A 57,671-nucleotide genomic window follows, 5' to 3' on the forward strand; every position below is an offset into this window, starting at 1 on the left:
GGAGCAGGTGGCTTCGGTGCTGGGTCATGGTTCGGTGGAGGCGGTCGGCGCGGACCGGGCCTTCCAGGAGTTGGGTTTCGATTCGCTGGCCGCGACGGAGCTGCGCAACCAGCTCAACGCCCTGACCGGGCTCCGGCTCCCGGCGACCCTGGTCTTCGACCACCCCAACGCCCTCGCCGTCACCGAGGTCATCGAGGAGGAACTGGCCGCCGCGTACCCGGAGACCGGCCCGGACAGCGGTGGGACGGACACGGAGGACGGCATTCGCCGCGCCCTGTCGTCGATCCCGACCCGGCGCCTGCGGGACGCGGGACTGGTCGAGACGCTGCTCGAACTCGCCGACGAGGCAGGTGCCCTGCCGGACACCGAGCGGGACGCCCTCCTGGCGGCGCTGGACGGCGACGACGAGGACGACCCCGCCTCCGCCGCGCACGACGACGGAACCGTCGAGACCGACGGAACCGGCGAGCACGAGCGTGAGGCCGGCAGCGGCACCGACACCGCTGACGGCGACCCGTCCCGGGCCGGCCTCGACGACACCGAAGCCACCGGCTCGACGACCGGTACCATCCTCACCGGCGCCGACGGCGACAACGGCGACACCCGCGCCCTGCGCGCCGCCCGGGCGGAGACCGCCCGGCTGCGCCGGGACAACCGCAGACTGGCCGCGGCCCGGCACGAGCCCATCGCCATCGTCGGCATGGCCTGCCGCTACCCGGGCGGAGTCACCTCCCCCGAGGACCTGTGGCGCCTCGTCACCTCCGGCGACGACGCGATCGCCCCCTTCCCGCAGGACCGCGGATGGGACCTGTCGATCCTGCGGGACCCGGAGGGCAGGCACCCCGACGGCCTGTACGCCAGGGACGGCGGCTTCCTCGATGCAGCGGCCGACTTCGACCCCGGGTTCTTCGGCATCTCGCCCCGCGAGGCCCTCGGCATGGACCCGCAGCAGCGCCTGGCCCTGGAGATGTCGTGGGAGGCGCTGGAGCGGGCCGGGATCGACCCGTCCTCGCTCAAGGGGAGCAGCACCGGTGTCTTCGCCGGTGTGATGTACCACGACTATCCGGGCAGCGACGGCAACGGCAGCGTCGTCACCGGCCGGGTCGCCTACAAGCTCGGTCTGGAGGGCCCGGCGGTCTCCGTCGACACCGCCTGCTCCTCCTCCCTCGTCGCGCTGCACCTCGCGGTGCAGGCACTGCGGCAGGGCGAGTGCTCGCTCGCCGTCACCGGCGGTGTCACCGTGCTGTCGACGCCCGCCGTGTTCGCCGAGTTCGGCCGCCAGGGCGGACTGGCGCCCGACGGCCGTTGCAAGTCGTTCGCCGCGGCGGCCGACGGCACCGGCTTCTCCGAAGGCGCGGGCTTCCTCGTGGTCGAGCGCCTCTCCGACGCCGTCCGCAACGGTCACGAGGTGCTGGCCGTGGTCCGCGGTTCGGCCGTCAACCAGGACGGCGCGAGCAACGGGCTCACCGCCCCCAACGGCCCTTCCCAGCGCCGGGTCATCCGGCAGGCCCTCGCCAACGCCCGGCTCGCCGCCGACCAGGTGGACGCGGTCGAGGCACACGGCACCGGCACCACGCTCGGCGATCCGATCGAGGCGCAGGCCCTGCTCGCCACGTACGGTCAGGACCGGCCCGAGGACCGGCCGCTGCTGCTCGGCTCGGTCAAGTCGAACATCGGTCACACGCAGGCCGCCGCCGGTGTCGCCGGTGTCATCAAGATGGTGATGGCGCTGCGCAACGGACTGTTGCCCGCCACCCTCAACGTGGACGAGCCGAGCGATCAGGTCGACTGGGCCGCCGGGTCGGTGGAACTGCTCACCGAGCCGCGGCAGTGGACGGGCGGCGACCGCACGCGCCGTGCCGGTATCTCCTCCTTCGGCATCAGCGGCACCAACGCGCACGTCATCATCGAGCAGGCTCCGGCCGCCCCGGCCGGAGCCGGGCCCGGTGCCCCTCGCGCCGAAGGCACGAGTTCCGGCGTGCGCACGGCACCCGTCGTGCCGTGGCTGCTGTCCGCCCGCTCCCGGGACGCCCTGCGCGCCCAGGCGGAGCGGCTGCTCCACCACCTCACGGCGCACGCCCCGACAGCCTCCGGCAACGGGGCCGGGGTGCCGCGCCCGGTGGACGTGGCCCACTCCCTGGCGACCACCCGCACCGCCTTCGAACACCGCGTGGCCGTCACCGGCGCCGACCGGGAGGCCCTGCTCGCCGCGCTCGGTGCCGTCGCGCGGGGAGAGGAGCCCGCGACGACGGCGGGCGAGGGACTGCTCGCCCTGCTCTTCCCCGGGCAGGGTTCCCAGCGACTCGGCATGGGCCGCGACCTGTACGAGCGGTTCCCCGCGTTCGCCGAGGCGTTCGACGCGGTCTGCGCCGCACTGGACGAGCACCTGGAACAACCGCTGCGCGAGGTGATGTGGGGCGAGGACGAGAGCGCGCTCGACGCCACCGCGTACGCCCAGGCCGCGCTGTTCGCCCTCGGGGTGGCCCTGTACCGGCTGACCGCGTCGTGGGGCGTCACCCCCGACTTCGTGGCCGGCCACTCCATCGGCGAGGTCGTCGCGGCGCACGTGGCCGGGGTGTTCTCGCTCGCGGACGCCTGCGCCCTGGTCGCCGCGCGCGGCCGGCTGATGCAGGCGCTGCCGGAGGGAGGCGCCATGGCCGCCGTACAGGCCACCGAGGAGGAGGTGCTGCCGCTCCTCACCGACGGTGTCTCCGTCGCGGCGGTCAACGGTCCGGCGTCCGTGGTGGTGTCCGGTACGGCGCAGGACGTGGAAAGCGTCGCCGCCGTCCTGCGGGAACGCGGACGGCGCACGACCGCACTGCGCGTGTCGCATGCCTTCCACTCCCCGCTGATGGAGCCGATGCTGGAGGAGTTCCGCGCGGTCGTCGCCGGCCTCTCCCCGCGACGTCCCACGATGCCCGTCGTCTCCAACCTGACCGGGGCCGTCGCCGACGCCGACGAGTTGTGCACGGCCGAGTACTGGACGCGGCACGTCCGCGAGGCCGTCCGCTTCTCCGACGGCGTCCGTGCCCTGCACGAGGCCGGTGCGACCCGCTTCCTGGAACTCGGCCCCGACGGCGTCGCGGCGGCCATGGCCCGCGAGTCCCTCCCCGAAGAGGCCGTCACGGTCGCCGCCCAGCGTCGCACCGTGCCCGGTGAGGACGCCCTGGTGGACGCGCTCGCCCGGCTCCACGGCCACGGTGTCCGCATCGACTGGGCGGCGTTCTTCGCCGGCCTCGGCGCCCGCCGTGCCGACCTGCCCACCTACGCGTTCCAGCGGCGCCGCTTCTGGCCCGCGGAGATGATGGCGAGGGGAGCCGGGGCGGAGGCCGCGGGGCTCGCGCCCGCCGACCACCCGCTGCTGGGCGGCGCGGTGGAGCTCGCGGGCACCGACGGCCACTTGTTCACCGGGCGGCTCTCCCAGGGCACTCACGGCTGGCTCGCCGACCACCGCGTCATGGGCGCCGTCCTGGTGCCCGGCACGGCCCTCCTGGAACTCGCGGTCCACGCGGGCACCGTCCTCGGCTGCGACCGGGTGGAGGAACTGACGCTGGCCGCGCCGCTGGTCCTGCCCGAACGGGGCACGGTCCAGGTGCAGGTCGGCATCGGCGCCCCCGACGAGTCGGGGCGGCGCACCGTCGGCATCCACTCGCGGCCCGCGGACGACCCCGGCGCGCCCTGGACCTCGCACGCCGACGGCACCCTGGCGTCCGGGCCCGCGGACACTCCCGCCACCGACTTCGACGCCACGGTGTGGCCGCCGGAGAAGGCCCAGCCGCTCGACGTCACCGGACTCTACGAGCGCTTCGCGGACACCGGGTTCGTCTACGGGCCGGTGTTCCAGGGCCTGCGGGCCGCCTGGAGCAGGGACGGCGAGGTCTACGCCGAGGCGACCCTGCCGGAGAGCGCCGACGGCGGTGCGTTCACCCTGCATCCGGCCCTGTTCGACGCCGGACTGCACGCCGGCGCCCTGGCCGGCGCGGACGAGGACGGCACGACGACGGAGGACACCGGCCCCGGCCGGGTCCCGTTCTCCTGGAACGGGGTGTCCGTGCACGCGGTGGGCGCCTCCGCCGTACGCCTGCGGCTGTCCCGCGCCGACGACGGCACCCTCGCGATCGCCGTCGCCGACACCACGGGCACCCCGGTGGCCACGGTCGCCTCCCTGGTGACCCGTCCGGTCGCCGCCGGGCAGTTCGGCGGTACGGGCGGCGCGGGCCGCGACTCCCTGTTCACCCTGGACTGGGTGGCGGTCGCGGACGCCGGTGACGCCGCCGCGCGCGCCGACGTGACGTACGGCCCCCTCACCGTGGTCGGCCCCGACGCCGCGCTGCTCGGGACCGGCGACATCGAGCGGGTGTCCGGCCTCACCGACCTCGGTGACCGCGCCGGTGACACCACGGACGCCCCGGCCGGCGGCGGTGTGCCGCCGGTGGTCCTGCTGCCGGTCGCCACCGCCCCCGAGGCGGAGCCCGGCACGGACGGCCGGAGCGTGGCCGACGACGCGGCGGAGGCCGCCCGCACGGCGACCGTCAGGGTCCTCGCAACGGTCCGCGACTGGCTCGCCGAGGAGCGGTTCGCCGCCTCCCGCCTGGTCGTCGTGACCCGGGGCGCCACCGATGGCGCCGACCCGGCCGCCGCCGCGGTGTGGGGACTCGTACGCGCCGCTCAGGCGGAACACCCGGGCCGGTTCGTCCTGCTCGACCTGGAGCCCGCCACCGACCCGGCCGGAGCGACGGACCCGGCGGCAACGGCGGACGCGACGCCGGCCCTGCGGGCTGCCGCGCGCTCCGACGAACCGCAGCTCGCGCTGCGCGCGGGCCGGCTGCTGGCACCCCGCCTGGTGCGGACGCCCGCGCCCGCCACACCTGCGCCCACGGGCACACCCGCCCCGGACGCACCTGCCACGGACGCACCTGCCACCGACGCGTCCGCCCCGGACGCACCTGCCACGGACGTGCCGACCGGCTGGGACCCGGAGGGCACCGTCCTCGTCACCGGCGGCACCGGCGGTCTGGGCGCCGCCGTCGCCCGCCACCTGGTCACCGCGCACGGCGTCCGCGACCTGCTCCTGGTCAGTCGGCGCGGCCCGGCCGCCGAAGGAGCCGGACAGCTCACCGCCGCCTTGGAGGAGGCGGGGGCCCGGGTCACCGTCGTGGCCTGCGACGTAGGCGACCGGACGGCCGTGGACGCACTGCTGGCGGACATTCCCGCCGACCGCCCGCTGCGCGCGGTGGTCCACGCGGCCGGCGTCCTGGACGACGGAGTCGTCGACTCGCTCACCCCGGAGAGGGTCACCTCCGTGCTGCGGCCCAAGGCGGACGCGGCCTGGCACCTGCACGAGGCCACAGCGGAGCTGGAACTCGACGCGTTCGTGCTGTTCTCCTCCGTGGCCGGCACTCTCGGCAGCGCCGGACAGGCCAACTACGCGGCGGGCAACGCCTTCCTCGACGCGCTGGCCCGCCACCGCCGGGACCGCGGACTTCCCGCGGTGTCGATGGCCTGGGGACCCTGGACCCGGGGCAGCGGCATGACCGGCGAGCTCACCGAGGCGGACATCGCACGCATGACGCGGGCGGGCATGCCGCCGATGACCCCCGAGCAGGGCCTGGCCCTGTTCGACACGGTCACCGGGCCCGCGGGGTCCGCCCCGGCGGTCATCCCGGTGCGCCTGGACCTGGGTGCCCTGCGGTCCCTGGGCGAAGTGCCGCCGCTCTTCCGGTCGCTGATCCGGACCCCGGCCCGCCGGACCGCCACCGCGGGGGGCGCCACCGCGCCCGCCGACCTCACCCGGCGGCTCACCGGCCTCACCCCGGCCGAGGGCCAGGAAGTCCTCCTCGACCTGGTGCGCGGTCAGATCGCGACCGTTCTGGGCCACGCCGGTCTGACCGACGTCGAACCGACCCGCGCCTTCCAGGACCTGGGCTTCGACTCGCTGACCTCGGTGGAACTGCGCAACCGGCTCGGCGCCCTCACCGGCGTCCGGCTGCCGGCCACGCTGCTGTTCGACTACCCGACGCCCAGCGAACTCGTCGCCCACCTGTACGCCAAGGTCGCCCCCGCCGCCGCGGACGGCCCCGAGGCGGTGCTGGCGGAACTGGACAAGCTGGAGCGCGGCCTCTCCGGCATCGAGGCCGGCAGCGAGGAGTTCGGTGCCCTCTTCGACCAGGTGGCCGGCCGACTGGAGGTGCTCCGCAGCAAGTGGCAGTCGCTGCGGACCGAGGCGGGCACGGCGCCGGGGGAGAAGGCCGGAGACGAGTCCTTCGACTTCGACTCCGCCTCCGACGAGGACATGTTCGACATGCTCGACAACGAACTCGGGCTCTCCTGACCCCCTCCGAGCGTCGGGCCCGCCGAGCGGCCCGAGGCTCGGAGGGACGCCCGGCCCACCGGCCGACGGGGCCCGGTGCCACCGGCACCGGGCCCCGTCGCGTCCACGACGTCTGTGCGCCGGTGCTCCTCCTGGGTCCCACCGGTGGGTGGTGCCCCCCTGAGTACCGGTTCCCATCGGCCGGTGATACCCCCGAGCTACCCGCTACCCGCTGCCTGCTGCCTGCTGCCTGCTGCCTGCTGCCTGCTGCCCGCTTCCCGCGTCAGCGGCGACCGTTTCCCGGGCGGGCGTACGGCGCGACGGGCCTGGTCGGAGCCGGCGGGCTCCCGCGTCGGCGGGCGCGCCGTGCCCGTTCGGGCGAGTGGCGTGCCCGGGGCGGGCGGCGGACGGCCGGCGGGTTCGACGCATCGGACGCGGACCTCCCTACGGCGGGAAAGGCCCGAGGACCGGGGACGGCAAGGCAAAGGCCCGCGGACGCGGGGGTGTGCGTCCGCGGGCCTTCGCCTTGCCCGCACTCCGGGGGGTTCGTGCGGGAGTCAGAGGGGCCGGCGGAAGCCGCGCAGGGCGGCGACCATGCCGACCACGGCGATCACCGCGCTGATCAGCACGGACGGGATCGCGTGGTCCAGGCCCGGCACGTCGAGCGCGAGCGCGCGGCTGGCGTCGATGGCGTACGTCAGTGGGTTGACCGAGGCCACCGCGGCCAGCCAGTCGGGCAGGTCGGCGACGGGGACGTAGGCACTGGAGGCGAACATCAGCGGGAAGATCACGATCAGGGCGAGGTTCTGGAGCGGCTCGGCCCGCCGCAGCCACGCACCTGCCGCGATGAACGCCCAGCCCAGCGAGAAGCTGATGAAGACCGTCAGGCCGGCGGAGAGCGCCAGTTCGGCCGCGCCGCCGTTGGGGGAGTAGCCCAGCACGGTGATCGCCAGCACCATGATGATCAGCACCTGCACGGTGGCGCGCACCAGCCCGACCAGGCTGCGCGCGGCCGGCAGGGCGCCCGGATGGACAGGCAGCGATCGCAGTCGGGCGACCATGCCGTTCTTCTGGTCCTCGACGAGACCCACACCGGACTGCATCGCGGACTGCGCGGCGTTGTCCACGAGGATCGCCGGCAGCACGTAGTCGAGGTAGCTGACGCCCTCCGGGAAGTGCGGCGGCATGCCCATCTTGCTGAACACCTGGGTCAGGACGAACAGGATGACCACCGGTTGGATCAGGCCGAAGAGGACGATGCCGGGGTCGGTCACCATGGCCCGCAGCGACCGCCCGGTCAGGATCCGTATCTGGGCGGGGAGCGAGGTCCCCCCGAACACGGGCGCCGTGCCGGCCGCGGTCCGGGGCGCGGCCGGACGGGGGGCCGGGGGCAGCTGAGTGGTCACGGGGTCGTCCTCCACAGGAGACGTCGGGCGGCGGTTCCGCCCGCCGGGTGTCGCGGTGTTCAGGTGAGGGGGTGTGGCGCCGGGGGCCGGGGTCCTACGCGGGCGCGCGGGACGCGGACTGATCGGCCAGTGCCAGGTACACGTCGTCCAGGGTGGGCTCGCCGAAGGTCAGTTCGGTGGCCTCGACGCCCACCTGGTCCAGGGCCCGGACGACCTCGGCGATCTCCCGGGTGGCGTCGATCGGGACGACGACGGCGCGGGGGTCCTCCTCGCCGACCACCGGGGCGAACCCCGCGCCGCGCAGTGCCGCGCCCGCCGCGTTCCGGTCCTCGCCGGTCTCGAGGGCCAGGGTGACCGTGCGGCGGCCGACGGTCGCCTTCAGCTCGGCGGCGGTCCCGGCGGCGACGACCCGGCCGGCGGACAGCACCGCTATGGAGTCCGCCAGCCGGTCGGCCTCCTCCAGGTACTGCGTGGTCAGCAACACCGTGGTGCCCTGCTCGACGAGACCCTCGACGATCTCCCACAGGTTGAGCCGGCTGGACGGGTCCAGGCCGGTGGTCGGTTCGTCGAGGAAGAGCACCGCGGGCGCGCCGACCAGTGACACGGCCAGGTCGAGGCGGCGTCGCAGGCCGCCGGAGTAGCCGCTCGCCCGCCGGTCGGCGACCTCGGTCAGCTGGAACAGCTCCAGGAGTTCGTCGGCGCGTGCCCGGGCCGCCCGTCGCCCGGCGCCGAGAAGCCGGGCGACCAGTACGAGGTTGTCACGTCCGCCGAGTTGCCCGTCCACGGAGGCGAACTGCCCGGTGAGCCCGATCCGCCGACGGATCTCGACGGGCTCGCGGGCCACGTCGTAGCCGGCGACCGCGGCCCGCCCCGAGGTGAGCGGCAGCGCCGTCGTGAGGATGTTGACCAGGGTGGTCTTCCCGGCACCGTTGTGGCCGAGCAGCCCCAGGACCGTGCCCCGGGGCGCGCTGACGCTCACCGAGTGCAGGGCTTGGACCGGGCCGAAGGACTTGCTGACGCCGTCGGCCTCGATCATCAGGTCACCGGTCCCACCGGCCGGCCAGGACGGGGCGGCGACGGGCGTGACGGTCCGGTTCATGAAAGGTGCTCCCGCTGGTGGGGCCGCGCCGGGTGAAGGGCGGCCGGTGGAAGGCGGAGGACGCTCCGCGCAGGTCGACCGGTCGGCCGGCGGCCGGGCGGGCACGCGTCCGGGGCCCGCGCGGCGGACGGCACCGGACCTCGCCACGGGCACGGACGGTCCCCGGCCCGTGCGCCTGCGGTGGTCGACGGCCCGCGCGCCGTGCCCGAACGGGCGCGCCCGCGACCGATTCGGGCAGCGGACGTGCCGGTGCGCGTGTTCCTGCGCGCGTCCGAACGTACGGCGGGCAGGGCGCGGGTCCGGGTGGAAGAGGTCACCGGATACCGCCGGCAGCGGCGTCGGTCGACCCGGTCGTGCCGTCCGCGGCGTCCTCGGGAAGGCACGACTCGGTCGTGCCGTCCGCGGTGTCCCCGGGAAGGCCGGCGCCGTCCATGAGGCGGAACAACTCCTCGTCGGACGCGGAGTCCAGGTCCAGCGGACCGGCGGCGCGGGCCGTCGTTCCGTTCCGGGCGGGGGCCCAGCGGCCGGCCAGGGCCCGCAGCCGGGTCCCCGTACCGGTGTCGAGGACGGCGCCGGAGACGAGCAGTGCCTCCAGCTCGTCCACGAGGCAGGCCGCGTCCCGAGGGCGCCGAGGACCGGAGGGCCGGAGCCCGTCGCGCACGAGGCGGGCCACGGCGGCGGGGGAGGGGTGGTCGAAGACCAGGGTCGGAGGCAGCCGCACGTCGGTGGCGGCGGTCAGGCGGTTGCGCAGTTCCACGGCGGTCACGGAGGTGACGCCGAGGTCGGTGAACACGGTGTCCGCCCCGGCGTCGGCGGGGAGCCCGCCGCCCACCACAGCCGCCAGCTCGCCCCGCACCAGCTCGATGACCAGGGCCTCGGCCTCGTCCTCGGACAGGACGGCCAGCCGCTCCGCCAGCTCGGCCCGGGAACCGCCGGCCGTGGCGGTTGTCGCCGGCAGCCCCACGGCCACCGCCGAGGAGGGCACCGAGGCCAGCCAGTACGCCTCGTGCTGGAAGGCGTAGGTCGGCAGATCCACCGCGCGAGCTCCCGGCAGGGCCGCCCGCCAGTCCACCGGGAGACCGGCCGCGTGCAGGCGCACGGCGGTGGTGAGAAGGGCACTCGCCTCCTCCTCGCCGTCCGCGCCGCGCAGCGCCGGCTCCACCAGGAGTGCGGCGGTCGGCTCCCCCTCGCCCAGGCACTCCTCGACCATCGGGGCGAGCGCGGCCTCCGGGCCCAGCTCGACGTAGACGGTGGTGTGCTCCTCGGCCAGCCGGCCGACCGCGTCGGCGAACCGCACCGTGTCCCGGACGTGGCGTACCCAGTGCTCCGGGTCGCGGGCCTCCTGAGCGGTGAGCGGCCGGCCGGTGACGCAGGAGACGAGGGGCACGGTGGGCGCGTGGAAGGACAGGCCGGCGACCGTCTCGCGGAAGTCGGCGAGCATCGGCTCCATCAGCGGTGAGTGGAAGGCGTGGCTGACCGCGAGGAGCCGCGTCCGGTGTCCGGCGGCGGACAGTTCGGCGGTCAGCTCCGACAGGGGCTCCTCCGCGCCGGACAGGACCAGGGAGCGGGGCCCGTTGACGGCGGCGACGGCGACCTCGCGGGTACGGTCCGCGAGCAGGGGCAGGACCTCCGCCTCGGAGCAGCCCACCGCGACCATGGTCCCGCCCGGTGGCAGCGCCCGCATCAGCCGGCCGCGTGCCGCGACCAGGACGCAGGCGTCCTGGAGCGAGAGCACGCCCGCCACGTGGGCCGCGGCGATCTCGCCCACCGAGTGCCCCACCAGCCGGTCGGGGACGGTCCCCCAGGACTCGAGGAGCCGGTACAGGGCCACCTCGAAGGCGAACAGCGCGGGCTGGGCGTAGCCGGTTCCGTCGAGCGACGCCGCCTCCTCGCTGCCCGGAGCGGCCCACATGACCTGGGTCAACGGCCGTTCCAGCAGCGGATCGAGGAGGGCGCACACCTCGCGCAGCGTCGCGTCGAAGACGGGGAAGGCGGCGGCGAGCCCGCGCCCCATACCCGGGCGCTGGCTGCCCTGCCCGGTGAAGACGAACGCCGTCTCCGCCGGACCTCCCGTCAGGGCGCGGACGGCGCTCCCCGGGGCCTCCCCGCGGGCGAACGCCTCCGCGGCGGCCCGGAGTCCGTCCCGGTCGCCGCCGGTCAGCACGGCCGCGCGCGGGTGCAGCGTACGGGTGGTGAGCAGAGAGTAGGCGATGTCGCGGCCGGACACCTCGGGGTGGGCGGCGGCGTAGGCGGCCAGCCGTCGGGCCTGCCCGCGCAGCGCGTCACCGTCCTTCGCCGACACCAGCCACGGCACGGCGGCGGCCGGGTGAGCGGAGCCCTCGGGGGCCGTGCCGTCGCCCGGCTCCCGCGCGGGGACCGGATCCGGAGCCTCGGCCAGGATCAGGTGGGCGTTGGTCCCGCTGATGCCGAAGGACGAGATCCCGGCGCGCCGCGCCCTGCCGACCTCGCGGGGCCAGTCCCGGGCCTCGGACAGCAGCCGTAGGGCGCCCCGCCCCCAGTCCACCCGCGTGGTCGGGGTGTCCGCGTGCAGGGTGCGCGGGAGCAGGCCGTGCCGCAGGGCCAGCACCATCTTGATCACGGCGGCGGCGCCCGCGGCGGCCTGGGTGTGCCCGAGGTTCGACTTGACGGAGCCCAGCCACAACGGCCGTCCCGGCGGCCGGTCCTGTCCGTAGGTGTCCAGCAGGGCTTCCGCCTCGATGGGGTCGCCCAGGGCGGTGCCGGTGCCGTGCGCCTCGACGGCGTCCACCTCGTCGGCGCTCACTCCGGCGTCGGCCAGGGCCTGACGGACGACCTGGCGCTGGGCGGGGCCGTTGGGCGCGGTGAGGCCGTTGCTCGCACCGTCCTGGTTGACGGCGGAACCCTGGATCACGGCGAGGACGGGGTGGCCGTTGCGGTGGGCGTCGGACAGCCGTTCGAGCAGCAGCAGGCCCGCGCCCTCGGACCAGGCGGCGCCGTCGGCGCCCTCACCGAAGGATTTGCAGCGGCCGTCCGGTGAGAGGCCCCGCAGCCGGGAGAAGCCGGTGAAGGCGGCCGGGGTCGCCATCACGGCCACTCCGCCGGCCAGCGCCAGGTCCGACTCCCCGGTCCGCAGGGAGCGGCACGCCAGGTGCAGGGCGACCAAGGAGGACGAGCAGGCCGTGTCCACGGTCAGCGCCGGGCCGTTCAGACCGAGGGCGTAGGCGATACGACCGGACAGCGCGCCGCCCGCGGTGCCCACCGGCAGCAGGCTCTCCAGGTCCCCGGCCGCGTCGGCCGCGCCCGCGGCGTAGTCGTGGTACATCGCGCCGGTGAACACGCCGGTGCGGCTGCCGCGCAGCGTCTCGGCGTCGATCCGGGCGCGCTCCACGGCCTCCCAGGCGGTCTCCAGCAACAGCCGCTGCTGCGGGTCGGTGGCGAGGGCCTCCCGCGCGGACATCTGGAAGAACCCGGCGTCGAAGTGGGCCGCGTCGCGCAGGAAGCCGCCCTCGCGGGCCACGGAGGTGCCGGGGGCGTCGGGGTCGTCGCCGAAGAGGGCGTCCAGGTCCCAGCCCCGGTCCTCGGGGAAGGCGGACACGGCGTCGGTGCCCTCGCGCAGCAGCTCCCACAGGGCCTCGGGGGAGTTCGCGCCGCCGGGCAGGCGGCAGGCCACGGAGACGATCGCGACCGGTTCGCCGTCACCGGCAGCCGTACCCTTCGGTCCCGCCACGCGGGCCTCCCCGTGCGGCCGGTCCAGTCCGGCCAGTTCGCGGGCCAGGGCGGCAGGGGTGGGGAAGTCGAACGCGAGGCCCGCGGGCAGCGGCAGGCCGGTGGCCTCGGCCAGCACGTTGCGCAGCCGCACCGAGGCGATCGAGTCCAGCCCATGGGCGCGGAACGTGGTGTCCGCAGAGATGGGCGCCGACGGGGTGCCACCGTCCTTCTCCCCGCCGGAGGCGGCGGTCACCTCGGCGACCGAGGCGATGACCAGGTCGAGTGCGGTGCGCAGGTCGGGGCGGACCACGTCGTCCGGCGGGGGCGCGGGACGCGCGGCGGCCTCGGCGAGGAGCCGCTCGAGCGCCAGGCGGTTGATCTTCCCGGCGGGGGTGCGGGGCAGTTCGGGCAGCACCACCAGCTCCAGCGGGATCTTGTACTCCGCGAGGCCCAGCCCGCGCAGGAACGCCGTGGCCTCGTCGAGCCCGACGGTGCCGCGCGGGCGCACCGGCGCACCGCCCGAAGCGCCGGCGGTGCCCGGGCCCCCGTCCTCCGCCGGGCGCTCGGTGACCACGAGTACCGGGTACTCGCCCAGCCGCGGGTCCGGCTTGGCGACGACGGCGAGCGGGCCGATGCCGGGCAGGTCGGCGAGGAGCGCCTGGACCTCCACCGCGTTGAACTTCCGGCCGCCCACGTTGATCAGTTCGGCGGACCGGCCGTGGAAGACGACCAGCCCGTCCTCGCCGATCGAGGCCAGGTCGCCGGTGCGCAGCCAGCCGTCCCGCGACACCGCCCGCCCGGTCAGCCCGGGCTCGCCGAGGTAGCCGCGGAACATACTGGGACTGCGGTAGTGCAGTTCGCCGGGCTCACCGGGCGGGCACGGGCGGCCGTCCTCGTCCAGGACGCGTATCTCGGCGTCCCGCGTGGGGCGGCCCACGCTGTGGGAGGCCACGTCCGGCGGGTCCCCGGCCAGGCTGCTGGTGCCGTTGCCGGCCTCCGACATGCCCCACACCACCACCAGGGCCGTGTCCAGGGCCTCGCGCACCGAGCGCACCAGTGCCGGGGGCAGGGCGGCCCCCGCGGTGAGGACCCGGTCGGGACGGAAACCCGCGCCGTCGGCGGAGTCCGCCACCCGGGAGACCACGTCGTGCAGTTGCGCGGGCACCGCGACCACCACGGTCGGGTGCTCCCGCCGGGCCAGCTCGAGGAACCGGTCGACGTCCCAGGTGTCGAGGAGCACCTGGCGGCCCGCGCGGAACAGCGCCGAGTACGCCGACTGCAGGCCGAAGCAGTGGGTCAACGGGCAGGCGGTCAGCACCGTACCGGCGTAGGCGTCGGCCGAATCCTCGGTCGCGGCGCGGGAGTTGGTGAGCAGTCCGTCGTGGGAGTGCACACAGATCTTGGGCCGTGCGGAGGTGGTGCCGGAGGACGGCAGCAGCAGGAACGGAGACTCGGGACGCACCTCGACGGGGAGGGGCCGCTGTCCGGAGAAGCGCTCCAGCACCCCGGTCACGGTCCGCGTGCCGGGGGTGGCCGTGTCGCCGGTGACCAGCACGGCGCGCAGTGCGGGCAGCGCCTCGCGCAGCGTCGCCGCGGCCAGCGGCCCGCCGTCCTCCTGCGTGTGCGGCGGCGTGACGAGGGCGGCCGGGCCGACGCGTTCCAGCAGGACCCGTACGTCGGCGGCGGCGTTGCCCTGGTGCACGGGCATGGTGACGGCCCCGACCTCGGCGGCCGCCAGATGCAGCGTCAGGTACTCCCAGCTGTTGGGCAGATGCAGGGCCACCACGTCACCGGGAGCGATCCCCGCCTCCTGAAGACCGCGTGCCAGCGCGTCCACCTCGGTCCGCCAGGCGTTCCAGGTCCGGGCGCGCTCCCCGTCGAGCAGGGCCGTCGCGTCACCGCCGCGGCGCACCGCCGAGGTGAACACCTCCGGCAGGGTCAGCCCGTCCAGGGACCGGCCGGTGGCACCGGGCGGATCGGTCGCGTAGTCGTTTGCGTGGACGGGCACCATCACTCCCGGGATGTCGAGCGTCGCCGTCGTGCGGGGATCGGCTCAAGGCTCTTGCCGAGCGGTCCGGGTTTTCCCTAGAGATGCGGGCTGGGTACGGGCGTGGCGGGGACAGGAGCCGGCCCGGGGCGAGGGACGGCTCCCGTCGCGGTCACCGGGTGACGGCCGACTCCGCCGGCACCACCGGTGGAGGCTCGGGGGCCGCCGCGGGGATGCCGGCGGGCCCGGGGAGATCCCCACCGGACGCCTCGCGGCCGGGGAAGCGCGCACCGAGCAGTCGCAGCATCGGGGTGGCCTTGACCGCCGTCTCCTCGAACTCGGCCGCCGGGTCGGACAACGCGATGACGGCGCCGCCGACGCCGTAGCGCAGCCGGTCGCCGCTGACCACCAGGGTGCGTATGACGATGGACAGGTCCACCGCGCCGGTCAGCGAGAAGTAGCCGATCGCTCCCGAGTACACGCCGCGCGGTCCGCCCTCGAGACGGTCGATGACCTGCATGGTGCGGATCTTCGGGGCGCCGGTCATCGACCCGCCGGGGAAGGCGGCCCGCACCGCGGCCACCGGACTGGTGCCCGGTCGCAGCCGGGCCCGGACGGTACTGACCAGCTGGTGCACCGTCGCGTAGCTCTCCACCTGGAACACCGGGTCGGCGACGACCGAGCCGACCTCGGCGCACCGCCCCAGGTCGTGCCGGACCAGATCGACGATCATCAGGTTCTCGGCACGGTCCTTCTCGGAGGCGGCCAGGTCCTCGACCAGCCGGGCGTCCTCCTCGGGGGTGGCGCCGCGCGGCCGCGTGCCCTTGATCGGCTTGGACTCCATGGCGCCGTGCCGGTCGATGCGCAGGAACCGCTCGGGTGAGCTGCTGAGCACCGCCAGCGGACCGAAGTGCAGGTACGCGGCGAAGGGCGCGGCGCTCAGCCGGCGCAGCGCCCGGTAGGCCTGCCAGGGATCGAGGTCGGTGCCGGCCTCGGCCATGTTGGTGAGGCAGACCTCGTAGGTCTCGCCGGCGGCGATCTCCTGCTGGCAGACGTCGATCATCTTGAGGTAGGCGTCCCGGTCGTGCCGCAGCTCCACGGGGCCCGCGGTGCACTCGGGCGCCGGGGGGCACGGCGCCGGCGGCCGGCCGACGATGTCGTCGAGGGACGCGGTGGCACCGGCGAGCCAGGCGCGGGCGGCGTCCTCGTCGCCGTCCTCGGCGAGCGCGAGCAGGTACCCGGTGTCGGTGCGGTGGTCGAGGACCAGGGCGCGGTCGGCGAAGACGAGGACGGCGTCGGGGTCGGGGGAGCGGTGGGCGGCGTCGCCGCCGCACTCGGCCTTCAGCTCGTAGCCCAGGCAGCCCACCCAGCCGAGGGCGAACTCGAAGGGCAGCTCGGGCACCTCGGTGCGCAGCCCCGCCAGGTCGTTCTCCAACCAGGACAGGAAGGACCCCGAGACGGTGCGGCTGGTGCCGGCGGCGGTGACCGTCACGGTGCCCGCCTGCACGTCGGCCCGGGCGATCCGGGCCAGGGGGCCCGAGGCGTCACCCATCACCGACAACTGGCCCAGGCGACCGCCGGGCTGGCTGCTGTCCAGCCAGAAAGGGTGCTCACCGGTGCGGAACAACGTGTCGAAGGCGACCTCCGCGTCCCAGCGCGCAGGCAGCCGCTCGGCGAGCACCCGCAGCCGCCGGACGGAGCCGGGCGCGTGCGGGGCGGACCGCGCGGCGTGAGCGGACGTGGCGCAGGCGGCGGGCGCGGGAGCGGTGCCTACCGGGCCCGCGCCGCCGCGCCGTGAGGAGTGGTACCGCTCGGTGAGCCGGCGGAAGTTGTCCAGGAGGCGGTGCCCCTCCTGGGTGCCGATCGACTCCGGGTGGAACTGCACGCCCCACAGCGGCAGCGTGCGGTGGCGCAACGCCATCAGCACCCCGTCCGACGACCAGGCGGTGGCCTCGATCTCCGGCGGCAGATCGGTCACCGCCAAGGAGTGGTAGCGCACGACCTCCAGCGGGTGCGGCAGCCCTTCGAAGAGACCGGTTCCGTCGTGCCGTACGGCGGAGGTCCGGCCGTGGCGCGGCTCGGGCGCGCGGTCCACGCGTGCGCCGTGGGCGAGCGCCACGCCCTGGTGGCCCAGGCAGACGCCGAGTACGGGCAGCCGGCCTTCCTCCGCGACCCGGGCGCACAGGCCGAAGTCGGCGGGCCGGTGCGGGGTGCCGGGGCCGGGGGAGAGCACCACGTTGTCGAACGCGTCGAGCAGCCCGGGCCGCCAGGCCGGATCGTCGTTGCGGATGACCTCGGGCTCCCGCCCGTTGACCCGGGACAGGTAGTGGAAGAGGTTGTAGGTGAAGGAGTCGTAGTTGTCGACGAGAAGTGTGCGCATGGTGTCCTTGTCCGGGGGCGCGGGAGCGGAAAGTGACGTGAAGGGCGACGGACGGGGTCGCCGTCCGGCCGTGTGCGGGCTCTCCGGTGATGCGTCGGCCACGGCCGCGGTGAGCGGACTCGGGCACGGCACCGACGGGCGTACGCCGGTCACGGCTCCAGCACCGGCCCGGGCGGCGCCTGCCTCGCCCGGGCGGGGCGCTCAGGAAGCGGTGGCGGGCGGGGCCGGGTCGAGGGCGCGTGCGATCTCGGCCTGGACCGCCGAGAGGTGCTGGGTGAGGAAGAAGTGACCGCCGTCGAACACCCGCAGCCGGAACGGACCCGTGGTGTGCTCCTGCCAGCGCTCGGCCTCCGCGACCGTGGTCAGCGGGTCGTCCCGGCCGGTGAGGGCGGTCAGGGCGCAGCGCACCCGGCGGTCGGGCGGGCAGGAGTAGGTCTCGATGGCGTGGTAGTCGCCGCGCAGCGCGGGCAGAGCCATGCGCAGGATCTCCTCGTCGCCGAGGACGCCGGCGGCGGTGCCGTTCAGCCGCTTCATCTCGGCGACGATCCCGTCGTCGTCGCGCAGGTGGACCTCCTCGGTGCGGGTGGCGGAGGGGGCCCGGCGGCCGGAGGCGAGGAGGGTGTGCGGCCCGGCGTCCCGCTGCTCCAGGCGCCAGGCCGTCTCGAAGGCGAGGGCGGCGCCCATGCTGTGCCCGAAGAACACCGTCGGCCTCTCGTCCAGGGCGAGGAGCTGCTCGGTGATCAGGTCGGCCAGGGTGCCGAGATCCGTGACGCAGGGCTCCCTGCGCCGGTCCTGACGGCCGGGGTACTGCAAGGAGATGACCTCGGCCCGCGGTGCGAAGCGCGCCGAGACCGGGTGGTAGAAGCTGGCGGAGCCGCCGGCGTGCGGGAAGCAGACCAGCCGGACGGCGTCGGTGCCGGCCGGGTGGTAGCGCCGCAGCCACAGGGCCCGGGTGTCCTCAGCGGTGGTCACGGTGGGTGTCCTTCCGATGTTCTTGCTCTGGTGGTTCCGGCTCGGTGGTGCCGTCGGCCGGGGGTTCAGTCCTCGTGGACGGTGATCGAGCCCGACGGGCACAGGTCGCCCGCCTCGTGGACCGCGTCCGCGTCCTGGGAGGCGGGCTCCTCGTGCAGCAGGACCACGACGCCGTCGTCGTCCTGGTCGAAGACCGCGGGGGCGTTGAGCACGCACTGGCCGGCGCCGACGCACCGTTCGCTGTCGACGGTGACACGCATGATCGTCTGGCTCCTCGGGTGGCAGGGCGGGGGTGGTACCGGCGGCTACCAGCGCACCGGCAGTTCGTGCAGTCCGAACAGGATTCCGTCGTACTTGAAGGCCAGTTCCTCCATCGGGACGGCCAGTTCCAGGGTGGGGATGCGCTCGAACAGCCTGCGGTAGGCGACGTCCATCTCGACCCGGACCAGGTTCTGGCCCAGGCACTGGTGGACGCCGTATCCGAAGGCCACGTGCCGCCGCTCGGACCGCTCGGGATCGAAGGCGTGCGGGCAGCCGAAGACCTCCGTGTCGTGGTTGGCGGCGGCCAGCAGCGGGACGATGCCCTCACCCTTGCGGATCACCTGGCCCGCGATCTCCACGTCGTCCACCGCGACGCGCAGCGCCACCATGTCGGCCACCGAGTGCAGCCGCAGCAGCTCCTCCACGGCCCGCTCGTCGCCGGCCCACCGCGGGTGGGAGAGCAGGGTGACCACACCGAGCCCGATGTTGTTGGCGGTGGTCTCGTGTCCGGCGATCAGCAGGAGCAGCAGGACGCCCGAGAGTTCCTCGTGGCTGAGCTGCCCCGTCGACAGCAGGCGGCTGATCAGGTCGTCGCCGCGCCACTTGTCCTTGATGGCGATCAAGCGGTTGATGTAGCGCAGGAGCTGACGGGTCGCCGTGGCGCGCTGCTCGTCGGTGGAGGTGCGGATGGCGACGAGGGTGCGGGTGCGGGACTCGAAGAAGTCCCGGTCGGCCGGGGGCACACCGAGGAGGGAGGAGATCACCAGGGACGGTACCGGCAGCGCGAAGTCGTTGACCAGGTCCGCGGTGGTGCCGCCGGCCAGCATGGCGTCGATGCGCTCGTCGACGATGCGCTCGACGGCGGGACGCAGCTCGCGGACGCGGCGCACCGTGAACTCGGGGATGAGGACCTTGCGGAAGCGGTCGTGCTCGGGGGAGTCCAGTCCCACGAACCAGCCGGGGATCTGGTCCTGCTTGGGCACGCCCATCGTCTCGCCGACGTTGGGGAAGCCCTCGTTGTCGGGGTTGGCGCTGATCTTCGGGTGGGTGAGCACCGCGCGCACGTCCTCGTGCCGGGTGACCAGCCAGATCGGTACGCCGTTGGGCAGGTGGGACCGCACCAGGCCGCTGTGTCGCCGGTGGCCGGCGTACTGGGACAGCGGCAGCGGCTCCTCGGGTGTGCGCAAGGGGAAGTCGACCACCGTGGGGCCGGTGCTGGTCGTCATGTCCGTTCCTCGTCTCTCGTCGTGCGGTCGCGGTGCCGCGCCCGCGTCGGGCGGGCGGCGCGCGGGCCGGCCGGTCAGCCGGAGGTGTAGAACTCCCGGACGGCTCCGGCGATGTACTCCTGGTCGGCGGCGGTGAGCCCGGTGTGGGTGGGCAGGTACAGGCCGTCCTCGCTGAAGCGGTGGGCGTTCAGGGCCGGCCACACCGGGTCCAGGTAGCCGGGCTGGCGGCTCATCGGCTTGAAGAACAGCCGGGTCTCCACGCCGCGTGCGTCGAGGTGGGCGCGCAGTTCCTCACGGCGCTCGGCGCGCAGGTCGTACATCCACAGCACGTCGCGGGGCGGCATCAGCGTGATGCCGGGGACGTCCTCGAGGGCGGCGTCGTAGCGGGCCTCGATCTTCCGGCGCGCGGCCAGGATGTCGTCCAGGCGCTCGACCTGGGCCAGTGCCACGGCGCCCTGCATGGCGGTCATGCGGTGGTTGTAGGCCAGCTTCTTGTGCAGGAAGCTGTGGTCGCGGGTGAAGGCCATCGCCCGCAGGTGTTCGAGCTGCCGGGCGAGCCGAGGGTCGTCAGTGAGGCAGACGCCGCCCTCACCGGCCGTGATGATCTTGTTGGCGAAGAGCGAGAAACACGCGATGTCCCCCACCGGGCGCACCCCGTGCGCCTCGGCGGAGTCCTCCACCACGCGCAGGTTGTACTGGTGGGCGATGTCCATGATCGCGTCCATGTCGCAGCGCCGCCCGTAGACGTGCACCGGCATGATCGCCCGCGTGCGCGGGGTGATCTTCTCCTCGACGCGGGTGACGTCGATGTTCAGGTCGTCCGCGCAGTCGACGAAGACGGGGGTGGCGCCGGTGTAGGTGACGGCCCACGCCGAGGCGATCATCGTGAACTCCGGCACGATCACCTCGTCGCCCGGGCCGACGCCCAGCGCCCGCAGCGCGAGGGTGAGGGCGGCGGTGCCGGAGGAGCAGGCGACACCGTGCGCCACGCCGTTCCACTCCGCGAAAGCCTCCTCGAAGCGTCGTACGTACGGCCCTTGGGAGGAGATCCAGCCGCCGGACACGGCGTCGGTGACGTATTCCAGTTCGCGGCCGGTCAGGAAGGGCCGGGAGACGGGGTGGGTGAAGGCCATGGGGTCCTCGTTGCTGTCGCTGGGCTGGGACTCGGCGGGATGCGGCCGGTGTGCCGGGCGGCTCACGCCGCCGCGAGCAGGCCGAGTACGGTGTCCGCGGCGGCCCCGCGGCCGCCGGCCGCCTTCTGCAGCTCACCCAGCCGCTCGGCCCGCTCGCGGAAGGACGAGTCGGACGTGACCCGGGTCAGCTTGTCCACCACGTCGTCCGGGTCCACGGTGTGCGGCTTGTCCAGGGTCAGACTGATGCCGAAGTCGCGGCCGCGGACCGCCTGGTCGAAGCAGTCCACCCACAGCGGACGCACCACCTGCGGCTTCCCGAAGTAGACGCCCTCGTGGTAGGCGTTGCCGCCGCCGTGCGAGAAGAACACCGACACCTTCGGGTGGGCCAGCACGTCCAGTTGCGAGGGCACCCAGCTCTCCACCCGCAGGTTCGGCGGCAGTGACGCGGCCGGCGGCAGCAGGTGCTGCTGCTCCTCCGGCAGCTTCCACAGGAACTGGTGCGTGCCCGACATCCGCCGGGCCACCTCCACCAGCGCGGCGACCTCCTCGCGGGTGAGGCGGGTGATGGTGCCGAAGCCCATGTAGACGACCGAGGTCTGCTCGTCCAGCCACCCCGCCACCGCTCGGTCGTCCGGGGCCTCCGGCAGCGGCGGCAGCACGGCTCCCACCAGACGCACCTTCTCGGGGACGTCGAAGGGGTAGTCCAGCTCCGCGATGGACGCGCACAGCACGGCGACGGCCTCGTCCACCCGCGTCATCGCGTTGGGCGGGGCGATGCCCAGTTCCTTGCGGATCGCCGCGTCCTCGCGCAGCGCCCTGCCCATCTCCGGGTGCAGGAACATGCCGAGCGTGCGCCACTTGAACAGGGCGTTGGCCAGCTTCTGGCGGCCTGACATCGCCAGCGGCAGACCCGAGTTGGGAACGGGGAAGTTCTTCGGGGTGTACGAGGCGCCGAAGGGGTTGTGCGAGGTGAGGACGTTGCTGGCGACGAACGGCACGTTGAGCACGTACGGGATGCCCCGGGCCAGCGCCAGGTCCACCGCGAAGCCGGCCACGCAGTCCACCACCATGAGCGCCGGCCGCACCTCGTCCACCACGCGCTCCAGCTCACGGTACTTGCGCGCCTGCAGCGCCGGCTTGTACGACTGGCGCACCACCGCGCGGTGCGCCTTGTACCGCGAGGACTGCGTGACCTCGCGGTACACCGCGTCGTTCCAGGTCACCGCGGACAGCTCGGAAAGCGTCTCGCCCAGTGAGGCGAAGGACACCGCGGACGCGGCGGCGAGGGCCTTCACATCCCCCCGCCGGTGCTCGTCGGTGGCGAACCACAGGTCGGGCACACCGCGCCGGGCCAGCTCCCCGGCCAGCACCAGCAACGGGTTGAGCAGCCCGCTCTCGGGGAGGCTGACGAAGAGGATCGGCCGAGCGGCGGAGTCCATGAGGGCCCTTTCACGAAGTGAGTGCCGTGGTGCGCCCCCACGGCCCGCCGGTCGGCGTGCCACGGGCGCGCGGGCGCGATGACGTGCGGCCTGCCGGCCGGGTCGGACACGGAGGTCGCCGACCGCACCACCACTTGATCTCACGGCCACGACGGGGGAATTCCTTAGATTTCTCGCTCAAGGGAGGCGAGAGACCCCTCCGGGGCCTACGTGTGACATATACGTAGGCATGGCGCGTACAGAGCAGGGCAGGCGTCCGGTCACCGCCGGCAGGCGGGCCCATGGCGCCGCGGCCCCGTGGGCCACCGCGCCATCCGCCTTGTACGACGCGAGGGAGAGCAAGTGACCGACCGGGCCGGTTCCGCGCATCCCGTCCTGCCACTGGTGGGGCGGGCCGAGCACCTGGAGGCCCTGGCCGAGCACGCCGAGGCCGCCCGGACCGGACAGCCGCGCCTGGTGCTCCTGGACGGCCCGGCAGGAGCGGGCAAGACCACCCTGCTGCGCGCCGCCCTGGCCGCCGACGGCCCCTTCGCCGATATGACCGTCCTGCACGGCTCCTGCCGTGCCGTAGCGGCCGCCACCGGCTACAGCGGCGTGCGCGCCCTGTTCGGCCCGCTCGGCCTGACCGGCCGCAGGGCCCGCACCTCCGCCCTGCTGGACGGTGGCGCCCGGCACGCCCTGCCCGCCCTCACGGCCACGCCCCAGGAGGACGACGCCCCGCCCGACGACGCCTTCTCGGTACTGCAGGGCCTGTACTGGCTGGCTGCCGGCCTCATGGCCGACGGCCGTCCCCTCGTCCTCGTCCTGGACGACGTCCACTGGTGCGACGAACGCTCCCTGCGCTGGCTGGACTTCATGCTGCGCCGGGCCGACGGCCTGCCGCTGCTCGTGGTGGCCGCCCACCGCACCGAGGCCGATCCCGCCGCCCCCGACGCGCTCGCCGACCTGGTCGCCCACCACCTGCCGGCGCAGCTGCGCCTCGGCCCGTTGGACACTCGGCAGGTGGCCGAACTGACCGGCCTGGTCTTCCCCGCTCACCAGCCCCGGCCGGCGTTCGTCGGCCGTCTGGCGGCCGTGACCGGCGGCAACCCCCTGCGGGTCGTACACCTGTTGAGCGATCTGCGCTCGAGCGGACTCGGCCCCGACGACGCGGGAGAACGCCGGATCGCCGAGATCGGCGGACGGGCCGTCACCGCCTCCGTGCACCGGATGCTGGAGCACCAGCCGGACTGGGTGGGCCGGGCAGCCCGAGCCCTGGCCGTGCTCGGCGACGAGGACACCGCCTATCTCGCCACCCTGGCCGGGCTGTCCGCCCTGCACGTCGAGGAGGCCGTGGACATATTGCGGCACGCCGGTCTGGTCCGCGCCGGAAGCCGGGAATTCATCCACGACCTGGTGGGCGCCGCGGTCCGCGACACCGGCGGCGAGGCCGGGACGGCCGAGCTGCGCCTGCGCGCCGCCCGGCTGCTCAGCGACATCGGACGCCCGCCCGAGGAGAGCGCCGCGCAGCTGCTGCTGGTGCCGGACGCCAAGGACCCCTGGGCCCTGGCCGTGCTGCGCGCCGCCGCCACCCAGGCCGAACACCGGGGCGCCCCCGAAGCAGCCGCCCGCTACCTGCAACGCGTGCGCGAGGCCGAACCGGACGACCCCGCCCTGCTGACCCGACTGGCCAAGGCACTGGCGGAGACCGACCCAGAGCGCTCACTGAGCCTGCTGCACGAGGCGCACGCCCTGACCACCGACGCGCGCGTCCGCACCACCACGGCGATCCAGCTCGCCCTGACCTGTCTGAGCACGCAGCGGTCCCCCCAGGGCGTCCAGGTCCTCACCGAGGCCTTGGACGCCCTCGACGCCGAAGCGGGACCCGCGCCGGACCCCGCCCAACGGGAACTGCGTACCCTCGCGGAGTCGGTCCTGCTCATCGTCGGCGCCGACGAGAAGTCGACCTTCCCCCAGGCACTGCGCCGGGCCACCCGGACCACCGAGCCGCCCGGCGACACTCCCGCCCAGCGCCAGCAGCTCGCCATGCTGAGCGTGCTCACCGCGGCGGACGGGGGCCGCGCCGCGGACAGCGCCCGCCGGGCCCGCCGGGCGCTGCGCACCCCGGACGCACCGCTGGGGACCTGGTCGCTGCTGCCCGCCTCGCTCGCCCTGTACCTGGCCGAGGAGGACCGGGCCGCCGACGAGGCGCTGGAGACGGTGCTGAGTGACAGCCGCGAGAAGGCCGCGATGTGGACGTACGCGCTGGCGCTCTCCACCCGGGCGCTGTTCCGGCTGGAGAACGGCGCGCTCGCGGACTGCGCGGCGGACGCGCGGACGGCGCTGGAGATCCTCGGCCGGGAACGCTGGGGCGACACCGCCACCATGGCGCACACCGCCCACACGTCGGCCCTCGTCGCACGGGGCGAGGTGGTCCGTGCCGAGGAGGCGCTCGCGGCGATCAAACGCCCCGGTCTCGACCGCTTCGTATGGGAGTACCACTGGTATCTGATGGCACGGGGCCGACTCAAACTGGCTCGCGGCGACCTGGACGGCGCGCTGGAGACGTTCTCGGCGTGCGGTGAGTCGATGGAGCAGGCGGGACTCACCAACCCCGTGTTCGCCCCCTGGTGGCTGGAGGCCGCCTGCCTCCTGGGCGGACTCGGCCGCACCGCGGAAGCGCGGGAGTTCGCCGAGCGGGGCGCCGGGCGCAGCGAGCGGTGGGGGACCCGGCGCGCCCTCGGGTACGCCGCCCTGGCCCGCGGCGCGAGCACGCCCGGTGCCGCCGCGGTGGAACCGCTGCGGGAGGCGGTGGCCCTGCTGCGGTCCTCTCCGGCCCGCGGCCACGAGGCCCGCGCCTCGCTGATGCTGGGGCGCGCACTGTTGGCGGCAGGGCATGCGCGGGAGGCGCGGCAGCACCTGCGCGAGGCGGTCGCACTGGCCAGGCGATGCGGCTGCGTGGCCCTCGCCCGGCAGGCGAGGGAGGGTCTGATGGCGGCCGGCGGGCGGATGCGGGAGATCACATCGTCCCCGCTGGACATGCTGACGGACACGGAGCGCACGGTGGCCGGTCTGGTCGCCGCAGGAGCCGGCAACAGGGAGGTTGCCCAGTCCCTCTTCGTCACCGTACGTACCGTCGAACTCCACCTGACCAGCGTCTACCGCAAGTTGGGAGTGCGCCGGCGTGTCGACCTGCGCGCCGTCCTGCGAGCGGACGAGGCCTCCTCCCGGCGGCCGGAGACGACAGATGAACAGTCAGGCAACGGATGAACAAAACGGTCGACGGACGAACCACCGGTCCGACGGAAATATAAGATCACGACATGGCGCCCCCTGACCTGCCACTGCTCGAACGCGACCGTGAGCAAGCGGTTCTCTCTGCCGTGATCGGTGAACTCCGCTCCGGCCGTCCCGCCCTGGTCACCGTGACGGGAGAGCCCGGACTGGGGCAGAACGAGTTGTTGCGCTGGGCCGCCGATCAGGCGAGGAAAAGGCGGGTGCACGTACTCAGCGCCCGTGCCACTCCCGCCGAGCACGAACTGCGCTACGGGGTGGTCGCCCAGCTCCTCGCCTCCCACGACCGCGACTTGGCCTCCCGCCTCTTCGTGACCTCGCAACGCCCCGGGGGTCTGCCCGGCCTCAACCACCTGCTCACCGCCTGCCGTGACCGGCCCGCCCTTCTCGTGGTGCACGACGTCCAGTGGCTCGACCCGGCGTCCCTGCGCTGGCTGGAGGCCTTGGTCCGCCGCCTGCCCAGGGCTCCCGTCGCCCTGCTCACCAGCACCACCGGCACCGCCATCGACCGGCCCGAGTGGAGTGTGGGCACACCGCTGACCGGCCTCGCCAGCACCATCGAACTCGCGCTGCCGCCCCTCACGGCCGGCGGCGTGGCCGCCGCCGTGCGCGCCGTCTGCGGCTTCGGCGACCCCGCCTTCACCGAGTCCCTGGCCGAAACGACCCGAGGCGTCCCGGCCATCGTCCACGAGGTCCTGCGCCGTTTCGCCCGCACCGGCCGCGCACCTCGCGCCGAGCACGTCGAACACCTGCGCGCCCTGACCGCCGAAGTGGTCGGCGACCACGCCGCCCGGGCCCTGAGTGAACTGCGCGACCCGGTCGCCGTCGACGTCCTGCGCGCGCTCGCCGTCTGCGGGGACCTGCTCGACTTCCCGCTGGTCTGCACGCTCGTCGGCCCGCACCCCGTGCCCGAGACCCGGCTGCGCGCCACCCTCAGGGCCAGCGGTCTGCTCACCGGCCGCGGCGGATCACTGGGCGAGCACGACGGCGTGGTGCGTGCCCGGATCCTGGAGGAGATGCCCGCCGACGCCCGCGCCGACCTCTACGCGCGCGCCGCCCGGCTCGCCCAGCGGGTCGCCGTGGCCGACCAGGGCATCGCCGAACTGCTGTTGCAGGCCCGCCCCGTGGGAGAGCCCTGGGCCGTGGACACCCTGCGCCGGGGCTTCACCGCCGCGCTGCGCAGCGGCCGGCGAGACCGGGCCACCGCCTACCTCGCCCGGGCCCTGGACGAGCCCCTCCCGGCCGGGGAGCGGGCCCGCGTGGAACTGCAGCTGGCCTCGGTGCAGATGGTCACCGCCCCCGCGGCCGCCGAGCGTCGCCTGCACGGCCTCGTCCGCTCCGCGGACACCCGCGAGGGTCTGCGCTCCCAGGCCGTCGACCTGTGCCTCCTCGGCGGCGACACCCGCGCCGTGCGCCTCGCCCGGCCCGCCGCCCCCGGCACGCTCCGCACGGCCGCCGCGGCGCGCGCTCCCGCCGGCGCCGTGCCCCGCTCCGGTCAGCGACTCGATCCCATCGACGCTGACAACGATGCCATCACCGGCGAGCGGGATGAGCTGATCGCCCTCCTGCGGGTCGCCCGGTTCCTGCGCCACGACGAGTCCTGCCTGGACGTCCATCCCGCGCCCCCCTTGCCCGAGCACTCTTCCAGCCCTGCCGTCGCCGGGGTGCGGGCCTGGGAACACGCCGTGGCCGGCGTCCATCTCGAAGCATCCCGCCAACTGGCCAGAGCGGCCTTCGCACCCGATCCCAGCGGCCGTCCTCCGCTCGTGACGCCCCGCCTGTTCGCGTGCCGGGCCCTCTTCCTCACCGACGACGGCGACGAGGCCGAGGCCCATCTCGCCACCCTCCTCAACGAGGCGCACCGGCAACGCGCCGCCATAGCCATCGCCCACGTCCTGGCCGTCCGCGCCGACCTGCACATCCGGCACGGCCGTCCGGACGCGGCCGCCCGAGACCTGGCCGCCGCCGAGGCGGAGCTGCCGCTCGCCCGGCTCCACCCGCTGTTCGTGCCCTACTGGGCCTCGCTCAATCTGGTCGCGGACCTCCTGAACGGCCGTGCCGACCGGGCCCGCGAGGTCGCCGCCCGACCCGTCCCGTCCCTCGCCGAGGAGTGCGCCACCAGCGCCTATCTGCTCTTCGCCCGTGGCGTGCTGGCCCGTTCCGAGGACGACCCGCACCGGGCGCGCGCCTTCTTCCGCGCCTGCGGAAGGTGGATGCTGCACTACGGCTGCGTCAACCCGGCGGTGCTGCCGTGGCGCTCCCTCGCGGCCGAGGCCGCCCACGCCCTCGGTGACGACGAGGAGGCCCTGCGGCTGTCCCGCGAGGAACTGCGGCTCGCCGCCCGCTGGGGCACCCGCAGCGCCCTGGGCCGCGCGGAACTCGGCCTGGCGGTGGTGATCGGGGAGAACCGTGCCGAACACTTCCGCGCCGCCGTGGCCACCCTCAGCGAATCACCGGCGCGTACCGCCTACACCCGTGCCGTGCTCGAACTGGCCTCGGCGGAGAGCGCGGAGGCCGAGCGAAGAACCACCCTGGCTCTCACCTCCCGGGCCGCCCCCACGGCCGGTGACATCGCTCCCGGCCGGCTCGCCGGCCTCCCCCAGGGGGCGCCCGCGCCGACCGCCGTGCCCCCGGGCCGGGGGACACCCGCTTTACACGGCGCGGCGCCGCGCGTCCGGCAGCGCCCGAAGGCCGGCTGGCCCGCCCTGAGCCCCGCCGAACACGAGACCGCCGTCCTCGCCGCCCGAGGTCTGGGCAACCGGGAGATCGCCGCCGCCCTGTCGGTGACCACCCGCGCGGTGGAACTGCGCCTCAGCGGCGTCTACCGCAAGCTCCGCATCCGAGGACGTGACGAACTGCGCGCACTGAGCCACGGACCGGAGGGCGGCTGACCCATGCTGCTGGAACGCAACACCGAGATCACCCTCGTCGACGCCGCACTGGGCGCCGCCGCCGAAGGACGGTCCTCCCTCGTGGTGGTCACCGGGCCCCTCGGCATCGGCCGCTCGGCGCTGCTCCAGCGCCTGTCCGTGGTCGGTGCCGGTCACGAAGACGTCCGGGTGCTGCGCGCCAACGCCGCGCCCATGGAGCAGGACTTCGCCTTCGGCGTCGTACGGCAGCTCTTCGAGCCCCTGCTGAGCGACTCACCTCAGGACGTACGCGCCCGCTGGATGGACGCTCACGCCTCCTTCGCCCGGCACGTCCTGGCCGACGACGCCGCCTCGCCCGGAGCCGACCAGGCGATCGCCGCCACCGAAGCCGTCCTGCACGGACTGTTCTCGCTGCTGGCCAACGTCAGCGTCGACAGCAGGCTCCTCGTCCTCGTCGACGACCTCCATTGGTCCGACGTGCCCTCGCTGCGCTGGCTCGCCTTCCTGGCCAAACGGTTGCACGGGCTGCGGGCCGTGGTGGTCTGCGCCATGCGTGACGGCGACCCCCGCACCAACCACTCCCTGATCCGCGAGCTGCGGGAGGCCGCCACCCAGACCCTGCGGCCCGCCTCCCTGAGCCTGGAGGCCGCCCGTACCCTGGTGCGGGACCGCTTCGGCGAACCGGGCGACGAGGAATTCGTCCAAGCCTGCCACGAAGCCTCCGCGGGGAACCCCCTGTTCCTGATGTCGACCCTGGCGGGCACCGAGCTGCTCGGCCGCCGCCCGCAGGCCGAACACGCCGATGTCACCCGTGGGTTGAGCCCGTCCCAGCTCCGGGAGCACATCGCCAGCAGCCTGCGTACCCAGCCGGCACCCGTACGCGATCTCGCGGCCGCCATCGCCACCCTCGGCGAACAGGGTGACGTCGCCACCCTTACCCGCCTGGCCAAACTGGACAGCGCCGGCTACTCCGGCGCCCTGCGCGCCCTGAGCGCCCTGGGCATGCTCACCTCCGCGCACGAACCGCGCTTCACCCACCGCGCCGTCGGCGACGCCGTCGAGTCCACCCTGACCATGGACCAGCGCGAGCGGCTGCACGACGAGGCCGCCGCTCTCCTCTACGTCTCCGGCAGCCCCGCCGAACAGGTCGCCGCCCAGCTCATGGCCGTCGTCACCCGGCACCAGCCCTGGGCCGTCGACGTCCTGAGGGCCGCCGCCGACACCGCCCTGCGCCGGGGCGCCCCCGACGCGGCCGCCCGCTACCTGCGGCGAGCCCTGCTGGACAGCCCCGCCGACGGCATCACGCGCGCCCGTCTCCTGGTCGAACTCGGCACCGCGGAGAGGGACTTCGACCCCCTTGCCTGCGAACGCCACATCGCCCAGGCCATGACCCTGCTGACCGAACCGCGGGACCGCGCCGTGGCCGCGCTGCGGATCTCACCCACCCCGCTCGGCCCCACCCCGCTCACCGTCGTCGACCTCCTGCGCCAGGCGGCCGAGGGACTCGGCCCGGCGGCCCGGCTCACCGGCCTCGACCGCGACCTCGCGCTGCGCCTGGAGGCCCGGCTGCGGCACTGCGGCCACGAGGACCCCTTCGAGCTGACCGCGGCCGCCGAGCGGCTGAGGGAACTGGGACCCGAACCACCCGTGGACAGCGGCGCCGAGCGTGAGCTGACGATCGCCCTGCTCGGCGCCGTCACCCTCGGCTGCAAGCTGCCCGCCGCCCAGGTGGTCCGCCTGGCGAAACGCATCCTCGACCGCGAACCCGCCACCTCGGCCCGCGTCCACTCCACCCTTCCCTTGGTGATCATCACGATGATCGCCGCCGACTCGGTGGAGGCCGTGGATTCCTGGCTCGCCGTCGAGCACCGCGCCCACCAGCGGCGCGCCACCCCCGCCGACGCGCTCGCGCACATCGAGCAGGCCCTCGTCCACCTCGGTCGCGGCCGGCTCGCCCAGGCCCGCGAATGGTCCGAGACGGCGCTGGGCATGACCGAGACCGACCACGACTACCTGGGCACGGTGGCGACCATGACCCACGCCATCGTCGCCCTGGAGTCCCGCGACCCCTCCCTCGCCGAGCGCGTCCTGCGCCGGGCCGACCGGACCCGGCTCCAGGGCCTTCCCCTCACCGGCCTGCTGCGCCTGCTCGAGGCCACCGCGGAGATCACCGCGGGCGATCACACCGGCGCCCTCGACTCATTGCGGTCCTGCGGCCGTCAGATGGAGGCGGCGGGCTGGCACAACCCCGTGCTCTTCCCCTGGCGTCCGTGGACCATCAGCGTTCACAGTCGCATGGGTGACACCCGCGCAGCGCGGGTCCTGGCCGAGGAGGAGTACGCCCGTGCCGAACAGTGGGGCGCGCCGGTCGGCGTCGGCCGCGCCCTGCGGCTCCTCGGCCGACTGGAGGAAGGCGGGCGGGGCATCGCCCGGCTGCGTGAGGCGGTCACCGTCCTGCGCGGCTCCGCCAACCAGCTGGAGCTGGCCCGGGCGCTGCTCTCACTCGCCGAACGCCTGGGCGCGGGCCCCGAACCGGAGGCCCTGGCCCGGGAGGCCGCCACCCTGGCAACCGGATGCGGCGTCCCCGCGCTCGCCGAGCGGGCCCTCCGCGGCACCATGAGGACGCCCATGTACACGGTGTCGCCGGAGAGTGTCCTCACCCCGACCGAGCGCCGGGTGGCGGGACTCGCGTGCCGCGGCCTGACCAACCAGGAAATCGCGGGCGAGCTGGGCGTCAGCTGCCGTGCCATCGAAAAGCACCTCACCCACGCCTACCGGAAACTGGGCATCCCCGGACGCCGGGAACTCACCGCCCTCATTTCCCGTACGGAAAGCGGGAGTTTCCACAGGTGACTGGGCGATGAATTTGCCAGGACCCCGTCCCGAATGCCCGGGACGGGGTCCTGGCATTTCCGTTTCCCCTCGGCCGAGCGGCCTCTGCCCGGTAATCGCTTTCTGTCCGCCCCTCTTCCCGGAGCCAGGGACAGGCTCCGGGAGCACTCCACGTAACCGTGCTGTGGCCTGGAGCGATGATGCACCGCGCCGGCCCGAGGAAGCTGTCTCATTTGGCTCGATCCGGGCCGGTTTCCGCCCGCCGCGGCGGCACCGCAGGGTTCGGTGCCCGACACCGAACCCTCCCGACCGAACCCCTTCGGTGCGGAACCGTACCCACCGAAGAAGTTACCGCAGTATTAGCAGGTCAGACCTGTTTCGCGTTGACCCGTCATCGTCGGCGTTCGTAATATCCCAACGTCTTCCTTTCTGTCGCATCCTTTTTGCAAGGTCAGGCGAAAACCTGGCCCTCCCTCCTCCTAAAGCACCGATAGAAGAAGGGTTTTGAGTTCCTTGGCGCCTACCCCCCACGCCACGCTCATGGACCGCGCCCCCGTGGTCGGACCGGCCGGCACACCCGACCCGGCAGACCGCACCGACGGCTTCGACCGGACGGACGCCTACATCGCCTGCCTGGATCCCGCCCTCACCATCCAGCAGGTCAATCAGGAATTCGACCAGCGCTTCGGCGGTCCGTCCGCCAGCCTCTGCGGCCGGCATTTCTGCGATCTGATCCACCCGAGCGTCCGGCCACCGCTGATGCAGCAGTTCTCGCGCATGCTGGAGGGCAAGCGGCAGCGCTTCCTCACCGATGTCATAGCCGTCGACCAGGAGAGCACCGCCTCCTCGCTCCCGCTGCGCGCTCTGGCCGTCCAAGGCGGCCACACCCCCGACGTGGCCGCGATCCTCGTGGTGATGTCCGGCGCGGGCGAACGGATGGAGGCCGCCGAGGAGATGGCACCGCGCAAGAAGCTCTTCAGCGAGATCGACGCCCGCATCCTGGAGGGCATCGCGGCCGGAGTCTCCACCATTCCCCTCGCCGCCCGCCTCTTCCTCAGCCGCCAGGGAGTGGAGTACCACGTCAGCGGACTGCTCCGGGCGCTCAAGGTCCCCAACCGGGCCGCCCTCGTCTCCCGCGCCTACTCCATGGGCGTCCTCAAGGTCGGCACCTGGCCGCCCAAGGTGGTCGAGGAATACATCAAGTGAGCCGTACTCCACCCGGGACGCGGGGCGGCGGTGACACCGCCGCCCCGCGTCCCGCACACCCCCGTCCGCCATCCGCCCGCCACCTCACGAGCCACCTGCGACGGACCGCCGACCGTCGTGCCGGCCACGGCAGACGTGACAGGGTGACGTCGTGATCGAACTCGACGGCCGGCCCGCGGGCGAAGACGCCCTGGCGGCACTGGCTCTGACCAACTATGGACACTTCACCACCCTCTTGGCGGAGGAGGGACGAGTACGCGGCCTCGAACTCCACCTGGCGCGCCTCGTCCGTGACTGCCGGCTCCTCTTCGACACCGCACTCGACCCGGACCGCGCGCGTGCCCTGGCCCGTCGCGCCGCGCCGGCGAGCGGCCGCCGCATCGTCCGCATCACCGTGTTCGATCCGGCACTGAATCTCGCCACCATCGACGCGGACGCCCATCCACGCATCCTGGTCACGGCACGGCCGGCTCCGGAGGCGGACCCCGGACCCCTGCGGGTGCGGACCGCGGTCCACCGCCGTGACCTGCCCGAGGTGAAGTCGGTCGCCCTGGGGCCCGCTCTCCGGCTCCGCCGCCGGGCCCGGCGGGAGGGGTATGACGACGTGCTGTTCACAGGCTCCGACGGTGAAGTGCTGGAGGGCGGCACCTGGAACATCGGCCTGGTGCGCGAGGGCCGGATCGTCTGGCCGGGGGGCGACGTCCTGTCCGGCACGACCCGGCAGCTCCTGCGCCGCGCCGGGGGAGACCCCACGGAGCTGATCAGCCTCCGCGACCTGGACGAGTGCGAGGCGGCGTTCGCCACCAACGCGGCCACCGTTCTACGTCCCATCACCCGGATCGACCACAGGGAGTACCCCGCCTCACATCCCGCGATGACCCGGCTCGCGGAGACCTACCGGACGCTGCCCACCCGCACGCTCTGACCGGACGGTGCGGACGCGTCTGCGCCTCAGACCCGCCACGGCCTCCTCGCCGTGAGCCAGGACGTGGTCGACGAGTCCCAGCGGGTGTTCGAGGGGCGTCATGGGAGCAAGGAACGTCGCGTGCCGCTGGAGCAGCCGGTATGTCATCGCCGGACCGGGCGGTACGCGTCCCTCCGCGCCGGCCGGCAGGAGCGGTCGGTGGCCGTCGCCTCTTCCTGGTACGGGCCGAGGCCTCCTCGGTGCGGCCGTCGCCGACCGGCTCCGCCCACGCCGCGGCCGATGCCGAGGACCGGACCGAGGGGAGCATCCCGCTCCTCGGGCTCTCAGGCGATCACCGACCGGACACCCGCCGGTCCCCCGCGATCCGCAGGTGCGCCACCTCAGGCGGCTGAAGGCTGCCACGCCTCCCGGAACCGCGCGCGGGCGCGGTGCAGCCGGGAGCGTACGGTGCCCACCGGCAGCGACAGCACCCGGGCCATCTCCACCTCGTTGAGGCCGTAGGTGCGCAGGGTGAGGACCTGCCGGTGGGACGTGGAGAGCCGGTCGAGCACGTCGCTGATGTGGACGACGTCCAGAGGGTTGGTCTCCTGCCATGAGTCGACCCGCTGGTACGGCCCCTCCCGGCCGGTCCGCTGCACGGTGCGCACGGCCTCGCGGACCGTCACCGCACGGACCCAGCCGTAGAACGCGGCCGGTTCGCGCAGAGTCCGCAGACCGCGGTAGACGGCGAGCAGGGCCTCCTGCGTGGCGTCGGCACAGTCGTCGTGCGCGATGGACCGGCACAGCCGGGCGACGTACGGGCTGATACCGCTCAGCAGTTGGTTCATGGCCTGCTCGTCGCCCGCCTGTGCGCGCGGCAGCAGCGCCAGTGGTGTGGGTATGTCGATGACACCGCTCATGTCGGCGCGGGGCTCCTCGTGATGGCAGGTGCGATGCGGTGGGCCGCCTCAGCTCGTCGGGGCCGGGGCCGGGGCCGCGTCGGCGAAGGCGGCGAGTACCGCGCCGACCCCGTCGCGCAGGGCCCCCATGAACTCCGGGCTGTAGCAGGCGGTGAAGTGCGGGAACTCGATGGCCAGCCGCCCCTCGAAGGAGACGACGCAGGCCATCACGGGGCTGCGCCCGGCCGCCGGGAAGTACTGTTCCCGGGCAGGTACCAGCCGGATGTCGGTGGCCTCCAGACCCTCCGGCAGCCGCGGGCCGGGCACGACGCCCATGTTCGTGGCGATCACCGTCGCCAGTTGCAGCGTGGGACGGCGCGGCACCTCCGGCGTGATCCGCAGTTCCTCGGCCGGACCGTCACCCGCGACGAAATCGGCGAGCCGCTCGTGGACCGTACGGGCCACGTCCATGGGGTCCGGGTCGGTGGGCAGTGCCAGGAACTGGAGGTGAGTGGTGACGGCGGGCACCATCATCAGCGCGGGGACCGGCGGCGACAGCCGCGAGCGCAGGTCGACGGGTGAGAGGCAGCCCAGGGTGCGCGGTCCGTCGGGCAGGTGGCCGCGGGCCGTCGTCAGCAGGGCCGCGGCCACCAGGGCGTGCACCGAGACGCCGGCCGCGCGGGCGGTGCGGCGCAGCCGGCCGGTCCGCTCCGCGTCCAGCGTCAGCCTGCACACTTCGATGCGTCCCTCGACGCCGGACGGGTCGGCGACGTCGTAGGGCACCAGCTCCACCGGGTTCCGGCGCACCTCGTCGATGCGCCGCTCCAGGTGCGCGGTGGTCCGCTCCGGGTCTGCCGGGTGCAGCAACTCGCTGACCGGTCGCGGCCACCGGAGGGCGTCGCGGTCCGCGGTGTCGGGCCGCGTCCCGTCCTCGACGAGTACCCGGTAGCGGTCCCAGACCTCGTTGAGCAGGGCGATGCCGCTGTGGCCGTCGACGACGGTGTGGTCCACGGAGAGCACGAACAGGTGATCCTCCCCTTCCGGGGCGCTCACCAGCACCGCCCGGCTCATCGGCCCGCCCACGGACAGCGGCGTGTTCAGCTCCGCCGCGTACGCCTTCTCGGTGTTCCCGGTCCGGGTGGCCAGCCGAGGCCGCTCCGCCTCGTCCAGCAGCTCCAGCGCGAACCCCTCGCCGTCCGGCACGATCCGGCTCCGCAGCGACGGGTGCTCGCCGGTGACCGCGTCGAACGCGGCCGACAGGGCACCGAGATCGAGTCGGCCGCTCAGGGCGCAGGAGAGCACCGCCCGGCTCCGTTGCCCGACGTACAGCGTCTCCACCGGGCACAACGCACGACGCATCACCCAAGACCTCTTTCGTCCGCTCTCTGCTGGAAGCCGGTGCCGACGACGACTCGTCACTCGCACGGGCCAGGCACAACGTCCGAACGAGGTTGCACGGTTGAAGCCGCAGGAATCCACTCGCGGCGCGGGGTCCGGAGAAAGTCGCGTGATTCTTCTAGTTGTCGACGCCGGGACAGCGGTCCCGGCGAGCGCGTTGTCGAGGGAAACACCTGGTTTACACCTCCGCGACCGGACCGGGCTTGACCTGCCTCGACCGGCTGTCCCAACGTGTGGACCTCGTGAACCGGCGGCGGACCCGCCACGGCCCGCACCCTCGATGCGGTGCCCGTGCCGCCGGCCCCGTGGGCCGAGGGCGCTTTCCTGTCAGACCGGCCGGTCGGCCATCCGCCGGCCGGGCCGATACGGCTTGTCACGTGAGGGTTGTGCTATGTCACTCCGCAAGGAGACTCTCCCCGAGGACGAACTCCGACCGCTGTCCGGTGCCCAGGCAGGCCTCTGGTACGCGCAGCGGCTCGCCCCCGACAGCGCCGCGTACAACACGGCGGAGGCGGTGGAGATCCACGGCACCCTGGACACCGAGCTGTTCGAGGCGGCGCTGCGCCGCACGGTGGACGAGGCCGGCACCTTCGCACTGCGCTTCCAGGACACCGACGACGGCCCCCGCTGCGCCCCCGCGGCGGACGCGCGCGACTGGCCGCTGCACCGGACCGACGTGAGCGACGCCCCCGACCCGGTGGCCGCTGCCTGGGAACTGATCCACGCCGACCTGGCGACCCCCGTGGACACCGACAAGGACCCGCTGTTCGCGCACACCCTCCTCACCCTCGCCGCCGACCGCCACATCTGGCTGCTGCGAGCCCACCACATCCTGCTCGACGGCTACAGCTACAAGCTCCTCGGGCGCCGCCTCGCCGAGGTCTACAACGCGCTGCTCCAGGAACGCGACCCCGCCCCCTGCGGTTTCGAACCGGCCGACCGGCTCCGCGTCGAGGAGGCGGCCTACCTCGCGTCCGAACGCCACGCCCGCGACCGCGACCACTGGGCCCGGCGCCTGGCCGGCCTGCCGGAACCGGCCCGCCTCACCCGCCGGACGGCCCCGCCGCGCGCCCCCTTCCTGCGCCGCGCCGCCGAACTGGACGCCCCGGACGCCGAGGCGCTGTCGGCCGCGGCCACCAGGCTGGACGTCACCCGCGCCGACCTGATCGCCATCGCCGTCGCCGCCTACCTGCACCGGATGACCGGCGCCGAGGACCTGGTACTCGGCATGGCCACCATGAGCCGGCTCGGCAGCGCGGCACTGCGCACCCCGGGCACCGCCTCCGACGTACTGCCGCTGCGCGTCACTGCCCGGCCCGGCACGGAACTGGCCGAGTTCGCCCGCACGGTCGCCGCCGAACTGACCGCACTCCGCCGCCACCAGCAGTACCGGGGCGAGTCCGTCCGCCGGGACCTCGGCCTGCTCGGCACCGGGCGCCGCCTGTACGGACCCGTGCTGAACATCGTGCCCTTCACCGAGGAGCTGGACTTCGGCGGAGCCGCGGCCACCTGGCACCACCTGTCCGGTGGCGCTGTCGACGACCTCCAGATCAACGTCCGGCCCGGCACCCGCCCCGGCACCCTGTGGTTCAGCCTCGACGCCAACCCCGCCCTGTACGAAGAGGACGAACTCGCCCTCCACCGCGACCGGTTCCTCGCTCTGCTGCGGCGACTGGCACAGGCCGCCCCCACCACCGCGCTAGCCGGCCTCGACCTGCTGCTGCCCGGCGAACACCCGCGCGACCTGCCGGTGCGCGAACTCCCGGCCGACACCACCCTCACCGCACTGTTCGAACGGCAGGCGCGGGCCCGGCCCGACCAGGTCGCCGTGACCCACGAGGGCACCCACCTCGGCTACGGCCGGCTCAACGAAGAGGCGAACCGGCTGGCCCGGCTGCTCGTCGAACGCGGCGCGGGCCCCGGCCGGGTCGTCGCCCTCGCCCTGCCCCGCGGCCCCCGGCTGTTGCCCGCACTGCTGGCCGTCCTCAAGACCGGCGCCGCCTACCTCCCGCTGGACCCCGGGCACCCGGCCGAGCGGCTGCGCCTGGTGGCGGCGGACGCGGCACCGGTCCTCCTGGTCACCGAGAGCGGCCTTGCCGCGGACCTCGGCGGCGACACCCCCACCGTCCTCCTGGACGACCCTGCCGTCACCGCCGCCCTCGCGGCGCTCCCGGCGGGCGACCTCACCGACGCCGAGCGCGGCGGGCCGACCGGCCCGAACGACATCGCGTACGTCATCCACACCTCCGGCTCCACCGGCCGCCCCAAGGGCGTGCCCGTCCCGCACGGCAATGTGGTCCGGCTGTTCGCCGCCGCCTCCGAGCACTTCGACTTCCGCGCCGAAGACGTGTGGACCCTCTTCCACTCCTACGCCTTCGACTTCTCCGTCTGGGAGATGTGGGGCGCCCTGCTGCACGGCGGCCGCCTCGTCGTCGTGCCGTACGAGGTCAGCCGCTCCCCGCGTCACTTCCTGCGCCTGCTGCACGACGAGGGCGTCACGGTCCTCAGCCAGACGCCGTCCGCCTTCGAACAGCTCGTGGACGCCGACGAGGAGCCCACCGCCGGAGCGCTGCGGTACGTCGTCCTCGGCGGTGAACCGCTGCACCCTGAGCGGCTGCTCCCGTGGACCCGGCGCCACGGCCTCGACCACCCGGCCCTGGTGAACATGTACGGCATCACCGAGACCACCGTGCACGTCACCCACCACCGCCTCACCCCGGCCGACCTGACCGACCCGCGCCGCGGCAGCGTCGTCGGCACGCCGCTCGCCGACCTGCGCGTCCACCTCCTGGACGCCGGGGGCCGACCCGTCCCGCCGGGCGCCGTCGGCGAGATCTACGTCGCCGGCGCGGGAGTGGCTCCCGGGTACCTGAACCGGCCCGAACTGACCGCCGAGCGCTTTTTGGACGACCCCTACGGACCGGCCGGCGGACGCATGTACCGCTCCGGTGACCTGGCCAGGCGCCGCGCCGACGGCACCCTCGAACACCTCGGCCGCGCCGACCGGCAGGTTCAGCTGCGCGGGTTCCGCGTCGAACCCGGCGAGATCGAGGCCGTCCTCGCCCGGCACCCCGGCGTCGCCCGCGCGGCCGTCGTCGTCCGCGAGACGGGCAACGGCGCCCGGCAGCTCGTCGCCTACACCGTCACCATCGGTGAACAGCCGCCCACCAGCGCCGAGTTGCGCGCCCATGCCGCCGCGCACCTGGCCGAGCACATGGTCCCCGCCGCCTGTGTGACCGTACCGGCACTGCCACTGACCGCCAACGGCAAGCTGGACACCGACGCGCTGCCCGCCCCCGACTTCACCGCAACGGCGGCGGGCGCCCGCCCCGCCACTTCCGGACAGGCCCTGGTATGCACCCTGTTCGAGGACGTGCTCAAGCTGCCCCGGGACAGCGTGGGTATCGACACCGGCTTCTTCGACCTGGGCGGCGACTCGCTGCTCGCCACCCGGCTGCTGGTCCGGTTGCGCCACGCCTCCGGCACCGACGTGCCCATCACCGCCCTGTTCGAGACGCCGACGCCCGCCGCCCTCGCCCGGCTCCTGGGCGGCGGCCCCGACACCGCGCCCGCCGGCCCCGCGCTCGGCGCGCGGCCCCGCCCCGAGCGCGTCCCGCTGTCGTACGCCCAGGAACGCATGTGGTTCCTGAACCGGCTCGACGACGCCGCGGCCACCTACAACATCCCGCTCGCCGTGCCGCTCGGCCCCGGCACCGACACCGAGGCGCTGCGCGCCGCCCTGTGCGACCTCGCCGACCGGCACGAGATCCTGCGCACGGTCGTCGCCGACCACGACGGCACCCCGTACCAGCGGATCCTGCCGCCCGGGGCGCTGCGGCCACGGCTGCGCGCCGTCGACTGCCCCGCCGAGGAGATCGCCGCCCACGTGAGGGCCGCCTCCCGGCACCGCTTCGACCTGACGGCCGAAAGTCCCCTGCGAGCCTGGCTGTTCGGCACCGGGAACAAGCGGACCCTGCTGCTCGTCCTGCACCACGGTGCCGCCGACGGCTGGTCCCTGCGCCCGCTCGCCGACGACCTCGGCACGGCCTACGCCGCCCGGCGCGCGGGCACCGCCCCGGACTGGGACGCCCTCCCGGCACAGTACGCCGACTACGCGCTCTGGCAGCGCGCCCTGCTCGCCCCCGCGGACGGCGTAGGCGCCGCCGAACGGCTGACCTCGTACTGGCGCCGGGCGCTGGCCGGACTGCCCGAGGAGTGCACCCTGCCCGGTGACCGGCCCCGGCCGCCCGCCCCGCGCGGCGGCGCCCACGTCACCGTGCACCTTCCGGCCGGACCGCACCGGGAGCTGGCCGGCCTCGCCGAACGCGAGGGCGCCAGCCTCTTCATGGTGCTGCACGCGGCCGTCGGCGCCCTGCTCAGCCGCTGCGGCGCCGGCGAGGACATCGTGCTCGGCGTGCCCGTCGCCGGCCGCTCCGAAGCGGCCCTGGACGACCTGATCGGCCTGATCACCAACACCTTGGTGCTGCGCGCCGACACATCCGGCGACCCCGCCTTCCGCGAACTGCTGGCCCGGGTACGCGCGGGGGATCTGGCCGCCCTCGACCACCAGGAACTGCCCTTCGACCGACTGGTGGACGAACTCAACCCGCCGCGCCGGCCCGGCCGGCACCCCCTGTTCCAGGTCATGCTCGCCCTGCAGAACCAAGAGCCCGCGCTGCTCCGCCTCGACGGCGACGCCGTGCCGCTGCGGCCCACCGCCACCGGCACCGCCAAGTTCGACCTGTTCGTGGACGTCCTCGAACGGCACACCGCCGCCGGTGCCGCCGACGGCCTGGACCTGCACATCGAGTACGCCACCGACCTCTACGACCCGGCCACCGCCGAGGAGTTCGCCCGCGCCCTGGGCCGACTGCTGACCACCGTCGCCGCCGAACCGGACACCCGGCTCGGCAAGCTCCCGGCGCCCGCGCCGCGCACACCGCCGGGCGTCCCCGCACCCGACACCGCCGCCCTGACCGAGGCCGCCCTCGCCACGCCCGGCGTCCGCGACGCCGTCGCCCTGCCCGGGGCCGACACGGGCGCCCCCCGGCTCTTCGTGGTGCCGGGCCGCGCCGAGGCCGCCGACGGAGTGCGACGGCTTCTGGAGCGCGCCGGAACCGCCGCCGGCACGGTCCGTACCACCGCCGTCGGCATCCTTCCCCGCGCGGCCGACGGCACCCTCGACACGGCGGCCCTCACCGCGCTGCCCGCGGTCGACCGCACCGCCGCCGAGGAATGGCGGCGCGCCCTGGCCGACACCGCGGGCGTCACCGCCGCCGAGGTCGCGGTGGAGAGCGCACCCGAGGAGCCGGCCCGCCGACACGCAGGCCCGGCCCGCCGCCCCGCGCTCCCGGCCCCCGCGAGGACCGACCGCCCGGCGGCCGGACGCCGCCCCGCGCTCAGCGAGGGCCGGGAGCTGCCCGAACCCAGCGTCTCCCGCTGGAGCGAGGCACTCGTGCGCGCCGCCGAGCGCGCCACCGGCGACATCGTGCACGTGCGTGCCGACGGCAGCGAGACCCGGCGCGCCTACGCCTCCCTGATCCCCGAGGCCTCCCGCGTCCTCGCCGGACTGCGCCGGGCCGGACTGCGCCCCGGCGACCAGGTGATCCTCCAGTGCGAGGACAGCGAGGACTTCCTCGCCGTGCTGTGGGGCTGCGTCCTCGGCGGCTTCGTCGCCGTCCCGCTCACCGTCCCCCCGTCCTACGACACCCCCTCGGCCGCCCTCACCAAGCTGGAGGGCATCTGGCGGATGCTCGGCCGGCCCCCGATCGTCTGCTCGGCCGGGCCCGAGGCGGGCCTGCGCCGCCTCGCCGACCGGCAGAACTGGCCCGGCCTGCGCCTGACCACCGCCGACGCGCTCCGGGACGCGCCCGAGGACGGCGACTGGTACGAGGCCCGGCCCGACGACCTCATTCTCATGCTGATGACCTCCGGCAGCACCGGCCTGCCCAAGGCCGTCCGGCTCACCCACCGCAACGTGCTCACCCGGTCCGCCGCCACCGAGGCCATGAACGGGCTCGGCCCCGACGACGTCACCCTGAACTGGATCCCGCTCGACCACGTCACCGGCGTCGTCATGTTCCACCTGCGCGACCTCTACCTCGGTTGCCGGCAGATCCACGCGCCCACCCCCTGGATCCTCCAGGACCCGACCCGCTGGATGGACCTCGCCCACCGCCACCGGGTCACCGTCACCTGGGCGCCCAGCTTCGCCTTCGGCCTGCTCGCCGAGGAGGCCGAGCGCTTCCAGGACCGCGACTGGGACCTGAGCCCCATGCGGCTCGTGATGAACGCCGGCGAGGTCGTGGTGGCCGCCGCCGCGCGCGGCTTCCTGCACACGCTGCGGCCCTTCGGGCTGCCGCAGGACGTCATGCATCCCGGCTGGGGCATGTCCGAGACCTGCTCGGTGGTCACCGACGCGGTGCTCCCGGCCGAACCGAACGGCGCCGACGAGACGTTCATCAGCTGCGGCCTGCCCTACCCCGGCTTCGCCATGCGCGTCGTCGGCGAGGGCACCACCGTCCTCGCCGAGGGCGACGTCGGCCGGCTCCAGGTCCGGGGCACCTCCGTGACCGGCGGCTACCACGACAACCCGGCCGCCGACGCCGAGGCATTTACCGACGACGGCTGGTTCGACACCGGCGACCTGGCGTTCCTGCGCGACGGCGAACTGTTCATCACCGGGCGCGCCAAGGACGTCATCATCGTCAACGGCGTCAACCACTACAGCCACGAGATCGAGGCCTGCGTCGAGGAACTGCCCGCCGTCGAGCGCAGCTACACCGCCGCCTGCGCGGTCCGCTCCGACCCGGCCGCCACCACCGACGAACTGGTCCTCTTCTTCCATCTGGAACCCGGCTCCGACCGCGCCACCGCGCTGCGGGAGATCGCGGGCAAGGTCACCCGAGAGATCGGCGTGAGCCCCGCGTTCCTCGTTCCCGTCGCCCCCGAGGACATCCCCAAGACCGAGATCGGCAAGATCCAGCGGACCAAGCTGCGCAGGAGCTTCGAGGCGGGCGACTTCGACGACGCCGTCCGCGAGTCCGAACTGCTCATGGGCACCGCCGCCACCCTGCCCGACTGGTTCCTGCGGCCGGCGTGGCGCCCCGCCGCGCCCCGCACGCCCCGCGCCCTGCCCGCGGACCGGCACACCCTCGTCCTGGCCCTCGGCGGCCCGCACACCCGGGAACCGGCCGAACGCCTGGCCCGGTCCCTGCGCGCCGACGGTGCCCGCTGCACCGTGGTCACGGACGGACCGTCCTACGCCCGCCTCGACGCCGCCCGCTACCGGATCAGGCCCGCCGACGAGACGGACCACGCGGCACTGCTGGGGGACCTCGAGGCCGACGGACGGACGGTGGACGCCGTCGTCCACCTCACCGCACCGGCCACCGGCGACGCCGCCCCCGACGAGTCGAGCGCCCGCACCCTGCTCACGCTCGCCCGCGCCCTCGGCACCCGCCCCGCGGACCTGCTGCACGTCACGGTCGGCGCCCAGGCCGTCACCGGCGGAGAACTCCCGTGCCCCGCCCAGGCGATGGCCGGAGCCGTCCTCAAGTCGCTGCGCGAGGAGATCCCGGCACGGAGCTGCGTCCACCTGGACGTCGAGCCCGGTGCCGACCCCGTGCCGCTCGTTCTGGCAGAGGTCGCACAGCCGCCCGTGGACGCGGCGGTCGCCTACCGCGACGGAACACGCCACGTGGCCCGGCTGGTACCGCTGCCCGAGAGGCCGGCCCGCGCGGAGCCGCCCGCCGCCGAGGGCTTCCACCTGATCAGCGGGGGGCTGGGCGGAGTCGGCACCGAACTCGCCGCCCACCTGCTGCGCACCCCCGGCACCCGAGTGCTGATCCTCGGCCGCTCCGAACCCGCTCCCGGTGATCCGCGACTGTCCGACCCGGACCAGGTCCGGTACGCCCGCGCCGACGTCACCGACGAGAGCCGGGTACGGGCGGCGGTGGACGCGGCCCGCGACGCCTGGGGCGTCCCCCTCGTGTCGGTCTGGCACCTGGCCGGCGCCCTGGTGGAGCGGCCGGCCGCTGAACTGGACGCCGACGCCTGGACGACGGCCCTGGCCGCCAAGGCCCACGGTGCCTGGACCCTGCACCGGGTCGCGGCCGACCATCCGGTGACCTCGTTCGTCCTGTTCTCCTCCGTCAACGGCTGGTTCGGCGGCGCCCTGAACTCCGCCTACGCCGCCGCCAACGCCTACCTCGACGCCCTCGCCCTGCACCGCCGGGCCCGGGGACTGCCCGCACAGAGCCTGGCCTGGAGCATGTGGCACGAACGCGGCATGAGCAGCGGCTACCGGCTCGCCGCGCTCACCGAGGCCCGCGGCTACCGGGTCCTCGACACCACCGCCGCGCTCCGCTCTCTCGACCTCGCCCGCACCCTGGACGAGCCCCACCTGCTGATCGGCGCCGACCGCACCGTGCCCTGGGTCCGCAGCCACGTCGCCCAACCGGCCCGGGCCGTCAGCCGGCTGGCCGGACGCGTCGCTCTGGAGGAAGGCGCCGACCTCGGCGCCCTGTACCGGGCGGCGGCCGACGCCGCCGGAGCCGTCCCCTGGGTACTGCGCGCCGCCGGCAGCGCCGATCGCCCCGCGCCCGGCGACGGGCCCGGGGCGGAACGGATGGAGCTGGAGCAGCGGCTCGCCGCGCTCTGGTGCTCGGTCCTCGGCCGCGACCGCGTCGGCCGGGACGACAACTTCTTCGACCTGGGCGGCAACTCACTGCTCCTGGTCGGCGCACAGACCGCCGTCAACCAGGCCTTCGGCGCCGAACTGACCGTGGTCGACCTGTTCGCCCACCCCACCGTGCGCGACCTCGCCCGCCACCTCGCCGACCGGACACCCGGGCGCACGGCCCACGACGAGGGCGCCGGGGAACCACCGAACGGGCTCGACCGGGCCAGGGACCAGGCACAACGACAGCGCGCGGCCCGGGCCCGCCGCTCCCCGAGGCACGGAAAGGGCCGAGGACATGCATGAGACCGACGGACCGCGCGAGACCCTGGACGAGGAGGTGCCCGCCGTCGCCGTCATCGGCATGGCGGGCCGCTTCCCCGACGCCGACGACCTGGACGCCTTCTGGGACAACCTCGCCGCCGGCCGCGCATCGGTACGGCCCGTCACCGACGAGGAGTTCCTGGCCGCCGGGGGAGACCCGCGCGACCTCGACGACCCCTCGCTGGTCCGGATGGCCTCCGTCATCGAGGGCATCGACCGCTTCGACTCCGGCTTCTTCGGCTGCACGCCGGCCGACGCCGCCGTCATCGACCCGCAGCAGCGTCTGCTCCTGGAGACCGCCTACCACGCCCTGGAGGACGCCGGCCGCCTCGCGCCGGACGGCGACCACGGCACCTTCGGCGTCTACGCGGGCAGCGGCGACAGCCGCTACTACCCGGCCCACGTCCACCCCCGTTACGCCGGACAGCCCGGCTCCGTCGACCTGGTGCACGCGGCGACCGCCAACTCGCTGGGCACGCTCGCCACCCGCGTCTCCTACGAACTGGGACTGACCGGCCCGAGCATCTCCCTCCAGACCGCCTGCTCCACCGCGCTCGTCGCCGTGCACACCGCCTGCCAGGACCTGCTGGACTACCGCTGCGACACCGCCCTCGCCGCCGCCGTCTCCGTCAACCCCTCGGCACTGCTCGGCTACCGGCACGTCCCCGACGGGCCCTTCTCGCCCGACGGCCACTGCCGGGCCTTCGCCGCCGACGCCGCCGGCACCTCCTCGGGGGACGGCGTCGGCGCCGTCGTCCTCAAACGCCTGGAGGACGCGCTGGCCGACGGCGACCGCATCCGGGCCGTCGTCCGCGGCAGCGCCGTCAACAACGACGGCCGGCGCAAAGTCGGCTTCAGCGCGCCCAGCGCCGCCGGCCAGACCGAGGTCGTCCTCGCCGCCCAGGCCCAGGCCATGGTGGACGCCGGCACCATCGGCATGGTCGAGGCGCACGGCACCGCGACCCGCCTCGGCGACCCCGTCGAGGTCGCCGCCCTCACCGAGGCCTTCCGCGAGACGACCGACCGCACCGGCTACTGCGCGCTCGGCTCGGTCAAGACCAACATCGGCCACCTCGGCGCGGCGGCCGGCATCGCCGGGTTCATCAAGGCCGTCCTCGCCCTGGAACACCGGCAGATCCCGCCCAGCCTGCACTTCGAGCGGCCCAATCCGCTCATCGACTTCGCGGCCGGGCCGTTCCGCGTCCCCACCGCCCTGGAGGACTGGCCCGACGCCGGCCACCCCCGCCGGGCCGCGATCAGCGCTTTCGGTATCGGCGGCACCAACGCCCACGTGCTGCTGGAAGAGGCCCCGGGGCCCGCGCCCGCCCCGCGGCCCCCCGCCGAGGAGACCGGCCGGCTCGTGCTGCCGCTCTCCGCCCGCACCGCCGGCGCCCTGCCCGGCCAGGCCGAGGCCCTCGCCCGCCATCTCGAACGCCGCCCGGACCTGCCCCTGGCCGACGTGGCACACGCGCTGCGCACGAGCCGCCCCGCGCTGCGCCACCGGCTGACCGTCACCGCCGCCTCCCGCGAGGAGGCGGTGACGGCCCTGCGCTCCGCCGCACCCGCCTCCACGGCCGTGCCCGACGAGCCGGCCCAGGTGGTGTTCCTGCTGCCGGGCGGCGGCACCCAGTACCCGGGCATGGGCGCGGAGCTGTACCGGGAGCACGCGGTCTACCGCGACACCGTCGACGAATGCGCCCACATCCTGCGCCCCGCCCTCGGCACCGACGTACGCGCCGCCGTCTTCGAGGGAGCCGGCGACGACCACACCGCCACCTTCCTCGGCCTGGTCGTCACCGAGTACGCCCTGGCCCGCACCCTGATGGCCGCCGGCGTGCGGCCGGACGCCCTGATCGGCCACTCGCTGGGCGAGTACCCGGCCGCCTGCCTGGCCGGGGTCATCGACCTGGAGGACATGCTGCCGCTGGTCACCGAACGCGTCCGGCTGATCAGCGGGGCGGGCGGCGCGACCGTCGGCGTCGCGGCCCCGGCCGAGGAGGTGCGGCGCCTCCTCGACGACGAGCTGTCCCTCGCCGCGGTGAACGGGCCCGCCGCCTGCACCGTCGCCGGGTACGAGGATGCCGTCGTCCGCTTCGAGCGGGAACTCACCCGGCGGGACATGCCGTTCCGCCGCCTGCGGATCCCGGCCGCCGCCCACTCCCACGTCCTGGACCCGGTCCTGGAGACGTACGAGAAGCACCTGCGCGCCGTCACCCTGCGCCCGCCCCGCATCCCGTTCGTCACCAACGTCACCGGCACCTGGATCACCGACGCCCAGGCGACCTCGGTCCGGCACTGGATCGACCACACCCGCCGAACCGTGCGGTTCACCGACGGCGTCGACGCCCTGCGCGAGCGCGGGCTCCCGGTCCTGGTGGAGATCGGCCCCGGGGACACCCTCACCAAGCTGGCCGCCGCGCAGCTCGCCCCTCGGCAACCGGTGACGGTGACCACCATGCGGCACGCCAAGTCCGACGCCTCGGACGACTTCGTCCTCAGCGAGGCACTCGGACGGCTCTGGAGCGCCGGGGTGGCCGCCGCACTTCCGCCGGTGCCGGGCACGCCGCGGACGGTGCCGCTGCCGCCGTACGCCTTCGAGCGGCACCGGCACTGGATCGACGCCCCCGGCGCCCGTGCCACCGACTCCGACGCCCCGGACACCGGCCGGAGCGAACCGGCCCTCGCGCCTCGGCCCCGGCTCACCACCGCGCACGTACCGCCGGGCACCGGCCGGGAGCAGTCGGTCGCCCGGCTGTGGGAGGAGACCCTCGGCATCGGCGGCATCGGCGTCCACGACAACTTCTTCGACCTCGGCGGTGACTCCATGCGCGCCGTCCTGCTCGCGGGCCGGCTGCGCCGGGCCGGCGTCCTCGACGTGCCCGCGGCCACCCTGCTCGCCGCCCCCACCGTCGCAGGCGTGATCGCCGCCGCCGACGAGGCCGGCCGCCCGACGGCCGCCGCCGATGCCATGGCACCCCTGCTGCCGCTGCGGCCCGAGGGCAGCGCCCCGCCGCTGTTCGCCGTGCACCCCGGCGCCGGCGTCTCCTGGCGCTACACCGGACTGCTGCCCCACCTCGGCGGCGACCAGCCGGTGTACGGCATCCAGGCCGCCGGCCTCGACGGAACCCGCCCGCCCGCGCCCGACGCCCCCGCCATGGTCGCCTCCTACGTCGATCTGGTCCGCGCGGTCCAACCGCACGGCCCCTACCGGCTGCTGGGCTGGTCGTACGGCGGCTTCGTCGCCCACGCCATGGCTCGCGCCCTGCGGGAGCGGGGGGAGCGGGTGGAGCTGCTGGCCATGCTGGACGCCCCGCAGCCGCACGGCGGCGCCTACGACGAGGCAGGCGCCGAACGCCAGGTGGCGGCCCTGCTCATGCGCGTCGCCGGCCTGCCGGTGGACCCGGAGGCCGAACCGCCGGCCGTGGCGTCCGTGCTCGACCGGATCGGCGGCGAGCCCCGGTCGCACGGAACCGGCTCGCCCGTCACCCGCGAACAGGCCGCGGCCATCGCCGAGGTCATGCGCAACAACCTGCGCCTCGCCCCGCAATTCGAGCCCGGTGCCTTCGACGGCGACGTGCTGTTCTTCAGCGCGGACGCCGAGACGGTCCCGGACGGCTCCGGCGACCTGGCCGTCCTGCCCGGCAAGGCCGACGCCTGGCGGCCGTACGTGCGAGGCACCCTGCACGACCACAGGGTGCCGTGCGGCCACTACGAGATGACCGAACCCGAGCCGCTCGCCCTGATCGGCAAGACCGTGGCCGAGGCCCTCCGCGGTGCCTCCGGCTCCGACGCGGCCGTACCAGTGACGCCCCCAGGAGACCCCGTATGACCGTGACCACCGCAGCACAGGACCTCTACGAGCTGGGCGACGCGCCCGAGATCGGTACCGTGCCGCGCAAGATGTACGCCTCGCTGATCCGCCGGGAGCGCTACGGGCAGCCCGTCGACGCCTTCCGCACCGAAGTGGTCGACGTGCCCCCGGTCGGCCGCGGCCAGGTGCTGGTCAAGGTGATGGCGGCCGGCGTCAACTACAACAACGTCTGGGCGGCGCTGGGTGTGCCGCTCGACGTGATCGGCGCCCGGCAGAAGGCCGGCGCGACCGAGGACTTCCACATCGGCGGCTCCGACCTGTCCGGCGTCGTGTGGGCGGTCGGCGAGGACGTCAACGGTGTCGGTCTCGGGGACGAGGTCGTCGTGCTCGCCTGCCGCTGGGACGAGAGGGCCGAGGACATCCGCCTCGGCGGCGACCCGGCCGCCTCCGCCACCCAGCGGGTGTGGGGGTACGAGGAGAACTACGGTTCCTTCGCCCAGTTCGCCGTCGTGGACGACTACATGTGCCACCCCAAGCCCGCCCGGCTGTCCTGGGCGGCCGCCTCCTGCTACATGGCGACCGCGGCCACCGCCTACCGGCAGCTGTTCGGCTGGGACCCCCACACCGTCCGCCCCGGCGACCCCGTACTGATCTGGGGCGGCGCCGGCGGCCTGGGGAGCATCGCCATCCAGCTCGTCCGGCACGTCGGCGGCATCCCGGTCGCCGTGGTCTCCAGCGAGGAGCGCGGCGAGTTCTGCGTGGGCCTCGGCGCCAAGGGCTGGATAGACCGGCGGGAGTTCGACCACTGGGGCCGGATGCCGGACACCGCCGACGAGGCCGCGATGGCCCGCTGGCTCGCCGGGGCACGCGCCTTCGGCCGGCGCTTCTGGGAGGTGCTCGGCGAACGCCGCAACCCGCGGATCGTGCTGGAGCACTCCGGCGCCGACACCATCCCCACCTCCATGTACCTGTGCGACAACGCCGGCATGGTCGTCATCTGCGGCGGCACCACCGGCTACAACGGCGACGTGGACCTCCGCTTCCTGTGGATGCGGCAGAAGCGTCTCCAGGGCTCCCACGTGGCCAGCGCCCGTGAGGCCCGGGAGATCACGCGGCTCATCGACCAGGGCGCCGTCGAACCCTGCCTCTCCCGCACCTTCACCTTCGAGGAGATCGGCCTGGCCCACCAGCTCATCCACGAGAACCGTCACCCGGCCGGGAACATGGCGGTGCTGGTGAACGCGTCGGAGTGACGCACGGAGGGGCGGGCCGGCCGACCGCCACCACGCGGCCCGGGTGGCGGTGGGGCCGGCCCGTCGCCGTGCCGTGCCGGTCCGCACAGTGCCGTGCCGGCCCGCACAGTGCCGCCGCGTCGCGGGGCGTGCCGCTGGACGGGATGAGCCGTCCTTGGCAGGGCGTCCGTCAGAACGCGGTCATGCCAGTACGACGCTGAACGTCCCCGGCCCGGCGGTGGCCACTCGGACGAGCACCGCCCGCCCCGGGTCGGCGCGAGGAACGACCCGCAGGAGGCCCGCGCCGGATGGTGCGGACCGCACGTCGCGCAGCGTGCCGCCCGCGCGACCGCCGGCCACCAGGGCCTTCCACGCGGCCTCCTTGGCGGAGAAGAGGCACGTCACCGACCACGCGCCCAGCAGGTGCTCCTCGTCCTCGCGCAGCACCAGACGCGCCGCGCCGGGCGGAAGCGGCCGCAACTCCAGGTCGCAGCCGAGGGGCGTGCCGTGGCCGGGTGCCCGGGCCACCGCGACCGCGATCCCCGCACTGTGCGAGATCGACGCCGCCCGGCCCGGCGGGAACCGCGGCAGCCGTCCGACCCGGGGCACGTCCCCGCACTCCAGCCCCACCGAGCGCAGTGCCCGGCGCGCGGCGAGCCGGCCCGCGAGGAACTCGGACCGGCGGCGCCCGGACATCGCCGTGACGGCGGCGGCCTCACCGGGCCCGGCGGGCGCCAGCCGCGGCTCCGTGGCAAGGGCGAGTCCCGTAGCGAGCCCGGCCGCCGTCAACTCGGGCCGCAGCCGCTCCAGCGACTCCGCCACGGACGGCCCGGCGTCAGGCGGGCGCACCCCGCTCAGGCCCGCAGCGACTTCTTGATGATCTTCCCGGCGGGATTGCGGGGCACCTGCTCGATGAACTCGATCCGCCGCGGGCGCTTGTAGGGGGCCAGCAAGGGTTTGACGTGACCGAGGAGTTCGACGGCCTCGGTGCCGGGGTCGGCCACCACGTACGCCAGCGGCACCTCGCCGTAGTCCTCGTCCGGCATCCCGACGACCGCCGCGTCCCGCACCCCGGGATGGGTCATCAGGGCCCGCTCGATCTCCGAGGGGTAGACGTTCTGCCCGGCCCGGATGATGACGTCCTTGGTGCGGTCCACCAGGTGGATGCGCCCCGCGTCGTCCAGGAACCCCAGGTCGCCGGTCCTGATCCAGCCGTCGGCCTCGATCTCCCGAGTCGCCTCGGGGTCGTTCCAGTAACCCCGCATCACGCCCGGCCCGCGCACCACGATCTCGCCGACCTCGCCGCCGGGCACCTCCGTCCCGTCCGAGCCGACCGCGCGGGCGGACATGCCCGGGATCACCCGGCCGCACGGGATGCGCGCCGTCACGTCGCCGGGCGCGGGGTGCTCGTCGGGGCCGAGGGTGACGAACGGGCCGCCGACCTCCGTCATGCCGTACACCTGCCTGAAGCCGCAGCCCAGGCGCCGTACGGCCTCCTCGTACACGTCGAGGGGCATGGGCGCGGCCCCGTACAGGATCTCCCGGAGGGTGGACAGGTCGGTACGGTCCGCGCCCTTGGCCTGGAGCACGAAACGCAGCATCTGCGGCACCAGCCACATGTGCGTGGCCCGGTGCCGCTCCACCGCGGCGAGGGCCCGCTGCGGGGTGAAGCCCGGGGTGAGCACGACGGTCGCGCCTACCGCCATGTAGGTGAGCGACACCACCATGCTGCCGTGGTAAAGCGGGCAGCAGTTGACCATCACGATGTCGTCGGTGGGCCGGGCCGACACCAGCCAGCCCAGCGCGATGGCGCGGAAGGAGGCGCTGTCGACCGTGACGCCCTTGGCCTGCCCGGTGGTGGCCGAGGTGTGCAGCACGGCCACCGGGTCGGTGTCGGCCACCACCGGCAGCGTCCGCGGGGCCGCCACGCTGCCCAGCGCGGTGAACGCCGGCTTGTCGAACGCCATCCGCAACCGCACCGAGGCCGGCAACCGCGGATGCCGGTCGAGCAGTTCGGACTCGCCGAACACGGCCACAGCGCCGACCCGCTCCACGATGTCGGCCACCTCCGGCACGGCCAGGCTGTGGTTCAGCGGCACGAACAGCGCGCCCAGCCGGGCGAGCGCGAAGTAGGTCTCCAGGACCTCGATGCGGTCCTTGGACAGCACCGCGACCCGGTCACCCGCCTCGATGCCCAGTTCGAGCATGCCCTGCGCGAGTTCGAGCGTCCGGTCGTGGAACTCACCCCAGGTGACCGCGCGTTCCTCGTCCACCAGCGCCGTCCGCCGCGGACAGCACTGCCGGTTGCGCTCCAGCAGCTGGGTGAGCCACATCAGGAGTCGCCACCCGCGCCCGCCACCGACCGCTCGGCCACGAACCGCTCGTAGTCGGCGATCGAGCGCAGCTTCTCCATGTCGTCGGCGGTGATCTCCACCCCCGCACGCTGCTCGACCAGCAGCACCAGCCGGACCAGGTCGCCGGAGTCGATGCCGCTCGCGGCGAGGTCGACGTCGTCACCGACCCGGCCGGCGTCCGCGAACTCCTCCGTGCCGGTCAGCTCGACCAGCAACTCCCTGATGGTGCTCATTGGTTACCCCTTTCGCCCCTCGGCGGCCGGTCGCCGAGCGGATAGCGCCTGCTGCTCCTGTCACCCGAACAAGAGGCGGCCGGCCCGCCCCCGCAATCCCCGCGTCTCCTGTGGCGCTTGTCACAGGGGAAGCGGGGATTGCCGGGCCTGTGCGTGGCCTCTTTCCCAGCAGGAGGCCACGCCCGATCGTCGGGCGCGGCGGGCGCCGGCCGGCGCCCGGGAAGTGCCGAAGGAGTGATGCCAGGTGCCCAGGCGAGAGTTCAGGTCCGGGCGCGCGCACGTCCCCGCTCCGGCGCGGGCCGGCCGGGGAGGCGGGGCATGAGCGAGCCGGAGCCCGCCGGCACCGCGACCCCCGGCGAGGACGAGCTGCTGGAGCGGTTCGAGGCGCTCGTCGGTGCCGGCGAGGCCGTCGAACCGCGCGACTGGATGCCCGACGGCTACCGCCGCATGGTGCTCAGGCAGGTCGCCCAGCACGCCCACTCCGAGATCATCGGGATGCAGCCGGAGGGGGCCTGGCTCACCCGGGCGCCCTCCCTGCACCGCAAGTCGGTGCTGATCGCCAAGGTCCAGGACGAGGCCGGCCACGGCCTGTACCTGTACTCCGCCGCCGAGACTCTGGGCGTGGACCGGGCCGAACTCCTCGACGCCCTGCACGAGGGCCGTCAGCGCGCCTCGGCCACCTTCAACCACCCCGCACTGACCTGGGCCGACACCGGCACCATCGCCTGGCTCACGGACGGCGCGGCCGTCATCAACCAGGCACCCCTGTGCCGCACCTCGTACGGGCCCTACGCCCGCGCGATGCGCCGCGTCTGCCAGGAGGAGGCCTTCCACGTGCGACAGGGCTACGACCTCATCCGCGCCCTGTGCGAAGGGACCCCGGCGCAGCGGGAGATGGCGCAGGACGCCGTGAACCGCTGGTGGCTGCCCGCCGTCGCGCTGATGTTCGGTCCGCCCGACACCGAGGCGGGCGGCGCCGACGCGCGGGCCGCGGCCGTCGGAGCGGCGGTCTCGCGCCGGGCCATGGCCTGGGGCATCAAGCACCACACCAACGACGAACTGCGCCAGCGCTTCGTCGACACCTGCGTCCCGCAGGCCGAACGCATCGGCCTCACCCTCCCGGACCCGGCGATCCGCTGGAACGAGGAGCGCGGGCACTACGACTTCACCCCCGTCGACTGGGACGGCTACCGGCAGGCGCTCGGCGAGGACACCCACTGGGCCCGGCAGCGCGTGGCCCACCGGCGCGCCGCGCACGAGGACGGGGCCTGGGTACGGGAGGCCGCCGCCGCGTACGCGGCCCGCACCCGGGACGGCGACGGAGCCGACCCGCACGGGAACGACCGGACGGAGACACCCGCGTGACCACCCGACAGCCGGAGGGCGCCCCCGCGTCCTGGGAGGTCTTCCTCCGCGCCCGGCGCGGACTCTCCCACCAGCACGTGGGCTCCGTACGCGCCTTCGACCCGGACACCGCCCTGCTGCGCGCCCGCGACCTCTACACCCGCCGCGGCGACCCGCTGTCGCTGTGGGTGGTCCGCTCCGACGCGGTGCACACCGCCTCGCCGGAGGAGCGCGACCCGTACTTCGCCAACGCACGGCACAAGCCGTACCGGTACCCGCAGGCGTTCGCGCCGCTGACCGCCGAGGAGGGCCCGAACGGTGACCACCACGACTGACCCGGCGGGCGTCCGGCCCGACCCCGACCTCGCCGTCCACCTGCTGCGCCTCGGCGACGACGCCCTGATCCTCGGGCAGCGGCTGTGCCAGTGGATCACCCGGGCGCCCACCGTCGAGGAGGACCTCGCGCTGTCCAACATCGCCCTGGACCTCGTCGGCCAGGCCCGCCTGCTGCTCACCCGCGCCGGACACCTCGACGGCACCGGACGCGACGAGGACGCCCTCGCCTTCACCCGTTCCGACCGCGAGTTCACCAACACCCTGCTCGCCGAGCTGCCCAACGGCGACTTCGCGACCACGATCGCCCGGCAGCTCGCCTACACCCACTACGCCACCGCGTACTACGAGGCCCTGGGCGACTGCCCGGACCCCGAACTGGCCGCGTTCGGCCGGCGGGCCGCCAGAGAGGTCGCCTTCCACCGGCTGCACGCGGACACCTGGACCGAGCGGCTCGGCCTCGGCACCCCCGAGAGCGCCCGCCGCATGCAGCGGGCCCTGGACCTCGTCTGGCCGTACACCGCGGAACTCTTCGACGAGGACGGACCGGTACGCCGTCTCGTTGCCGCCGGAACCGTCCCCTCACCCGCCCCGCTGCGCCCCCGGTGGGAGGAGAGCACGAGTGACGTCGTGACCCGGGCCGGGCTGACCGTGCCCGCCCCGCGCTGGCGGGCCCGGGGCGGCCGGACGGGCCTGCACACGGAGGAGTTCGCCTCCCTGATCGCCGAACTCCAGTCAGTGCACCGCGCTTTCCCCGGAGGTAGCTGGTGAGCGGCGCGAAGACCCTGACGGCCGCGGAGGCCCGGGCCCGCGTGGAGGCGGTGCCGGACCCGGAACTGCCCTTCCTCACCCTCGGCGACCTCGGGGTGATCGGCTCCGTCGCCCCCGGCGCCGACGGCCGCCTCGAAGTGGAGTTCACCCCCACCTACCTGGGCTGCCCGGCCCTGACCGCCATGGCCGCCGCGATCCAGGACGTCCTGGCCGACAGCGGCCATCCGGACGCGCGGGTGCGGCAGGTGCTCTCCCCGGCCTGGACGACCGACTGCATCACCGCCGCCGGCCGCGCCGCGCTCGCCGCCCACGGCATCGCCCCGCCGGCGCCCGCGCCGGGAAGCGGCCCGGTACTCGTCCCGCTCGGCGGTGTGCCCTGCCCGCACTGCGGCTCCGGCTCCACCCGGCCGCACAGCGCCTTCGGCCCCTCCCGCTGCCAGTCGATGCTGCGCTGCACCGCCTGCCAGGAGCTCTTCCCCCACCTGACCGCCCTGCGAGGCCCCGCGTGAACCCCGCCCTCCCGGCCGGCGCCGACCGCGCCGCGGCCCGCCGGCGCACCGGCTGGCACCGGCTGACCGTCACCGCCGTCCGGCGGCTCACCCCGGACGCCGCGGCCGTCACCCTCCACGTCCCGGACGCCCTCCGGGACACCTTCGCGCACCGGCCCGGCGAGCACGTCGTCGTCCGGCACCGGCGCGCGGGCGGGGAACTGCGCCGCAGCTACTCGGTGTGCCCGCCGCCCGAGGACCCCGGCGCGCTCAGGCTGGTCGTCAAGCGCGGCACCCCGGACGGCTTCGGCACCCACACCCTGACCGTCCTGGCCCCGGGCGACCATATCGAACTCTCCGCGCCCACCGGCGCCTTCGCCCTGCCCGAGCGGCCCGGCGCCCACCACGTGCTGATCGCCGGCGGCTCCGGCATCACCCCGCTGGCCGCCCTCGCCGCGGGCGCGCTGCGCACCGACCCGGACTGCCGGGTCACCCTCGTGCACTCGGCGCCCACGGCCGCCCAGGCCCTGCTCGCCGACGAACTGGCCCTGCTCAAGGACGCGTTCGTCGAACGTTTCACCGCGGTCCACGTCCTCACCCGCGAGGGCGTGCCGCCCCTGGGCGGCCGGATCGACGCCGGAAACCTGCCGGGCCTGCTCGCCGCGCTGGAGGCCCGCCCCGGCCCCGGCACCACCTACGCCCTGTGCGGCCCGCCCGGACTGATCGACACCGTCCGTGCGGTGCTGACGGACGCGGGAGCCGACCCGGAACTGGTCCGCTCCGAACGGTTCACCTCCGGCGACGCCCCCGACACCCAGACCGCACCCCGCGTCGGGACGGCCCCGGGCGGCACCCGCGTCACCGCCCTGTACGACGGCCACCGCCGCGTCGTCACCGCCGGCCCCCGAGACCGCGCACTGCTCGACGCGCTGCTGCGCGAGTTCCCCGACGCGCCCTATGCCTGCCGCGAGGGCATCTGCGGCAGCTGCCGCGCCAAGGTCCTCAGCGGCGAGGTCGCCACCGGTCCCCAGTACGCCCTGGATGCCCGGCAGATCGCCGCCGGCTACACCCTCACCTGCCGTGCCGGCCCCCTCGGCACCGAGGTCACCGTCGACTTCGACGCCTGACCCCCCGCGGAAAGACCACCCGGCCACGCACCACATCCCCCAGCAGAAGGAGCGCACGATGACCACCCCCCTGCGGCACGCGGGCAGGACCGCCCTGGTCACCGGCGGCAGCCGCGGCATCGGCCGGGCCGTCAGCCGCCGCCTGGCCCGCGAGGGCGCCCTGGTGGCCGTCCACTTCGGACACGACGACGAGGCCGCCGGGCGTACCGTCAAGGAGATCGAGGCCGAGGGCGGACGCGCCTTCCCCGTCCACGCCCAGCTCGGCGTCCCGGGCGACGCCGACACCCTCTGGACCGCCTTCGACGAAGCCATCGCCGGACAGGACGCCGGACCCGGCCTGGACATCCTCGTCAACAACGCCGGCATCACCCTCCCGCGCCGGATCGCGGACGTCACCGAGGAGGACTACGACCGGGCCTTCGCCGTCAACACCAAGGCGCCGTTCTTCATCGTCCAGCGAGCCCTGGACCGGCTGCGCGACGGCGGCCGCATCGTGAACGTCTCCTCGGCCGCGACCCGCGTCGCCTTCCCGCCGATCATCGCCTACACCATGACAAAGGCCGCCCTGGACTACCTGACCCTGGCCCTCGCCAAGGAACTGGGCCCGCGCGGCATCACGGTCAACAGCGTCGCCCCCGGCTACACCGAGACCGAGATCAACCCGACCCTCGCCGTGCCGGAGATCCGGCAGCGCTACGAGTCGGCCTCCGTCTTCGGCCGGCTCGGCGCCCCCGCGGACATCGCCGATGTCGTCTCCTTCGTGGCGAGCGACGAGGCGCGCTGGACGACCGGCCAGTGGATCGCCGCCTCCGGCGGTGTCCACCTCGGCCCGTGAGCCCCGCGCCCGTCCCGCCGTACCGCCCGCGGCATCCCCAGGAGACCCCCACCATGAACGACGGCACGTCCGCACCGGCAAGGCCGGCCGCGGACGACACCCTGACCCGCCCCTGCGACGGCGCCAGCCCCTACGACGCCTACGTGCACGCGTCCACCCTCCACAACCTCCAGCGGCCCCTCACCGACGCCCCCGACGAGATGGGCTTCCTCGTCACCACCCAGGTGATGGAACTCTGGTTCACCCTGATCGTCCACGAGTTGCGCACGGCCGGCACCGCCTTCGCCAAGGACGACCTGGACGCCGCCACCGACGCCCTCGTCCGCGGCCGCCGCGCGCTGACCGCCCTCAACGCCACCTGGGCGCCGCTGGCCGCGCTGACACCCGCCCAGTTCAACGGCTTCCGCGCGGCGTTCGGCAAGGCGTCCGGCTTCCAGTCCGTGATGTACCGGCACCTGGAGTTCCTGCTGGGCGACAAGGCCGAGTCGATGCTCCGGCTGCACCGGGGCGACCCCGCCGCGCACGAGGCGCTCTGCGAGACCCACCGCCTGCCCACCCTGTACGACAAGGTGCTCGGCTACCTGTACCGGCAGGGCCTGCCGGTACCGCGACACGTGCGGGAACGGGACGTCACCGAGCCCTACACGGCGGACCCCGGCGTGGTGGAGGTGTGGCGGCGGATCTACGCCGGACCCCAGCACCACCCGCTGCTCGCCCTCGGTGAACACCTCACCGACGTGGCGGAACTCGTCCTGCGCTGGCGCTTCGACCACGTGATGGTCGTCCGCCGGGCCATGGGCGCCAAGACCGGCAGCGCCGGCTCCACGGGCCTCGCCTGGCTCGAACAGCGCGCGACG

30 protein-coding genes (1 of these 30 running past the window's edge) are annotated in these 57,671 nt (G+C 74.5%); 16 read left to right on the plus strand and 14 right to left on the minus strand.

The genetic code is table 11. The features are described from left to right. On the plus strand, positions 1-6,331 hold a 6,331-nt coding region (locus ACIQ6R_RS34965), incomplete at its 5' end, for an SDR family NAD(P)-dependent oxidoreductase (RefSeq protein WP_404225879.1). 536 nt (positions 6,332-6,867) lie between these two features. Here the strand turns inward: ACIQ6R_RS34965 and ACIQ6R_RS34970 are convergent. The 9 genes from ACIQ6R_RS34970 to ACIQ6R_RS35010 form a co-directional block, all read right to left on the minus strand. Continuing rightward, a complete protein-coding gene (locus tag ACIQ6R_RS34970) occupies positions 6,868-7,716 on the minus strand; it encodes an ABC transporter permease (protein ID WP_100047061.1) in 849 nt (282 codons plus the stop codon). Positions 7,717-7,810: 94 nt separating this feature from the next. Continuing rightward, positions 7,811-8,815, minus strand: a complete 1,005-nt coding sequence (locus ACIQ6R_RS34975) for an ATP-binding cassette domain-containing protein (protein ID WP_404186056.1) — start codon at positions 8,813-8,815, stop codon at positions 7,811-7,813. A gap of 313 nt (positions 8,816-9,128) precedes the next feature. Continuing rightward, a complete protein-coding gene (locus tag ACIQ6R_RS34980) occupies positions 9,129-14,513 on the minus strand; it encodes a beta-ketoacyl synthase N-terminal-like domain-containing protein (protein WP_404225881.1) in 5,385 nt (1,794 codons plus the stop codon). 148 nt (positions 14,514-14,661) lie between these two features. Further along, positions 14,662-16,869: an aminodeoxychorismate synthase component I gene (pabB, locus tag ACIQ6R_RS34985; RefSeq protein ID WP_404225882.1), complete on the minus strand. Its 2,208-nt coding sequence runs from the start codon at positions 16,867-16,869 to the stop codon at positions 14,662-14,664. A gap of 201 nt (positions 16,870-17,070) precedes the next feature. Next, on the minus strand, positions 17,071-17,841 hold the full coding sequence (locus ACIQ6R_RS34990) for a thioesterase II family protein (protein WP_404186062.1): 771 nt from the start codon (positions 17,839-17,841) through the stop codon (positions 17,071-17,073). Positions 17,842-17,906: 65 nt separating this feature from the next. Next, positions 17,907-18,101: a ferredoxin gene (locus tag ACIQ6R_RS34995; protein ID WP_404186064.1), complete on the minus strand. Its 195-nt coding sequence runs from the start codon at positions 18,099-18,101 to the stop codon at positions 17,907-17,909. A gap of 45 nt (positions 18,102-18,146) precedes the next feature. Then, positions 18,147-19,328, minus strand: a complete 1,182-nt coding sequence (locus tag ACIQ6R_RS35000; protein ID WP_404225883.1) for a cytochrome P450 — start codon at positions 19,326-19,328, stop codon at positions 18,147-18,149. A gap of 74 nt (positions 19,329-19,402) precedes the next feature. Beyond that, positions 19,403-20,461 (minus strand): DegT/DnrJ/EryC1/StrS family aminotransferase, encoded by a 1,059-nt coding sequence (locus ACIQ6R_RS35005; RefSeq protein WP_404226079.1) that lies wholly within the window; start codon positions 20,459-20,461, stop codon positions 19,403-19,405. Between the two features lie 62 nt (positions 20,462-20,523). After that, positions 20,524-21,900, minus strand: coding sequence for a glycosyltransferase (locus ACIQ6R_RS35010; RefSeq protein WP_404225885.1), 1,377 nt, complete (start codon positions 21,898-21,900; stop codon positions 20,524-20,526). A gap of 342 nt (positions 21,901-22,242) precedes the next feature. Here ACIQ6R_RS35010 and ACIQ6R_RS35015 point away from each other — a divergent pair, with 342 nt between their 5' ends. From ACIQ6R_RS35015 to ACIQ6R_RS35035, 5 genes are all read left to right on the plus strand, one after another. Further along, positions 22,243-25,149, plus strand: a complete 2,907-nt coding sequence (locus tag ACIQ6R_RS35015; RefSeq protein ID WP_404225887.1) for an ATP-binding protein — start codon at positions 22,243-22,245, stop codon at positions 25,147-25,149. Positions 25,150-25,202: 53 nt separating this feature from the next. Beyond that, positions 25,203-28,064 carry an AAA family ATPase gene (locus ACIQ6R_RS35020; RefSeq protein ID WP_404225889.1) on the plus strand — a complete coding sequence of 954 codons (2,862 nt, stop codon included), beginning with the start codon at positions 25,203-25,205 and terminating at the stop codon, positions 28,062-28,064. 3 nt (positions 28,065-28,067) lie between these two features. Further along, positions 28,068-30,896: an ATP-binding protein gene (locus ACIQ6R_RS35025; protein WP_404186074.1), complete on the plus strand. Its 2,829-nt coding sequence runs from the start codon at positions 28,068-28,070 to the stop codon at positions 30,894-30,896. 492 nt (positions 30,897-31,388) lie between these two features. After that, the gene (locus ACIQ6R_RS35030; RefSeq protein ID WP_404186076.1) at positions 31,389-32,081 is read left to right on the plus strand and encodes a PAS domain-containing protein; all 693 of its coding nucleotides are present in this window, start codon (positions 31,389-31,391) and stop codon (positions 32,079-32,081) included. Positions 32,082-32,232: 151 nt separating this feature from the next. Continuing rightward, positions 32,233-33,006, plus strand: a complete 774-nt coding sequence (locus ACIQ6R_RS35035) for an aminotransferase class IV (protein WP_404225891.1) — start codon at positions 32,233-32,235, stop codon at positions 33,004-33,006. Positions 33,007-33,386: 380 nt separating this feature from the next. Here the strand turns inward: ACIQ6R_RS35035 and ACIQ6R_RS35040 are convergent, their stop codons facing one another. After that, positions 33,387-33,905 carry an RNA polymerase sigma factor gene (locus ACIQ6R_RS35040; RefSeq protein WP_404225893.1) on the minus strand — a complete coding sequence of 173 codons (519 nt, stop codon included), beginning with the start codon at positions 33,903-33,905 and terminating at the stop codon, positions 33,387-33,389. Between the two features lie 48 nt (positions 33,906-33,953). Continuing rightward, the gene (locus ACIQ6R_RS35045) at positions 33,954-35,243 is read right to left on the minus strand and encodes a protein kinase (protein WP_404225895.1); all 1,290 of its coding nucleotides are present in this window, start codon (positions 35,241-35,243) and stop codon (positions 33,954-33,956) included. Between the two features lie 430 nt (positions 35,244-35,673). On the opposite strand from ACIQ6R_RS35045, the gene ACIQ6R_RS35050 reads away from it, so the two are divergent. From ACIQ6R_RS35050 to ccrA, 3 genes are read left to right on the plus strand one after another with little or no spacing between them, the layout of a single operon-like run. Then, complete coding sequence (locus tag ACIQ6R_RS35050) at positions 35,674-44,268, plus strand: amino acid adenylation domain-containing protein (RefSeq protein ID WP_404225897.1); 8,595 nt, start codon at positions 35,674-35,676, stop codon at positions 44,266-44,268. Further along, positions 44,261-48,115, plus strand: coding sequence for a type I polyketide synthase (locus ACIQ6R_RS35055; RefSeq protein ID WP_404225899.1), 3,855 nt, complete (start codon positions 44,261-44,263; stop codon positions 48,113-48,115). The genes ACIQ6R_RS35050 and ACIQ6R_RS35055 overlap by 8 nt, the downstream gene beginning before the upstream one ends. Next, a complete protein-coding gene (gene ccrA, locus ACIQ6R_RS35060) occupies positions 48,112-49,350 on the plus strand; it encodes a crotonyl-CoA carboxylase/reductase (RefSeq protein ID WP_404186088.1) in 1,239 nt (412 codons plus the stop codon). The genes ACIQ6R_RS35055 and ccrA overlap by 4 nt, the downstream gene beginning before the upstream one ends. A gap of 180 nt (positions 49,351-49,530) precedes the next feature. On the opposite strand, the gene ACIQ6R_RS35065 is transcribed toward ccrA, so the two are convergent. Genes ACIQ6R_RS35065 through ACIQ6R_RS35075 form a run of 3 tightly spaced genes read right to left on the minus strand, consistent with a single transcriptional unit; the run spans position 49,531 to position 51,916 of the window. After that, positions 49,531-50,178, minus strand: coding sequence for an enterobactin synthetase (locus ACIQ6R_RS35065; RefSeq protein ID WP_404225901.1), 648 nt, complete (start codon positions 50,176-50,178; stop codon positions 49,531-49,533). Positions 50,179-50,183: 5 nt separating this feature from the next. After that, a complete protein-coding gene (locus ACIQ6R_RS35070; protein WP_404225902.1) occupies positions 50,184-51,662 on the minus strand; it encodes a class I adenylate-forming enzyme family protein in 1,479 nt (492 codons plus the stop codon). Next, positions 51,662-51,916 carry an acyl carrier protein gene (locus tag ACIQ6R_RS35075; RefSeq protein WP_404186094.1) on the minus strand — a complete coding sequence of 85 codons (255 nt, stop codon included), beginning with the start codon at positions 51,914-51,916 and terminating at the stop codon, positions 51,662-51,664. Before ACIQ6R_RS35075 ends, ACIQ6R_RS35070 begins: the two co-directional genes overlap by 1 nt. A gap of 318 nt (positions 51,917-52,234) precedes the next feature. On the opposite strand from ACIQ6R_RS35075, the gene paaA reads away from it, so the two are divergent. The 7 genes in view from paaA to ACIQ6R_RS35110 are tightly spaced (at most 58 nt apart) and all read left to right on the plus strand, a layout consistent with a single transcriptional unit that may run on beyond the window. Then, positions 52,235-53,281, plus strand: a complete 1,047-nt coding sequence (gene paaA / locus ACIQ6R_RS35080; RefSeq protein WP_404225903.1) for a 1,2-phenylacetyl-CoA epoxidase subunit PaaA — start codon at positions 52,235-52,237, stop codon at positions 53,279-53,281. Further along, a complete protein-coding gene (locus tag ACIQ6R_RS35085; protein WP_404225905.1) occupies positions 53,278-53,595 on the plus strand; it encodes a 1,2-phenylacetyl-CoA epoxidase subunit B in 318 nt (105 codons plus the stop codon). The genes paaA and ACIQ6R_RS35085 overlap by 4 nt, the downstream gene beginning before the upstream one ends. After that, on the plus strand, positions 53,579-54,364 hold the full coding sequence (gene paaC / locus ACIQ6R_RS35090) for a 1,2-phenylacetyl-CoA epoxidase subunit PaaC (RefSeq protein ID WP_404225906.1): 786 nt from the start codon (positions 53,579-53,581) through the stop codon (positions 54,362-54,364). Before ACIQ6R_RS35085 ends, paaC begins: the two co-directional genes overlap by 17 nt. Beyond that, on the plus strand, positions 54,358-54,873 hold the full coding sequence (gene paaD, locus ACIQ6R_RS35095; RefSeq protein ID WP_404226081.1) for a 1,2-phenylacetyl-CoA epoxidase subunit PaaD: 516 nt from the start codon (positions 54,358-54,360) through the stop codon (positions 54,871-54,873). Before paaC ends, paaD begins: the two co-directional genes overlap by 7 nt. After that, positions 54,870-55,979, plus strand: a complete 1,110-nt coding sequence (locus ACIQ6R_RS35100; RefSeq protein ID WP_404225908.1) for a 2Fe-2S iron-sulfur cluster-binding protein — start codon at positions 54,870-54,872, stop codon at positions 55,977-55,979. The genes paaD and ACIQ6R_RS35100 overlap by 4 nt, the downstream gene beginning before the upstream one ends. A 58-nt stretch (positions 55,980-56,037) precedes the next feature. Beyond that, positions 56,038-56,814 carry an SDR family oxidoreductase gene (locus ACIQ6R_RS35105; RefSeq protein WP_404225910.1) on the plus strand — a complete coding sequence of 259 codons (777 nt, stop codon included), beginning with the start codon at positions 56,038-56,040 and terminating at the stop codon, positions 56,812-56,814. Between the two features lie 53 nt (positions 56,815-56,867). Then, positions 56,868-57,671, plus strand: the 5' portion of a protein-coding gene (locus tag ACIQ6R_RS35110; protein ID WP_404225911.1) for a tryptophan 2,3-dioxygenase. It continues 45 nt past the right edge of the window; only the first 804 of its 849 coding nucleotides appear in the window; the start codon lies at positions 56,868-56,870; its stop codon lies off the right edge, out of view.

The organism is Streptomyces sp. NPDC096048, assembly GCF_044763415.1.
Taxonomy (GTDB): domain Bacteria; phylum Actinomycetota; class Actinomycetes; order Streptomycetales; family Streptomycetaceae; genus Streptomyces.

Coding starts and splice junctions, on each gene's coding strand:
- ACIQ6R_RS34975 (WP_404186056.1), bottom strand. CDS start 8,815: ATGAACCGGACCGTCACGCCCGTCGCCGCCCCGTCCTGGCCGGCCGGT.
- ACIQ6R_RS34980 (WP_404225881.1), bottom strand. CDS start 14,513: ATGGTGCCCGTCCACGCAAACGACTACGCGACCGATCCGCCCGGTGCC.
- pabB (WP_404225882.1), bottom strand. CDS start 16,869: ATGCGCACACTTCTCGTCGACAACTACGACTCCTTCACCTACAACCTC.
- ACIQ6R_RS34995 (WP_404186064.1), bottom strand. CDS start 18,101: ATGCGTGTCACCGTCGACAGCGAACGGTGCGTCGGCGCCGGCCAGTGC.
- ACIQ6R_RS35000 (WP_404225883.1), bottom strand. CDS start 19,328: ATGACGACCAGCACCGGCCCCACGGTGGTCGACTTCCCCTTGCGCACA.
- ACIQ6R_RS35005 (WP_404226079.1), bottom strand. CDS start 20,461: ATGGCCTTCACCCACCCCGTCTCCCGGCCCTTCCTGACCGGCCGCGAA.
- ACIQ6R_RS35010 (WP_404225885.1), bottom strand. CDS start 21,900: ATGGACTCCGCCGCTCGGCCGATCCTCTTCGTCAGCCTCCCCGAGAGC.
- ACIQ6R_RS35020 (WP_404225889.1), top strand. CDS start 25,203: ATGGCGCCCCCTGACCTGCCACTGCTCGAACGCGACCGTGAGCAAGCG.
- ACIQ6R_RS35025 (WP_404186074.1), top strand. CDS start 28,068: ATGCTGCTGGAACGCAACACCGAGATCACCCTCGTCGACGCCGCACTG.
- ACIQ6R_RS35040 (WP_404225893.1), bottom strand. CDS start 33,905: ATGAGCGGTGTCATCGACATACCCACACCACTGGCGCTGCTGCCGCGC.
- ACIQ6R_RS35045 (WP_404225895.1), bottom strand. CDS start 35,243: ATGCGTCGTGCGTTGTGCCCGGTGGAGACGCTGTACGTCGGGCAACGG.
- ACIQ6R_RS35050 (WP_404225897.1), top strand. CDS start 35,674: ATGTCACTCCGCAAGGAGACTCTCCCCGAGGACGAACTCCGACCGCTG.
- ACIQ6R_RS35055 (WP_404225899.1), top strand. CDS start 44,261: ATGCATGAGACCGACGGACCGCGCGAGACCCTGGACGAGGAGGTGCCC.
- ccrA (WP_404186088.1), top strand. CDS start 48,112: ATGACCGTGACCACCGCAGCACAGGACCTCTACGAGCTGGGCGACGCG.
- ACIQ6R_RS35070 (WP_404225902.1), bottom strand. CDS start 51,662: ATGTGGCTCACCCAGCTGCTGGAGCGCAACCGGCAGTGCTGTCCGCGG.
- ACIQ6R_RS35075 (WP_404186094.1), bottom strand. CDS start 51,916: ATGAGCACCATCAGGGAGTTGCTGGTCGAGCTGACCGGCACGGAGGAG.
- paaA (WP_404225903.1), top strand. CDS start 52,235: ATGAGCGAGCCGGAGCCCGCCGGCACCGCGACCCCCGGCGAGGACGAG.
- ACIQ6R_RS35105 (WP_404225910.1), top strand. CDS start 56,038: ATGACCACCCCCCTGCGGCACGCGGGCAGGACCGCCCTGGTCACCGGC.